58 protein-coding genes and 1 pseudogene (1 of these 59 cut by a window edge) are annotated in these 54751 nt (G+C 67.9%); 26 read left to right on the top strand and 33 right to left on the bottom strand.

What is annotated here, in order from left to right:
• From FPV16_RS10390 to FPV16_RS10410, 5 genes are all read right to left on the bottom strand, one after another.
• Nucleotides 1–402, bottom strand: a 402-nt coding sequence (locus FPV16_RS10390) for a DUF937 domain-containing protein (RefSeq protein WP_227438134.1), incomplete at its 3' end; no start/stop codon positions are given.
• Between the two features lie 114 nt (nucleotides 403–516).
• Nucleotides 517–1971, bottom strand: a complete 1455-nt coding sequence (locus tag FPV16_RS10395) for an MATE family efflux transporter (protein ID WP_227438135.1) — start codon at nucleotides 1969–1971, stop codon at nucleotides 517–519.
• Nucleotides 1964–3856: a monovalent cation:proton antiporter-2 (CPA2) family protein gene (locus tag FPV16_RS10400; protein WP_227438136.1), complete on the bottom strand. Its 1893-nt coding sequence runs from the start codon at nucleotides 3854–3856 to the stop codon at nucleotides 1964–1966. The genes FPV16_RS10395 and FPV16_RS10400 overlap by 8 nt, the downstream gene beginning before the upstream one ends.
• A 155-nt stretch (nucleotides 3857–4011) precedes the next feature.
• A complete protein-coding gene (locus tag FPV16_RS10405; RefSeq protein ID WP_227438137.1) occupies nucleotides 4012–4302 on the bottom strand; it encodes a DUF1127 domain-containing protein in 291 nt (96 codons plus the stop codon).
• Between the two features lie 255 nt (nucleotides 4303–4557).
• Entirely contained in the window at nucleotides 4558–4854 is a 297-nt protein-coding gene (locus tag FPV16_RS10410) for a DUF1127 domain-containing protein (RefSeq protein ID WP_227438138.1), read from the bottom strand.
• Nucleotides 4855–4973: 119 nt separating this feature from the next.
• Here FPV16_RS10410 and FPV16_RS10415 point away from each other — a divergent pair, with 119 nt between their 5' ends.
• From FPV16_RS10415 to thrB, 4 genes are all read left to right on the top strand, one after another.
• Complete coding sequence (locus FPV16_RS10415; RefSeq protein ID WP_227438139.1) at nucleotides 4974–6371, top strand: PLP-dependent aminotransferase family protein; 1398 nt, start codon at nucleotides 4974–4976, stop codon at nucleotides 6369–6371.
• Between the two features lie 92 nt (nucleotides 6372–6463).
• Nucleotides 6464–7690, top strand: a complete 1227-nt coding sequence (locus FPV16_RS10420; RefSeq protein WP_227438140.1) for an acyl-CoA dehydrogenase family protein — start codon at nucleotides 6464–6466, stop codon at nucleotides 7688–7690.
• A 124-nt stretch (nucleotides 7691–7814) separates the two neighbouring features.
• Nucleotides 7815–8810, top strand: a complete 996-nt coding sequence (ispH, locus tag FPV16_RS10425) for a 4-hydroxy-3-methylbut-2-enyl diphosphate reductase (protein ID WP_018045088.1) — start codon at nucleotides 7815–7817, stop codon at nucleotides 8808–8810.
• A gap of 79 nt (nucleotides 8811–8889) precedes the next feature.
• Nucleotides 8890–9855: a homoserine kinase gene (gene thrB / locus FPV16_RS10430; protein ID WP_227438141.1), complete on the top strand. Its 966-nt coding sequence runs from the start codon at nucleotides 8890–8892 to the stop codon at nucleotides 9853–9855.
• A gap of 76 nt (nucleotides 9856–9931) precedes the next feature.
• Here the strand turns inward: thrB and adh are convergent, their stop codons facing one another.
• Entirely contained in the window at nucleotides 9932–11452 is a 1521-nt protein-coding gene (gene adh / locus FPV16_RS10435) for an aldehyde dehydrogenase (RefSeq protein ID WP_227438142.1), read from the bottom strand.
• Between the two features lie 468 nt (nucleotides 11453–11920).
• On the bottom strand, nucleotides 11921–13393 hold the full coding sequence (locus FPV16_RS10440; protein ID WP_227438143.1) for a serine hydrolase: 1473 nt from the start codon (nucleotides 13391–13393) through the stop codon (nucleotides 11921–11923).
• Between the two features lie 274 nt (nucleotides 13394–13667).
• Here FPV16_RS10440 and FPV16_RS10445 point away from each other — a divergent pair, with 274 nt between their 5' ends.
• The 6 genes from FPV16_RS10445 to FPV16_RS10465 all read left to right on the top strand — a co-directional run bounded on the left by FPV16_RS10445 (nucleotide 13668) and on the right by FPV16_RS10465 (nucleotide 17274).
• Nucleotides 13668–14255: a hypothetical protein gene (locus FPV16_RS10445; RefSeq protein ID WP_227438144.1), complete on the top strand. Its 588-nt coding sequence runs from the start codon at nucleotides 13668–13670 to the stop codon at nucleotides 14253–14255.
• 261 nt (nucleotides 14256–14516) lie between these two features.
• Nucleotides 14517–15683, top strand: coding sequence for a multidrug effflux MFS transporter (locus tag FPV16_RS10450; protein WP_319802233.1), 1167 nt, complete (start codon nucleotides 14517–14519; stop codon nucleotides 15681–15683).
• 95 nt (nucleotides 15684–15778) lie between these two features.
• Nucleotides 15779–15904, top strand: a complete 126-nt coding sequence (locus FPV16_RS26075) for a hypothetical protein (RefSeq protein ID WP_264483789.1) — start codon at nucleotides 15779–15781, stop codon at nucleotides 15902–15904.
• A gap of 176 nt (nucleotides 15905–16080) precedes the next feature.
• Nucleotides 16081–16344, top strand: a complete 264-nt coding sequence (locus FPV16_RS10455) for a type II toxin-antitoxin system ParD family antitoxin (RefSeq protein ID WP_227438145.1) — start codon at nucleotides 16081–16083, stop codon at nucleotides 16342–16344.
• Nucleotides 16341–16640 (top strand): type II toxin-antitoxin system RelE/ParE family toxin, encoded by a 300-nt coding sequence (locus tag FPV16_RS10460; protein WP_227438146.1) that lies wholly within the window; start codon nucleotides 16341–16343, stop codon nucleotides 16638–16640. Before FPV16_RS10455 ends, FPV16_RS10460 begins: the two co-directional genes overlap by 4 nt.
• 118 nt (nucleotides 16641–16758) lie before the next feature.
• Complete coding sequence (locus FPV16_RS10465; protein ID WP_227438147.1) at nucleotides 16759–17274, top strand: DoxX family protein; 516 nt, start codon at nucleotides 16759–16761, stop codon at nucleotides 17272–17274.
• A gap of 10 nt (nucleotides 17275–17284) precedes the next feature.
• Here the strand turns inward: FPV16_RS10465 and FPV16_RS10470 are convergent, their stop codons facing one another.
• A complete protein-coding gene (locus FPV16_RS10470) occupies nucleotides 17285–18685 on the bottom strand; it encodes an MFS transporter (protein ID WP_227438148.1) in 1401 nt (466 codons plus the stop codon).
• A gap of 299 nt (nucleotides 18686–18984) precedes the next feature.
• Here FPV16_RS10470 and FPV16_RS10475 point away from each other — a divergent pair, with 299 nt between their 5' ends.
• The 5 genes from FPV16_RS10475 (at nucleotide 18985) to panE (ending at nucleotide 23403) form a co-directional block, all read left to right on the top strand.
• Nucleotides 18985–19869, top strand: coding sequence for a DUF3313 domain-containing protein (locus tag FPV16_RS10475; protein WP_227438149.1), 885 nt, complete (start codon nucleotides 18985–18987; stop codon nucleotides 19867–19869).
• Nucleotides 19870–19999: 130 nt separating this feature from the next.
• Nucleotides 20000–21493 carry an IMP dehydrogenase gene (gene guaB, locus FPV16_RS10480; protein WP_027172125.1) on the top strand — a complete coding sequence of 498 codons (1494 nt, stop codon included), beginning with the start codon at nucleotides 20000–20002 and terminating at the stop codon, nucleotides 21491–21493.
• A 10-nt stretch (nucleotides 21494–21503) separates the two neighbouring features.
• On the top strand, nucleotides 21504–21926 hold the full coding sequence (locus FPV16_RS10485) for an MAPEG family protein (protein ID WP_227438150.1): 423 nt from the start codon (nucleotides 21504–21506) through the stop codon (nucleotides 21924–21926).
• A 22-nt stretch (nucleotides 21927–21948) separates the two neighbouring features.
• Nucleotides 21949–22380 (top strand): MAPEG family protein, encoded by a 432-nt coding sequence (locus tag FPV16_RS10490; RefSeq protein ID WP_227438151.1) that lies wholly within the window; start codon nucleotides 21949–21951, stop codon nucleotides 22378–22380.
• 84 nt (nucleotides 22381–22464) lie between these two features.
• Nucleotides 22465–23403, top strand: a complete 939-nt coding sequence (gene panE, locus FPV16_RS10495; RefSeq protein ID WP_227438152.1) for a 2-dehydropantoate 2-reductase — start codon at nucleotides 22465–22467, stop codon at nucleotides 23401–23403.
• Between the two features lie 25 nt (nucleotides 23404–23428).
• Here panE and FPV16_RS10500 read toward each other — a convergent pair whose 3' ends face one another.
• Both FPV16_RS10500 and FPV16_RS26275 read right to left on the bottom strand, forming a co-directional pair.
• Complete coding sequence (locus FPV16_RS10500; RefSeq protein WP_227438153.1) at nucleotides 23429–23599, bottom strand: hypothetical protein; 171 nt, start codon at nucleotides 23597–23599, stop codon at nucleotides 23429–23431.
• 168 nt (nucleotides 23600–23767) lie between these two features.
• Nucleotides 23768–23902 carry a hypothetical protein gene (locus FPV16_RS26275; RefSeq protein ID WP_319802232.1) on the bottom strand — a complete coding sequence of 45 codons (135 nt, stop codon included), beginning with the start codon at nucleotides 23900–23902 and terminating at the stop codon, nucleotides 23768–23770.
• 84 nt (nucleotides 23903–23986) lie between these two features.
• On the opposite strand from FPV16_RS26275, the gene FPV16_RS10505 reads away from it, so the two are divergent.
• From FPV16_RS10505 to guaA, 3 genes are all read left to right on the top strand, one after another.
• Complete coding sequence (locus FPV16_RS10505; RefSeq protein ID WP_227438154.1) at nucleotides 23987–25099, top strand: RsmB/NOP family class I SAM-dependent RNA methyltransferase; 1113 nt, start codon at nucleotides 23987–23989, stop codon at nucleotides 25097–25099.
• Complete coding sequence (locus FPV16_RS10510; protein ID WP_227438155.1) at nucleotides 25099–26058, top strand: alpha/beta hydrolase; 960 nt, start codon at nucleotides 25099–25101, stop codon at nucleotides 26056–26058. The genes FPV16_RS10505 and FPV16_RS10510 overlap by 1 nt, the downstream gene beginning before the upstream one ends.
• A gap of 97 nt (nucleotides 26059–26155) precedes the next feature.
• Nucleotides 26156–27712, top strand: a complete 1557-nt coding sequence (gene guaA / locus FPV16_RS10515) for a glutamine-hydrolyzing GMP synthase (protein WP_056140468.1) — start codon at nucleotides 26156–26158, stop codon at nucleotides 27710–27712.
• A gap of 154 nt (nucleotides 27713–27866) precedes the next feature.
• Here the strand turns inward: guaA and FPV16_RS10520 are convergent.
• The 4 genes and pseudogenes from FPV16_RS10520 to FPV16_RS10535 form a co-directional block, all read right to left on the bottom strand.
• Nucleotides 27867–28193 (bottom strand): annotated as a pseudogene (locus tag FPV16_RS10520) (VapC toxin family PIN domain ribonuclease); the annotation flags it as partial.
• Between the two features lie 413 nt (nucleotides 28194–28606).
• Nucleotides 28607–29032, bottom strand: coding sequence for a type II toxin-antitoxin system VapC family toxin (locus tag FPV16_RS10525; RefSeq protein WP_227438156.1), 426 nt, complete (start codon nucleotides 29030–29032; stop codon nucleotides 28607–28609).
• Nucleotides 29032–29274 carry a type II toxin-antitoxin system Phd/YefM family antitoxin gene (locus FPV16_RS10530; protein ID WP_056253952.1) on the bottom strand — a complete coding sequence of 81 codons (243 nt, stop codon included), beginning with the start codon at nucleotides 29272–29274 and terminating at the stop codon, nucleotides 29032–29034. The genes FPV16_RS10525 and FPV16_RS10530 overlap by 1 nt, the downstream gene beginning before the upstream one ends.
• Before the next feature lie 122 nt (nucleotides 29275–29396).
• Complete coding sequence (locus tag FPV16_RS10535; protein ID WP_227438157.1) at nucleotides 29397–30380, bottom strand: aldo/keto reductase; 984 nt, start codon at nucleotides 30378–30380, stop codon at nucleotides 29397–29399.
• Between the two features lie 98 nt (nucleotides 30381–30478).
• Between FPV16_RS10535 and FPV16_RS10540 the strand changes: the two genes are divergently transcribed.
• The gene (locus FPV16_RS10540; RefSeq protein WP_227438158.1) at nucleotides 30479–31381 is read left to right on the top strand and encodes a LysR family transcriptional regulator; all 903 of its coding nucleotides are present in this window, start codon (nucleotides 30479–30481) and stop codon (nucleotides 31379–31381) included.
• Here the strand turns inward: FPV16_RS10540 and FPV16_RS10545 are convergent.
• Nucleotides 31367–31699 (bottom strand): cupin domain-containing protein, encoded by a 333-nt coding sequence (locus FPV16_RS10545; RefSeq protein ID WP_227438159.1) that lies wholly within the window; start codon nucleotides 31697–31699, stop codon nucleotides 31367–31369. The genes FPV16_RS10540 and FPV16_RS10545 overlap by 15 nt on opposite strands.
• Before the next feature lie 64 nt (nucleotides 31700–31763).
• The gene (locus tag FPV16_RS10550; RefSeq protein ID WP_227438160.1) at nucleotides 31764–32933 is read right to left on the bottom strand and encodes a hypothetical protein; all 1170 of its coding nucleotides are present in this window, start codon (nucleotides 32931–32933) and stop codon (nucleotides 31764–31766) included.
• Between the two features lie 108 nt (nucleotides 32934–33041).
• On the opposite strand from FPV16_RS10550, the gene FPV16_RS10555 reads away from it, so the two are divergent.
• The 3 genes from FPV16_RS10555 to der all read left to right on the top strand — a co-directional run bounded on the left by FPV16_RS10555 (nucleotide 33042) and on the right by der (nucleotide 35900).
• On the top strand, nucleotides 33042–33647 hold the full coding sequence (locus FPV16_RS10555) for an NnrU family protein (RefSeq protein WP_227438161.1): 606 nt from the start codon (nucleotides 33042–33044) through the stop codon (nucleotides 33645–33647).
• Between the two features lie 117 nt (nucleotides 33648–33764).
• On the top strand, nucleotides 33765–34478 hold the full coding sequence (locus FPV16_RS10560) for a tetratricopeptide repeat protein (protein ID WP_227438162.1): 714 nt from the start codon (nucleotides 33765–33767) through the stop codon (nucleotides 34476–34478).
• 63 nt (nucleotides 34479–34541) lie between these two features.
• The gene (gene der, locus FPV16_RS10565; RefSeq protein ID WP_027172138.1) at nucleotides 34542–35900 is read left to right on the top strand and encodes a ribosome biogenesis GTPase Der; all 1359 of its coding nucleotides are present in this window, start codon (nucleotides 34542–34544) and stop codon (nucleotides 35898–35900) included.
• Between the two features lie 3 nt (nucleotides 35901–35903).
• Here the strand turns inward: der and FPV16_RS10570 are convergent, their stop codons facing one another.
• The 14 genes from FPV16_RS10570 to rpsF all read right to left on the bottom strand — a co-directional run bounded on the left by FPV16_RS10570 (nucleotide 35904) and on the right by rpsF (nucleotide 48952).
• Entirely contained in the window at nucleotides 35904–37028 is a 1125-nt protein-coding gene (locus tag FPV16_RS10570; protein ID WP_227438163.1) for a carboxylate-amine ligase, read from the bottom strand.
• A 101-nt stretch (nucleotides 37029–37129) separates the two neighbouring features.
• Nucleotides 37130–37522: a type II toxin-antitoxin system VapC family toxin gene (locus tag FPV16_RS10575; protein ID WP_227438164.1), complete on the bottom strand. Its 393-nt coding sequence runs from the start codon at nucleotides 37520–37522 to the stop codon at nucleotides 37130–37132.
• Nucleotides 37515–37820, bottom strand: coding sequence for an AbrB/MazE/SpoVT family DNA-binding domain-containing protein (locus FPV16_RS10580; RefSeq protein ID WP_413629256.1), 306 nt, complete (start codon nucleotides 37818–37820; stop codon nucleotides 37515–37517). The genes FPV16_RS10575 and FPV16_RS10580 overlap by 8 nt, the downstream gene beginning before the upstream one ends.
• A gap of 27 nt (nucleotides 37821–37847) precedes the next feature.
• Nucleotides 37848–38258: a dihydrofolate reductase gene (locus FPV16_RS10585; protein WP_227438166.1), complete on the bottom strand. Its 411-nt coding sequence runs from the start codon at nucleotides 38256–38258 to the stop codon at nucleotides 37848–37850.
• A 180-nt stretch (nucleotides 38259–38438) separates the two neighbouring features.
• On the bottom strand, nucleotides 38439–39179 hold the full coding sequence (locus FPV16_RS10590) for an SDR family NAD(P)-dependent oxidoreductase (protein ID WP_227438167.1): 741 nt from the start codon (nucleotides 39177–39179) through the stop codon (nucleotides 38439–38441).
• 7 nt (nucleotides 39180–39186) lie between these two features.
• A complete protein-coding gene (gene purF / locus FPV16_RS10595; RefSeq protein ID WP_018045057.1) occupies nucleotides 39187–40677 on the bottom strand; it encodes an amidophosphoribosyltransferase in 1491 nt (496 codons plus the stop codon).
• 180 nt (nucleotides 40678–40857) lie between these two features.
• On the bottom strand, nucleotides 40858–41454 hold the full coding sequence (locus FPV16_RS10600) for a CvpA family protein (protein WP_227438168.1): 597 nt from the start codon (nucleotides 41452–41454) through the stop codon (nucleotides 40858–40860).
• 128 nt (nucleotides 41455–41582) lie between these two features.
• Complete coding sequence (gene radA / locus FPV16_RS10605) at nucleotides 41583–43019, bottom strand: DNA repair protein RadA (protein ID WP_026176151.1); 1437 nt, start codon at nucleotides 43017–43019, stop codon at nucleotides 41583–41585.
• Between the two features lie 189 nt (nucleotides 43020–43208).
• The gene (gene alr, locus FPV16_RS10610; protein WP_227438169.1) at nucleotides 43209–44318 is read right to left on the bottom strand and encodes an alanine racemase; all 1110 of its coding nucleotides are present in this window, start codon (nucleotides 44316–44318) and stop codon (nucleotides 43209–43211) included.
• A gap of 174 nt (nucleotides 44319–44492) precedes the next feature.
• Nucleotides 44493–45980, bottom strand: a complete 1488-nt coding sequence (locus FPV16_RS10615; RefSeq protein ID WP_227438170.1) for a replicative DNA helicase — start codon at nucleotides 45978–45980, stop codon at nucleotides 44493–44495.
• Nucleotides 45981–46285: 305 nt separating this feature from the next.
• Nucleotides 46286–46849: a 50S ribosomal protein L9 gene (gene rplI / locus FPV16_RS10620; protein ID WP_147829092.1), complete on the bottom strand. Its 564-nt coding sequence runs from the start codon at nucleotides 46847–46849 to the stop codon at nucleotides 46286–46288.
• Between the two features lie 70 nt (nucleotides 46850–46919).
• Entirely contained in the window at nucleotides 46920–47966 is a 1047-nt protein-coding gene (locus FPV16_RS10625) for a DUF2232 domain-containing protein (RefSeq protein ID WP_227438171.1), read from the bottom strand.
• 227 nt (nucleotides 47967–48193) lie between these two features.
• Nucleotides 48194–48481, bottom strand: coding sequence for a 30S ribosomal protein S18 (gene rpsR, locus FPV16_RS10630; protein WP_056432380.1), 288 nt, complete (start codon nucleotides 48479–48481; stop codon nucleotides 48194–48196).
• A 3-nt stretch (nucleotides 48482–48484) separates the two neighbouring features.
• On the bottom strand, nucleotides 48485–48952 hold the full coding sequence (rpsF, locus tag FPV16_RS10635; RefSeq protein WP_018045048.1) for a 30S ribosomal protein S6: 468 nt from the start codon (nucleotides 48950–48952) through the stop codon (nucleotides 48485–48487).
• A gap of 365 nt (nucleotides 48953–49317) precedes the next feature.
• Here rpsF and FPV16_RS10640 point away from each other — a divergent pair, with 365 nt between their 5' ends.
• Entirely contained in the window at nucleotides 49318–51096 is a 1779-nt protein-coding gene (locus FPV16_RS10640) for a methanol/ethanol family PQQ-dependent dehydrogenase (protein ID WP_227438172.1), read from the top strand.
• A 4-nt stretch (nucleotides 51097–51100) separates the two neighbouring features.
• Here the strand turns inward: FPV16_RS10640 and FPV16_RS10645 are convergent, their stop codons facing one another.
• The 3 genes from FPV16_RS10645 to FPV16_RS10655 all read right to left on the bottom strand — a co-directional run bounded on the left by FPV16_RS10645 (nucleotide 51101) and on the right by FPV16_RS10655 (nucleotide 52584).
• A complete protein-coding gene (locus FPV16_RS10645) occupies nucleotides 51101–51766 on the bottom strand; it encodes an MgtC/SapB family protein (RefSeq protein WP_227438173.1) in 666 nt (221 codons plus the stop codon).
• A gap of 96 nt (nucleotides 51767–51862) precedes the next feature.
• Complete coding sequence (locus FPV16_RS10650; RefSeq protein ID WP_227438174.1) at nucleotides 51863–52126, bottom strand: PepSY domain-containing protein; 264 nt, start codon at nucleotides 52124–52126, stop codon at nucleotides 51863–51865.
• Nucleotides 52127–52209: 83 nt separating this feature from the next.
• On the bottom strand, nucleotides 52210–52584 hold the full coding sequence (locus tag FPV16_RS10655; RefSeq protein ID WP_227438175.1) for a PH domain-containing protein: 375 nt from the start codon (nucleotides 52582–52584) through the stop codon (nucleotides 52210–52212).
• A 115-nt stretch (nucleotides 52585–52699) separates the two neighbouring features.
• On the opposite strand from FPV16_RS10655, the gene FPV16_RS10660 reads away from it, so the two are divergent.
• The 3 genes from FPV16_RS10660 to lepB form a co-directional block, all read left to right on the top strand.
• Complete coding sequence (locus tag FPV16_RS10660) at nucleotides 52700–53467, top strand: pyridoxine 5'-phosphate synthase (protein ID WP_227438222.1); 768 nt, start codon at nucleotides 52700–52702, stop codon at nucleotides 53465–53467.
• Nucleotides 53464–53931 (top strand): holo-ACP synthase, encoded by a 468-nt coding sequence (acpS, locus tag FPV16_RS10665; RefSeq protein ID WP_227438176.1) that lies wholly within the window; start codon nucleotides 53464–53466, stop codon nucleotides 53929–53931. Before FPV16_RS10660 ends, acpS begins: the two co-directional genes overlap by 4 nt.
• A 61-nt stretch (nucleotides 53932–53992) precedes the next feature.
• Nucleotides 53993–54751, top strand: the 5' portion of a protein-coding gene (lepB, locus tag FPV16_RS10670; RefSeq protein WP_027172155.1) for a signal peptidase I. It continues 42 nt past the right edge of the window; the window shows 759 of its 801 coding nt (coding positions 1–759); the start codon lies at nucleotides 53993–53995; the stop codon falls past the right edge of the window.

Below are 54751 nucleotides of genomic sequence, written 5' to 3' on the forward strand. Positions count from 1 at the left end.
CGCCGGGCTCGGGTTCATCATGACGTGGACGATCCCCGCCACCACCATCCCGGCCATGAGCGGCAGCATCTGCCGCAGGGCGGGCGTCGCGACGCCGCTCACCGCCGCGGCCTGTTGCAGCACGGCCTGCCCCAGATGCTGCGAGCCGAAGAGCTGGCGCATCATGGCGTCCATCTGCGGCTTGGCCTGCGCGGTGGTGGATGCGCTCGGATCCATGAAGCTGAACATCTGGGTGAAGCCGGTGGGATCGGCGGCGGCGTTGCGCTGAAGGCCGAGGGTCAGGGCCGGCATCAGGGCTTCCATGGCCCGGCGGGTCTGGTCCGGCGACAGGCCGAATTGCTGGCCGAAACCGTTGGCCCCCATGCCACCCTGCGCCTGCATGAGATCGAACAGGTTGAACATGGCGGCGGCCTCATGATCCCATCGCGGTCAGGCTTGCGTCCGCCTGCTGTCGAGAGCCGAACTCTGTCGCATCCCAGCCGTACTTACCAGCCCGGGATCATGCCCGTTCCGGCACTAAACCAGTGCGTTCGGCCTCTCCGGGGCCGGAATCTCGCCTCCGGAGGCATCCGCATCGGCCTCGGCGGGGAGTTTCGGCGCGAAACCGGACCGTTCCTCCAGCTGCGCCACCGTCCGGAAGGCGAGGGCGATCCCGATCGCCCCGAAGGCGACGGAGCCGAAGCCCACCCCGGCGATGATGCCCTTGGGGCCGTACAGATAGGCTCCGAGGAGGGCCGGGGGCACGGTTCCGATCGTCGCCCGGCCCCAGTTGAGGAAGGTCGAGAGGAAGGGAAAGCCAAGATTGTTGAACGAGGCGTTCGCCAGGAACAGCAGGCCAGTGAAGAACCACACGCCCCCGCTCACGAGGCAGAAGAAGACGAAGAGCTCGGCGGCGGTGCCGGTGAGTTCGAACAGGCTCGTCAGCGGTCCGCGAAAGACGATCAGGGCGGCCCAGATCACCAGGACATAGGCCGCCGTCACCAGCGCCCCGTCCCGCAGCACGCCGCGCATCCGGTCGAACCGCCCGGCCCCCCAGTTCTGGCCGAGGATGGGACCGATGGAGCCGGACATGGCAAAGAGCCCGCCGAAGGCCACCGGGGACAGCCGGTCGATCACCACGTTGCCGGCCACCGCCACGGCGCCGAATTTGGCGAGCGCATGGGCGATGAAGGCGCTCGCCACGGAGGGGGCGAGGTTAGTGAGCACGGCCGGCAGGGCGATCCTGAACACGATGGGCGCGTCCGCGATCACGTCCGCCCATGTGGGGACGGCCAGCATCCGGTGCTGACGCACGCCCCATAGGCCGACGAGGGCGAAGGTCGCCCGCGCCACGCAGGTGGTGATCGCCGCCCCGTCGATCCCCAAACCCGCCGTGAAGATGAGGAGGGGGTCGAGACCGGCGGTGACGATGGCGCCGCCGAGCGTCACGTACATGGCCTGACGCGCCGCTCCGATGGCGCGCAGCAGGCCGGAGAACATCATGCCCGGCCCCATCAGGAGGTTCGAGGGCAGGGCGATCCAGAGGAAGCGCTCGGCCACGGGAAGCGTCTCGGCGTCGGCGCCGATCCACGACAGGATGAACGGCAGGACCGGCAGCATCGCGAGGACGAGGATGCCCGAGACGACGATGCCGTGGATCGAGGCGGAGGTGGCGAGCCGCCGGGCGCCGGCCTCGTCGCCGGCGCCGATCGCCCGCGAGACCAGGGCGCCGGCGGCGATCATCAGGCCGATATTGATGGCGATGGCGAAGAACTGGACGATGGTGGCAAAGCCCACCGCCGCCGTAAGGGTCGGGTCACCGAGCTTGGAGACATAGATCAGCGAGAGCAGGTCGACCACGAAGATCGCCATCAGGCCGATGGAGCCCGTGCCGGTCATCACCACGACGTGGCGCAGGATCGATCCGGTCACGAACCGTCCGGCCTCCTGTCGGACGACGGGATTCCCCGACGTCTTGCGGGTGTCAGGCATCCGACGGGGTGTCCTGGGGTTGCAGCGTGCGGGTCGCCGCCTCGCGCCGCTCCATGCCGATGATGTCACGCGTTTCGGTGCTCAGCGCCCGCGAGGGGCGCTTGGGCACCGTGAGCGGCTCGGGCTTGATCTCAGGGCTACCGCCCATGTAGCGCGATTCCTCCGGCAGGGCGCCCGCCTGCTGAAGGACGAGGCGGGCGATGTCGCGTTTGCGCACGTCCTGGGCGGTGGCGGCGGCTGCGTCAGCCGGGATGCCGAGCCCTTCCAAAGTGGCGCGGCCGAAGGCGATGGCCGATTCCACCGTCTCGCGCAGCTGGTAATCCACGTCCCGGTTCATCAGTTCCACCGAGTGCATCCGGTCGTAGGCGCGGACATAGGTGCGCACTGCCGTGAACTCCTCATGGACGATGTCGACGATCTTCAGGGCGGCCTGCGGGTCGTCGACGCAGATGCAGAGGAGCTCCGCCCGGCCCACCCCGGCGGCGCGCAGCACGTCGAGGCGGGTGCCGTCGCCGTAATAGATGCGGAAGCCGAAGCGCGAGGCACTGCGGATCTGCTCCACGTCCTTGTCGATCACCGTGACGCTGATCCCCTCGGCGAGGAGCACCTGGGTCAGGATCTGCCCGAAGCGGCCGAAGCCGACGACGAGGACGCGGGCCTCGGTGCTCTCGATCTGGTCGGGGGCATGCTCGGCCGCCTCCGGCCGGTGACGGGACAGGTAGCCGTCGAGGGCCTTGGCGGCGACGGGGCCGACCAGCATCGTGAGGGCGGCGAGCGCCACCGCAAAGCGCGTGGAGGGCTGGTCGATCAGCCCGAGTTCGGCCCCCGCCGGCAGCAGCACGAAGGCGAACTCGCCGGCCGGCGCGAGGATCGCCGCCCCGCGCACCGCATCGAGCCAGGGCGAGCCGAACAGGCGGAACAGGCCGGCCACAAGAGCGACCTTGATGAGGATGGCCGCCGCCGTCGCCCCGAGCAGGGCGGGCCACGCGCTTCTGAGCAGGCCGCCGTCGATGGACATGCCCACGCTCATGAAGAACAGGCCGAGGAGCATGCCGCGGAACGGCTCGATGTCGGCTTCGAGCTGGTGCCGGAAGTTCGATTCGGCGAGCAGGACGCCGGCGAGGAAGGCGCCCATGGGCATCGACAGGCCGACATGCTCCATCAGCATCGCGGTGCCGAGCACCACGAGGAGGGCCGCCGCCGTCATCACCTCGCGCGCGCCGCTGGCCGCGAGCAGGCTGAAGAACGGGTTGAGGCCGTAGCGGCCCACCAGCACCACGGCGAGGAGGGCCGCACCCACGGTTCCGGTGGATGTCAGCGCCGGCCCGAGCCACGCATCGTTGCCGCTGCTGCCGGTGGAGGCGAGGAGCGGCATCAGGGCGAGGATCGCCACCACGGAGATGTCCTGGAACAGCAGCACCGCGAAGGCGCGGCCGCCATAGGGCGTGCCGAGGTCTCCGCGTTCCTCGAGGAGCTGCAGCGCCACCGCCGTGGCCGACAGGGCGAGGGCGACGCCGATGACGAGGCTCGCGGCCGGGGTGAGCCCGAACAGGGCACCGGCGCCGGCCAGCACAATCGTGCACAGGAGCAGCTGCGCCGCACCGAGCCCGAAAATGTCGCGCCGCATCGAGATCAGCCGGGAAATCTCGAGTTCGAGGCCGACGATGAAGAGAAGGAGGACGACGCCGAGCTCCGCGACGCTCGCGGCGGTCTCCGGCTCGGCGATGAGCGAGAAACCGAAGGGGCCGATGATGACCCCGGCGACGAGGTATCCCAGCACCGCGCTCTGCCCGATGAGGCGGAAGATCGGCACGCCGATCACCGCCGCCGACAGAAAGGTCAGCACCGGCGGCAGGAAGCTCACATGGGTGGAGGCGCTCGCCATGTCGATCCGGTCTGTGAGGAGTGGGGTCGCCCGCGGCCGATGCCACAGGCGCGTCGCCGTGCTCTTCTCTTAGACCAGGGGCACCGCCCCCGCCACGCCTGCATGGCGTGGACGGGCGGTGTCGGAACCATCACCGGTGCGGAGCGGCACGCGGTTCAGGCGAAGCGGCGCGTCACCTGACGGACGGCGCGATGGGCCAGGATGATCTTCGTGGCGTCCGACGGCGTATGCGCGTCGTAGGCGTCGAGGACGTCCCAGCGGGTTAGGCCGATATCGTTCAATTCCCGCTCGGAGAGAGAGCCGAGCTCCACGAGGCCGCGCTCGTCGGCATCGTTGCGCGAGAACACGGAGGCGGCCTTGGTGAGAAGGCTGCCGACGAAGCGGGTGGCCCGGCCGACCTGCTCGGCGGCTGCGTCGCCCGGGGTCCAGTTGAGAGTGCTGTTCATGATCCTAGTATCCAAGTTCTCGGCGCACGTTCACGATGAGGACGGTGATGCACGGCGAGGAAGGTGATGGGGGTGATGTGCGCCCCTTTCGCCGTGAATGACGTGCGATCGAACACTTAGCCTCAATAGACTTGCGGTGCCTGCAGGTCTGGTAGAACCAGACCACGGATAAACCTCAATCACCGACCGAATGACCAGTTTGGCGGCATGGCGAATTCGAAGTCATGCTCAATAATGCACGTTTCGCCATCTTGATCAGATCTTAACGATTCGGGGGCGGCGTGCCTCCCATCTCTCGTCCCGGCGGCCGATCAGGAACTGGGAGGCATCGGCCTCGCCGGTGCCTGCATCCGTCACGTCCTGCCGGATCAGGCCGATATCCTTCAACTCGCGGTCCGACATCACCGAGAGCTTGCGCAGGACGCGCCGGTTCATGGCCTGGCGCGACAGGCCGGCGGCGGCGTTCGCCAGGAGCTGGCGCGCGAGCTGCGCGAGCCGCCCGGGGAGAGCGCCGGCATAGGTGGTGGATTGCGGCTTCAGGAGCGTGGTCATCGGTCGTCCTCGTCTCGTCCGTCGTGAACTTTCGACGGTGATGCGCTCGAGGCCCCTGGCGGAGACAGGGACAGTCCAGTACGCTTTGCCAGAATTGTCCGGACGGTGGAGCAGTACAGATGGCGGGATCGGCGCGGACGACGCTCACCCTGGTGGACACGGTCTCGTCCGCGATCACGGAGCGGATCGCCGGGCGCCAGCTCATGCCCGGCGCGCGGCTGCCCTCGGTGCGGGCTTTTGCCGAATCCATGGGCGTGTCGAAATCCACCGTGGTGGAGGCTTATGAGCGCTTGGGCGCGGAAGGCGCCATCGTTGCGCGCCGGGGCTCTGGCTTCTACGTGGCGGGCAAGACCCGCCCGCTCTGCCTCAAGGAGATCGGGCCGCAGCTCGACCGGGCCGTGGACCCGCTCTGGATCACCCGGCAATCGATGCAATCCGGGCCGGACCTGCTGAAGCCGGGTTCCGGCTGGCTGCCGTCGTCATGGATGCCCGAGGAGGCGATCCGGCGCGCCCTGCGCCACATCGCCCGCGACCCCGATTCGAACCTGATCTGCTACGACAAGCCCCTCGGCTTTCCGCCGCTGCGCAGCCAGATCGCCCGGCGTCTCGCCGACAAGGGTGTCGAGGCGGAGGCCGACCAGATCGTCCTGACGGATTCGGCGACTCAGGCGGTCGACCTGCTGTGCCGGTTCCTCCTCGACCCCGGCGACGCCGTGCTGGTCGATGACCCCTGCTACTTCAATTACCATGCGCTGCTGCGGGCGAACCGGGCGAAGGTGGTGGGCGTGTCCTTCACACCCACCGGGCCGAACGTCGCTGAACTCGAACGGCTGATCGTCGAGCACCGGCCGCGATTCTACCTGACCAATTCCGCGCTCCATAACCCCACCGGCGCCACCCTGGCCCCGGCCGTGGCCCACCACGTCCTCAAGCTCGCCGAGGCGCACGACATGCTGATCGTCGAGGACGACATCTTCGGCGACCTCGAAGCCGACCCGGCCCCGCGTCTGGCGGGGTTCGACGGGCTCGACAGGGTGATCGCGGTGGGCAGCTTCTCCAAGACCCTCTCGGCCTCGATCCGCTGCGGCTACATCGCCCTGCGCCCCGACTGGGTGGAGGGGCTGATCGACCTGAAGCTCGCCCTGAGCCTCGGCAACGGACATCTCTCCGCGGCGCTGATGCATCGCCTCATCACCGACGGAGCCTATCGCCGCCACCTCGCCGAGATCCGCGAGAAGCTCGCCCGCGCCATGGGCGAGACGGCGCGGCGCCTCGAACGCTGCGGCCTCACGCTATGGACCGAGCCGCGCGGGGGCCTGTTCCTGTGGGCACGCCTGCCGGACGGGCTCGATTCCGCCGATGTCGCGCGCCGCGCCCTCGCCAGGGACGTGGTGCTGGCCCCCGGCGCCGCCTTCAGCGCCGGGACGGGCAGCCGCGAGTTCCTGCGTTTCAACGTGGCCCATTGCGCCGATCCGAGGACGTTTTCGGTGTTGGAGGACGCCATGGGGGCGGTTTGATCAGGGTCCGGCTGGCCCTGCCCGGAACCCACCGCCCGGGCCGAGGCTTTGAAGAGATACGGCAAAGCTCAAAAAACAGGTCGGGAGGACCCATGTCGAAGCCGGAGTTGAAGCAGCCGCGTCCGCCCGAACTGTTCTCGCCCTGGCGCAGCGAGGTGCGCGCCCGGCTTCAGCAGGAGGCCCGCGACTTCGCCCGTGACGTGGTGCTGCCGCTGGCCGACGAGCTCGACCGGCAGAAGGCCGAGATGCCGCGCTCGCTCATCGACGCCATGGCGAAGAAGGGCTGGTTCGGCATCACCATCCCGGCCGAGCATGGCGGTCTCGGCCTCGGCGTGTTCGAATATTGCCTGGTCTCGGAGGAATTGGCCCGCGCTTGGCTCTCCGTCGGCAGCATTCTGGCGCGGGGCCAGGGGCTCGGCACCCAGACCCTCGACGAGGAGCGCCGCCGCGCTCTCCTGCGCAAATCCGCCCGCGGCGAGTGGATCGGCGGCATCGCCTTGTCCGAGCCCACCGCCGGGTCCGACCTCGCCGGCGTCCAGACCCGCGCGGTGCGCGACGGGGACGATTGGGTGCTCACCGGCACCAAGCGCTGGGCCGGGTTCGCACTCGCCGCCGACTTCATCGAGGTCCTGGCCCGTACCCGCGAGCCGGAGCCGGGCGAGCCGCGCTCGGCCGGGCTGGAACCCTTCCTCGTGGTCAAGAAGCCCGGCACCTTCCCCGAGGGCATGACGGGCCATGTCATCGACAAGATCGGCTATCACGGCTTCCTCACCTTCGAGCTCGAACTCGACGGTGTGCGCGTGCCCGAGGGCGACCGCCTTACCGGCCTCTACGGCGACGGCGGCGCGGATGCGGATTCCGGTGGCTTCGCCTCGGTGCAGCGCGGTCTCAACATCGCCCGCGTCCACACCGCCGCCCGCGCCGTCGGCGTCGCCCGTGCGGCGGTGGAGGATTGCCAGCTCTACCTGCAGGAGCGCGAGCAGTTCGGCCACCCGATCGGCGAGTTCCAGGCCCTGCGCTTCGCGCTGGCCGACATGTCGGCGGAGGTCGATCAGGCCCGCGCCTACTGGCAACAGGTGGCCCACCTTCTCGACGAGGGCGAGGCGGCCGAGAGCGAATCGGCCAAGGTGAAACTGCTCGCCACCGAGATGGCGGTGCGCGTCACCAACCGGGCGATGCAGCTCCACGGCGGCAACGGCTACACCACCGAACGCCGGGTGGAACGGTATTGGCGCGACGCGCGGCTCACCACGATCTTCGAGGGAACGAGCGAGATCCAGCGGCGGATCATCAGCGACCGGATGCTGGGGCGCAGGTAAGTGACGCAAGGGAGGGACAGTCCCGATCCTTTGCCGGTGTGCTCCGTCCGCCCTGACACCATGGTGCATTTTGCGCTATAGGTGGTTGACAGGGGCGGCCTCGCCTCGCCACATCCCGGCTATCATGAGCGATCCTCTCTCGAAGACCTTTCCCGACGGTTCGGCCAAGCCGCCTCTGGAGATCCTGCTCTGCGCGCCACGCGGCTTCTGCGCCGGTGTGGTCCGTGCCATCGACGTGGTGGAGCGTGCGCTGGCGATCTACGGACCTCCGGTCTACGTGCGTCACGAGATCGTCCACAACAAATACGTGGTCGAGAGCCTGAAGCGTAAGGGCGCGGTGTTCGTGCGTGAGCTCGACGAGGTTCCGGACGGCAACGCCCCGGTGATCTTCTCGGCCCACGGCGTCGCCAAGACGGTGCCGGCCAATGCCGACAATCGCGGCCTCGTCACCATCGACGCCACCTGCCCGCTGGTGACCAAGGTCCATCGCGAGGCCGAGATCCACCACAAGCGCGGCCGCCACGTGCTGCTGGTCGGCCATTCCGGTCACCCGGAAGTGGTCGGCACCATGGGCCAGCTGCCCAAGGGCTCGATCACCCTGGTGGAGGATCTGGAGCAGATTGCCGCCCTGGAACCCGACAACCGCGACAACCTCGCCTGGGTGACGCAGACGACCCTGTCGGTGGACGACACCCGCCACATCGTCGCCGCCCTGAAGCAGAAGTTCCCGACCATCACCGGGCCGCACAAGGACGACATCTGCTACGCCACCACCAACCGCCAGGAAGCGGTGAAGCAGGTGGCCCCGCTGGTGGATGCCGTGATCGTCGTCGGCTCCTCGAACTCCTCGAACTCGCAGCGCCTGCGCGAGGTCGCCGAGCGCGTCGGCTGCCCGATCACCCGCCTCGTGCTCCGCGCCGAGGAGATCGACTGGCCGGCCTTCGAGGGCATCCGCAAGCTCGGCCTCACCGCCGGCGCCTCGGCCCCCGAGGTGCTGGTGGAGGAGATCATCGACGCCTTCGCCGCCCGCTACGACGTCACCGTCGACACGGTCTCCACGGTGGTGGAGGACATGTCCTTCCCGCTGCCGCGCGAACTGCGCAGCGAAGCCGCCGAGTAGGCCACGTCGCTCGTTTTTGTCGCTGGGGGCGCCGAAGGGCGCCCCTTCTCATGTCTGCCCTCCAACGTCAGCGAAGCCCGTGGCCGTCTATACCGAGGTCTCCGACGAGGCGCTGACCGCCTTCCTCGCCCAATACGAGATCGGCACGCTGCTCTCCTACAAGGGCATCGCCGAGGGCGTCGAGAACACCAACTTCTTCCTGCACACCACCGCCGGCTCCTACATCCTCACCCTCTACGAGAAGCGGGTGGATGCCGGCGATCTGCCGTTCTTCCTCAACCTGATGCAGCACCTCGCCGCCCGCGGCCTCGCCTGCCCGCAGCCCATCGCGAAGCGCGACGGCGTGGCGCTCGGCGAACTCTGCGGCCGGCCGGCGGTGATCGTGAGCTTCCTGGAGGGCGTCTCGGTCAAGCGCCCCACCGCCGACCATTGCCGGGCCCTGGGCGTCGCTCTCGCCGGGCTGCACCGGGCCGGCAGCGATTTCGGTATGACCCGCGCCAACAACCTCTCCGTCGACTCCTGGGAGCCGCTGTTCCTGGCGGCCGGCCCCGCCGCCGACACCGTCTCCGAGAGCCTGACGGAGCGCGTGCGTGCCGACCTCGCGGTGCTCCAGGCCGGCTGGCCGCGCGGCCTGCCCTCCGGCGTGATCCATGCCGACCTCTTCACCGACAACGTGTTCTTCATCGGCGACGACCTGTCGGGCCTGATCGACTTCTATTTCGCCTGCACCGACGCCTTCGCCTACGACCTCGCCATCTGCCTCAACGCCTGGTGTTTCGAGCCCGACGGCACGTTCTTCCCCGACAAGGGCGAGGCGATGATCGCCGGCTATCAATCCGTGCGGCGCCTGCAGGACGACGAGGTCGCGGCACTGCCGATCCTGTGCCGGGGCGCGGCCCTCCGCTTCATGCTGACCCGCCTCGTCGACTGGCTCAACGTGCCCGCCGGCGCCCTGGTCCAGCCGAAGGACCCGCTCGAATACGATCGTCGGCTGGTGTTCCACCGGGCGGCGACGCAGGCGCGCGATTACGGCTGGCGCGAATAGCGTCCGCGCAGAGACCGGGGCATGAAAAAGCCCCGGCCGTTTCCAGCCGGGGCAAGGTGGTCTCGTTCCGAAGGGCCTAGAAGAAGCCGAGCTTCTTGGCCGAGTAGCTGACCAGCATGTTCTTGGTCTGCTGGTAATGGTCGAGCATCATCTTGTGGTTCTCGCGGCCGATGCCGGACTGCTTGTAGCCGCCGAAGGCCGCGTGGGCCGGATAGGCGTGGTAGCAGTTGGTCCAGACGCGGCCGGCCTGGATCGCCCGGCCGAAGCGGTAGGCGCGTGTCCCGTCGCGGGTCCAGACGCCGGCGCCAAGGCCGTAGAGCGTGTCGTTGGCAATCGAGAGCGCGTCGGCATCGTCCTTGAAGGTCGTCACCGACAAGACGGGTCCGAAGATCTCCTCTTGGAAGATGCGCATCTTGTTGTGGCCCTTGAACACGGTGGGCTTCATGTAGAAGCCTTCCGCGAATTCGCCGTCCTTGACGTTGCGCTCACCGCCGGTGAGGCATTCGGCGCCTTCCTGGCGGCCGATATCGACGTAGGACAGGATCTTCTCCAATTGCTCGGAAGAGGCCTGCGCGCCGATCATCGTGGTCGGGTCGAGGGGCGAGCCCTGGGTGATCGCCTCGACGCGCTTGATCGCCCGCTCCATGAAGCGGTCGTAGATCGACTCGTGCACCAGCGCGCGGCTGGGGCAGGTGCAGACCTCGCCCTGGTTGAGGGCGAACATGGTGAAGCCTTCAAGGGCCTTGTCGAAGAAATCGTCATCCTCGTTGGCCACATCCGCGAAGAAGATGTTCGGCGACTTGCCGCCGAGCTCCAGCGTCACCGGGATGAGGTTCTGCGAGGCGTATTGCATGATCAGGCGACCCGTCGTCGTCTCGCCGGTGAAGGCGATCTTGGCGATGCGGGGCGAGGAGGCCAGCGGCTTGCCGCATTCCAGGCCGAAGCCGTTGACGATGTTGAGGGTGCCCGGCGGCAGCAGGTCGGCGATGAGTTCGGCGACGACGAGGATCGAGGCCGGGGTCTGTTCGGCGGGCTTGAGGACGACGCAATTGCCCGCCGCCAGAGCCGGGGCGAGCTTCCACACCGCCATCAGGATGGGAAAATTCCACGGGATGATCTGCCCGACGACGCCCAGGGGCTCGTGGAAATGGTAGGCCACCGTGTCGTGGTCGATCTCGGAGATCGAGCCTTCCTGCGCACGGACGCAGCCGGCGAAGTAGCGGAAATGGTCGATGGCGAGGGGGATGTCGGCGTTGGTCGTCTCCCGGATCGGCTTGCCGTTGTCCCAGGTCTCGGCGAGGGCGATCAGGTCGAGATTCTCCTCCATCCGGTCGGCGATGCGGTTGAGGATGAGGGCGCGCTCGCCCGGCGCGGTGCGGCCCCAGGCCTCCTTGGCGGCATGGGCCGCGTCGAGGGCCTTCTCCACGTCCTGCGCGTCCGAACGGGCGACCTCGCAGATGACGCGGCCGGTCACCGGCGAGGTATTCTCGAAGTAGCGGCCGTTGACGGGGGCGACCCACTGGCCGCCGATGAAGTTCTCGTAACGGGCCGAGAACGGCGCCTTGGTACCTGACGACAGGAATTCCGGCTTGTTCATGTGCGTATCCTCCATGTTGTTCTTGTAAGCGCCAGCAGAGGCCGGACGCGGTGCCAAATCAAGATAGACTTTTGGCCAAACCGGCTCGGATCGACGGCATCGAGCGGGACGGCATCGAGCGGGTCGGCGCGTGGTCCCGCTTCTGTGGCGGGGAGCCACGCGCCCGGGCAGTCTAGCGCCTCTGCGGCGGTCTGGCGATGCCGCGGGCCGGCGATTTGGAAGACCTCGCAAAACTCCCGATCACCGTCGGTTCTCCCTCGGAGTACGGTGCCGCGGCGAGAGTTTAGCCAAGATCGATCATCCTATTAGATCACCTCATTCTGAGGTGCCCTTTGCTTGAGCAAAGGGCCTCGAAGGAGCCATCCAGAAATCGCGCGTCGACTGGAGGCCTCCTTCGAGGCCGCTACGCGGCACCTCAGGATGAGGTTAACCTTTGGAAAAAACCCTCAAAATGGCTCGGCTGGACACTCACCGTCCCGGCGGCAGCCGGGTGAAGCGTCGGGCGGTGATCCGCCGGGCAACCGAGCGGTCGATCCTCGGGCCGGCCCGCTCGATGCCGTCGCGGTGAATCATGACGCCGGTCGGGCGCCCGTCCGGCTCGATGTCGAACGCCACGCGGATCGCCCCGTCCCGCGCTACGAAGTCCTGCCCTACGAAGTCCTGCCCCACGAAGGCCCTGTCGCTCTCGGGGGTGAGACTGATGCGGGGCTCGCCCGATCCCTGTCCGAGGCCCTGGGCGATCAGGCGGTCGCCGTCGCGGGTGATGCCGAGGACCGAGCGCGGGCCGGTCCGGTAGAAACCGACATAGCGGTCGAGGACCGCCCGGCCGACGCTGATCTCGGTCCGCGCCGGCTCGCCGAGATAGAGCGCCGCCAGTTGGCGCGAGAGGGCCTGGGCCGGCACGATCTCGGTATTGCCGAGCACCACGATGGTGAGCCCGAGATCGGGGTAGGAATCCTTGATCGCGCTGAAGCCGCTGATGAACCCGCCATGCGACCACAGCCGGCGTCCGTAGGCCGTGCCGATGTACCAGCCGAGGCCGTAACCGTGGCCGTAATCCGTCACCATCGCCCGGCGCGACTCGTCCGACAGGACGCGGCCGGAGAACAGCGCCCTGTCCCAGGCGACGAGGTCGTCGAGGGTGGAGGCGAGCATGCCGGCGCCCGACGGTGCGCTGGCGGCTAGCGGCAGGGCCTGGCGCCACTCGCCCGCTTCGCGGCGGTAGCCGGTGGCGCGCCGGGGGAGGATCGCGCCCGGATCGGCGTCACGGGTCGAGGACAACCCGGCCGGCGCCAGGACCGCGTCGGTGAGGTAGCGCGCGAAACTCTGGCCGGTGACCCGCTCGATCAGGCCCGCCAGGAGGATGTAGCCGGTATTGCTGTATTCGTGGCCGGTCCCGGGCGGGAACAGCAGATCCTCGCGGTAGAGCAGGGCCACCGTCTCCATCGGCGCGCGCTCGAGCCGGCCGAGTTGCGTCGCGTAGCCCGGCAGGGCGGTAACGTTGGGCAGGCCGGAACTGTGGTTGAGGAGCATCCGGATCGTCATCGCAGCCCAGGCCGGCGGCAGTTCGGGCAGGTAGCGGATGGCGGGATCGTCGAGGGAGAGGGAACCGGCCTCGGCCAGTTTCAGGATCGCCGCCGCGGTGAACTGCTTCGTGATCGAACCGATGCGAAACAGGGTGTCCGGCGTGTTGGGGACGGCCCATTCCCGGTTGGCCAGGCCATAGGCGCGGCGGAACACGGGGATGCCGTCCCGTGCCACGATCACCGCGCCGGAGAAGACGCCGCCTTCCGCGTGGGAATCCATCAAAGCGGCGGCCTTGCGCGCGAACGCCTCCGCCTCGCCGCCGATGGCTGCGCCGGGCGGCCCCTCCTGCGCGGCGGCGGGGGCGGCGAGCAGCAGCGACAGGGCGCAAGCGCAGGCGAGAACGCGGAGAAACATGAGACGCGATGATCCGTCGGCGACGATCCGGTCAAGGTCGCGGGGCCAAGGTCGCGAAGAAATGTGGCGTGGTTGCGCGGGCGGGCCATCCCCTGTCCGCATCAGCGGCCTACCCGCGAAACCGTGATCGGCATCGGCGCCGAGATCACCGTTTTGCCCCGAAGCTCCGCAACATGGCCCGTCTTCGTGCCCCGTACGACGCAAGCCGTCGGGGCCGGACCTGATCCGCCGATCGCGGTTCAACCGACACGATGCAACAGGAAGAGAGATATCCATGAGCCGCACCACTCGCGTCATGCTGGCCGCATCCCTCGGTCTCGGGGCCACCGCCCTGGTCCCGCAGGTCGGCTTTGCCCAGGCGCCGCAGAAGGCGCCGGCACCCGCCAAGGCCGCCCCCGCCGCTCCCGCTCCGGCTCCCGAGGCCGAGGAGCAGAAGGAGGTCGCCCTGACCCAGGCGCTGATCGACGGCCTCGTGGCCGCGCAGCCCGAACTGGCGAAGCTCCCCGGCGGGAACGCGGACAAGCCCGATCCGAAGGTCCAGGCCCAGGCCGTGGCGATCGCGAAGAAGAACGGTTTTGCCAGCGTCGATGACCTGCAGGACGCAGCCGACAGCGTCGAGGCAGTACTGGACGGCGTGGACCCTGAGACGAAGACCTATGTCGGCGTCGTGCCGCTGCTGAAGAAGCAGGCCGCCGCCATCGAGGCCGACACGAAGATGAAGCCCAAGGACAAGGCCGCCGCGCTGAAGGACATCAACGAGGCGATCGCCGCCGGCGAGCCGACCAAGCCGTCCGACGGCAACATCGCCCTCGTCACCAAGAACATCGACAAGCTCGGTCAGATGGCCGGCGGCGGGCAGTAGCTCCCCGCCGAGCCGAACCCGGTCTCCAGGAATGCCGGCTCGCGAGGGGCCGGCGCAACCGGAGGTCGGGCCGCTGACTTTCCATCACGACGTCGCCGGCGCAGGAGCCGGCGACCGCAGCGAGGCTCAGGACCAGTGACTGCACCTTTGAGGCCGGTTCCGCCGAGCGGCCGGCCGGTATCGGAACGGGCTCTTCCGGAGGGCGGTCCGACTTGGAGCGGCCCGGGCTTCGGCGAATTCGTCGGCATCGTCGCCCTGATGATGGCGGTGACCGCCATCTCCATCGACAATCTGCTGCCGGCCTTTCCCGCGATCCAGGCGCGGTTCTCCGTCGCCGATCCCAACGCGCTACAGCTTCTCGTCTACGTGTATATGATCGGCTTCGGTTTCGCCCAGATCGTCTACGGGCCGGTCTCGGACGCCCTCGGGCGCCGGCGGGTGCTGCTCGGGAGCCTCGCGGTCTACGGCGCAGGTACCGGACTCGCCATGGTCGCGCCGTCCTTCGAATGGCTGCTGGCCGCCCGCGTCATCCAGGGGATCGGGGCGGCGGGCGGGCGCGTGCTGTCTACCGCCATCGTCCGCGACCGCTATTCGGGGCGCGAGATGGCCAGCGTCATGTCGCTGATCATGATGGTGTTTCTCATCGTGCCGATGATCGCGCCCGCCATCGGCGGGGCGATGCTGCTGCTTGGCTCCTGGCACTACGTCTTCGTCTCGATGCTGGCCCTGGCCGGCATCCTCGCCCTCTGGTTCTCCTGGCGCATGCCGGAGACGCTGCACCCGGAATTCCGGCGTCCGCTCTCCCTGCGGTCGATCGGCCAGGCGGTCTCCCTGACCTTCCGCACCCGCGTGGCGGTCGGCTACGCCACTGCCCTCGGGCTGCTGACCGGCTGCATCATGGGCTATGTCGGCTCGGCGCAGCAGCTCTTCGATACCGGGCTCTACCGGCTCGGCGCCCTGTTTCCCCTCGCCTTCGCCCTGGTGGCCGGTGCCATGGGAGCCGCCACCCTCGTCAATGCCCGCCTGGTGCGGCGGCTGGGGATGCGGCCTCTCTCGCATGTGGGCCTCACCCTGTTCGTGGCGGTGGCGCTGGCCCAGGTCGGGATCGGCCTCGCCTATGCCGGGCATCCGCCCTTGTGGCTGTTCCTGACGGTGCTTGCCGGCAACCAGTTCATGATTAGCTTCGCCATGCCGAACTTCAACGCGCTGGCCCTGCAGCCCCTCGGCGAGATCGCCGGCACGGCCTCGTCCTTCATCGGATTCTACACCACCATCCTTGGCGCCTTCTGCGGCTTCGTCATCGGCCACGCCTTCGACGGCACGGTGCTGCCCCTCGGCCTCGGCTATGCGGGGCTCGGGGGATCGGCGCTTCTCGTGGTCGCCTGGACCGAGCGCGGGCGGTTGTTCCGGGGTGGGGTGTCGGGGTGAGGATCGATGGATGCGCCACGGACCAGAAGTTGAAATCCACGTACGCCCCGCCTATCCTCGCCTGAAAAGCAGGCGACTCCAAAAGAGCTCGATCGATGAGCGCCTCCTACGCGATCGCTTTCATCGTCACGCCGCTGCTCGCCGTCGGCCTCGGTTGGCTCGCCGTGCTGCTTCATGAACGCTCGCTGGCAAAGGCGGAGCATCGCTCCTTGGGCGAGTGAACTGGGTCTCCACCCTTTAACGCCGTCTTCAGCCCGTCTCGCGGGGTGTCGAGGTGAGCGGCATAACGGTGACCGGTGGGCAAAATGCCCTTCGCCGGACATTGGACAACTGGTATCGGTGATCGAGCGATGACCGGTGGTAGACCATGGCCTCTCGTAGACAGGGAGCGGCGGCGATGCCGATAAGTGCCGACCTTGGCCCCAAGATTGAGGGCTACGTTTCAACACTCGTGGAGAACGGGCGCTTCTCCTCCCGTAGCGACGTGTTGCGCGAGGGCGTACGCCTCCTGGAGGAGCGGGAGAATCAATTGTCGGCGCTCGATGCCGCCATCGACCGCGGGCTTGCCGATGTCGATGCAGGCCGACACAGCCCCGCTAACGAAGTCGCCACGCGTCTCGCGACACGGTACGGCAGCCGGTCGACCGTCACCAAGGCATGATCGTCGTCTTCGCGGACTCCGCCGAAGCGGATCTCGAACGGATCGGCGATTACATTTCCGGCGATAATCCGGCTCGCGCTGCCACATTCGTTCAGGACTTGATCGCCTGCTGCGAGCGTCTGGCCGATGCGCCTTTCGGGTTCCCCCTTGTCCGCCGATACGAGCGCATGGGGATCCGCGTCCGAACGCATGGAAACTATCTCATCTTCTATCGCGTCAGCGCTGCAACGATCGACATCGTCCACATCCTGCATGGTGCCCAAGATTACGGACCGATCGTGTTCTCCTCCCCATAGCCATGTCCGATTCACCCGTTTCCCCAGCCGAATGAGCCCGGTCCAAACCCCTTAACGCCGTCTTCAGCCGGTCTCGCGCAATGTCCCGATCTCGATGGGTCAGGGACGGAGTTCGCGCGTGTTCGGTCGGAGCCAGGACGGAATCCTCCTCGCGTCGCGCCTGTTGCTGGCGGCGGCGCTGCTGCCGACGGGCATCGCGCGTGCGCTCAACGTCTCGGGCTTCGCGCTGGCGCTGGCCGGGGCCGGAATGCCGTCTCCCAATGCCGTGGCCACCGCGGCCGTGGTGGTTCAGGTCTTCGGGCCGCTGGCGTTGATCCTCGGTGTCCTGCCCCGCATCACCGGCTTTGCTTTGGCGGGGTTCGCGGTGGCGATGGCGGTGCTGCTGCACGGGTTCTGGGCCTATTCCGGCGCGGCGGCCATGACCGAGCGGACCCTGTTCCTGGCCGATCTCGGCCTGGCCGGCGGTTTCCTCATCTATGCCCTCACCGGTCCGGGAGCCTGGAGCTGGCAGGGCTGGCGCCGCTCGTCCCGCGAGGCGTCTGCTCCCGCCCGGCCGCAATCCGCCAACGCCAATGCGAAATCAGCGAAGGGACCGAAGCGCAGTCCCGCCCGGCCGTCGAGCCGCGCGGCGTGAGCCCCGCGGCCTACGCGCCCTTCGACGCGAGGCGCTGACCCGAGACCTCCGCGCCCGCATCCGGCTTCAGCCGCAGGAAGGCGAAGAGCGAGGCGGACGAGATCAGCGCGACGGTGAGGAAGGCGGGCCAGAAATCGCCGGCCTCGATCGCCGTTCGGCCATGCTGCGCCGCGGCGGTCTCTAGGGCCAGGGCGCCGATGGAGACGCCGAGGCTCAGCGACAATTGTTGCGCGACGCTGGCGAGGCTGGTGGCCGAACTCATCTCCCGCGCGTCGAGATCGGCATAGGCGATGGCGTTGACGCAGGTGAATTGCAGCGAGCGGACGCAGCCGCCGACGAGCAGGATGCCGATGATGAGCCAATGCGGCGTCTGCGCCGTGAACAGGCCGTTCACCGCGAGGAAACCCGAGGCAACGACGGCGTTGAACAGCATCACCCGGCGGAACCCATAGGCGCGCAGGATGCGCGGGCCGATGATCTTGATGAGGAGTGCGCCCGCCGCCGCGGCGAAGGTGAGAAGTCCCGATTGCAGCGGATCGAGGCCGAAGCCGATCTGCAGCATCAGCGGCAGCAGGAACGGGATCGCCCCGGTGCCGATGCGGAACAGGCTGCCGCCGGTCACCGCCGCGCGGAAGGTCGGGTATCGCAGCAGGTCGAGCCGGATCACCGGATGCGGCACCCGGCGCGAATGCGCGAGGTAGAGCGCGAGCAGGACCGCGCCGCCGCCGAGGCAGCCCCAGGAGACGTAATCCGGTAGAAGATGACGTCCGAGAGAGGCGAGGCCGAGCATCAGCGTGGCGAGACCGGCCCCCGAGAGCACGAACCCGAGGATGTCGAGGGGCGGCCGGGACGGCTCGCGGACGTTCTCGAAATAGAGCGTCGAGAGCGCGATCCCGGCGAGGCCGATCGGGATGTTGATGAAGAAGATCCAGCGCCAGTCGAGATAGGTCGTGATCAACCCGCCCAGCGGCGGCCCCATGATCGGACCGATCAGGGCCGGGATCGTCAGGTAGGCAAGAGCGCTCACGAGTTCGCTCTTCGGCACCGCCCGCAGGATGACGAGGCGTCCCACCGGAACCATCATCGCCCCGCCCATGCCCTGGAACGCGCGTGCCGCGACGAAGGAGCCGAGCGAATCGGAGGCGGCGCAGGCCAGCGACCCCGCCATGAACACGACGAGGGCGGCGCGGAAGATCGTGCGCGCGCCGTAGCGATCCGCCATCCAGCCGCTGATCGGGATGAAGATCGCGAGACTGACCAGATACGAGGTCAGCGCCAGTTTCAGGGCGATCGGATCCTCGCCGAGGCTGCGGGCGATGGCCGGCAGCGCGGTGGCGATCACCGTGGAATCCGTGTTCTCCATGAACAGGGCGGTGGCGACGACGAGGGGGACGATCTGTGATGGGCGCATGGGGATCGTGTAGTAGCGCGGCCGAAGCCGCCCGGTTCCGTCACGCTCTCGAATGGGGTCTCGGCCCAATCCTGAAGCGAATGCGCACACAAATGATAGCCGCTGTGGATGACGCGTGCGGTGTCGCACGTGTTCGACAACCGTGACCCCTGAGCCACAGGTGCGGGCTTCAAGTCATCCGGTCGGCGGGGCCGGCTTTCGGGGGCGCCGATACCGCCTTAAGCTCAGCAACAATTCGGCTGTCTCGCATCGCTTCGGCTGAGCGAGCCACCGCCGCCATTCTGCGTGAAAGTTATTGAATGCCCTCGCGGTTCGAAACCTGTCGACGCTCGCCCCTCTTCGGTGGGGCTCTGGGCCTGCTCCTCATGGTCGCCGGTTGCGGCACCGTCATCCTCAATGAATCCGGCTCGCTCACCCGCTATGACCGCCTCAACGGGAGCACCGAAGTGGCGACCGGGGCGAAGCTCTACGCAGAGCCGCAGACCCTCGCGGCGACGCGGACGGTCCGCATCGTTCCGGCGACGTTTCCGGAATCGATTTCCGGCCCCGGTCTCAACAGCGTCGAGCGCCGGCTGATCGCCAACGCGGCCGACCGCGCGCTCTGCTACGAGTTGTCGCTGCGCTACGACGTGGTTTCCACCAAGAAAGCCGACCTCACAATCCGGTCTGCCGTCACCCGCGTCGAACTCACCAACGTCCCCGCGGCCGGCGCGACCATCGCCACCTCGGCGGGAATCACCATCGCGTCCCAGGTCGGCGTCGGTTTCGCCACGGCTGTCGGCCGCGTGCCGATCCCGCGCATCCCGATCGGCCTCGGCAGCATCACCATCGAGGCGGAAGCTCTCGATAGCCGCCATCAGCAGCGGGCGGCGATGATCTGGGGCGGCGGCGCCAACGCCTTCACCAACCAGGCCCGCTTCTCGGCGGCCGGAGACGCCTACGATCTCGCCGGCGAGTTCGGCCAGGATTTCGGCACGCTCCTCGTGACTGGGCGCGACCCGTTCAAGGAGCCGGTGGCGATCCCGAGCTGGAACCGCATTCGCATCACCACCCTGGGCGAGGCTCCCCTCGATCCGGATTGCGAGCAGTTCGGCCGGGCGCCGGGCATCGACGGAATGGTGGGCGATTACATCGGCCTGCCGCCGGAATGGACCGACAAGGGCCCCCGCGACCCGATCAATTGAGTTTTCCCGTTGCGATGCCGCGATCCTGCCTTTGCGCAGGGTCCGGCCCCATGATACTGCGCCGTGCCAACGCATTCGGCGTCGACGGCTGTTTCAGCCCGGCGCCTCTCACCGTTTCGGGAGTTGGCACATGGCTCGTATCACCGCGGATTCCATCATCGAGGGCCTGACCTTCGACGACGTGCTTCTCCGTCCCGCCGCATCCTCGGTGATGCCCACAGAGGTCAGCGTCGCGTCGCGGCTGACCCGCACGATCCACCTCAACATGCCGATCCTGGCCTCGGCCATGGACACCGTCACCGAGGCGCCGATGGCCATCGCCATGGCCCAGAACGGCGGTATGGGCGTCATCCATCGCAATCTCGAGCCGCACGAGCAGGCCGAGCAGGTCCGCCTCGTCAAGAAATACGAGTCGGGCATGGTGCTCAACCCGATCACCATCCATCCCGACGAGACCCTGGCCGACGCCTTCTCGCTAATGAAGCTGAACCGCATCTCGGGCATTCCCGTGGTGGAGCGCGGCCCCAACGGCTCGCGCGGCAAGCTCGTCGGCATCCTCACCAACCGCGACGTGCGCTTCGCCACGAACCCCTCCGAGACCGTCGCCGAGCTGATGACCCGCGACCGGCTCATCACCGTGCGCGAGGGCGTGAACCAGGAGGAGGCCAAGCGCCTGCTCCACCAGTTCCGCATCGAGAAGCTCCTCGTCGTCGACGACCATTACCGCTGCATCGGCCTGATCACGGTCAAGGACATCGAGAAGCAGGTGGCTTATCCCGGCGCGGTGAAGGACGAGCAGGGCCGCCTGCGGGTCGCCGCCGCCACCACCACGGGCGATAGCGGGTTCGAGCGGGCCGAGCGCCTCATCGATGCCGGCTGCGACGTGATCGTGGTCGACACCGCCCACGGCCATTCCATCAAGGTGCTCGATGCCGTGCGCCGGGTGAAGCAGCTCTCCAACGCTGTACAGGTGGTGGCCGGCAACGTCGCCACCCGCGACGGGGCGCAGGCGCTGATCGATGCCGGCGCGGACGCGATCAAGGTCGGCATCGGCCCGGGCTCGATCTGCACCACCCGTATCGTGGCCGGCGTCGGCGTGCCCCAGCTCACCGCCCTGATGGAGGCCGTCGAGGCCGCCGACCGGGCCGACGTGCCGGTGATCGCCGATGGCGGCATCAAGTTCTCCGGCGATCTCGCCAAGGCGATCGCGGCCGGCGCCTCCGTGGCGATGCTGGGCTCGCTGCTGGCCGGAACCGACGAGGCACCGGGCGAAGTGTTCCTGCACCAGGGCCGCTCCTACAAGAGCTATCGCGGCATGGGCTCGGTGGGCGCCATGGCCCGCGGCTCGGCCGACCGCTACTTCCAGGCCGAGGTCAGCGACACCCACAAGCTCGTTCCCGAGGGGATCGAGGGACAGGTGCCCTACAAGGGGCCGGTGGCGGCGGTGCTGCATCAGCTCGCCGGCGGCCTGCGGGCCGCCATGGGCTATGTCGGCGCCCCGACCATCCCCGAGTTCCAGGACAAGGCGCAGTTCGTCCGTATCACCAATGCCGGCCTGCGCGAGAGCCACGTCCACGACGTGACCATCACCCGCGAGAGCCCGAATTACCCCAGCCGCGCCTGAGCCCGGCCCGATGACCGATCTGCGCCACCTCGTGCTCTGGCCCGTCCTGGCGCAGATCGGGCTCACCTTCGGCCTCTATGTCTGGCTCTCCGCGGCGCGCCTTCTGGCGGTGCGTCGCGGCGAGGTGGAGTTCGGCTGTTTCGAGTTCGGCCGCGATGAGCCGGCACCGATCGCCCGCATCACCCGCAATCTCGCCAACCAGTTCGAACTGCCCGTCATCGTCTTCGCCTGCGTCGCCCTGCTCGCGGCCCTCGACCGGGTGACATGGGTCGATATCGGCGCCGCCTGGCTCTTCTTCGTTGGCCGGGTGATCCATACCGCCGTCCAGACGCTTACCGACGACGTGCCCCTCAGGGGCCGGGTCTTCGTCATCAATTTCCTCGGCTGCGCGATCCTCGTCGCGCATCTCGGCCTCGTCGCCCTCGGGCGCTGACGCCGCTGCATCAGGACTTGTCATGACCGTCCAGGCTATCCTCGCCCCCGTCTTCGCGCAGGTGCTGCTGACCTTCGTGCTGATGTTCTGGCTGGGGAGGGTGCGCTTTGCCGAGATCAAGGCGGGTTCGGTGACGGCCGGCGACGTCTCCATGGGCGAGCGCAGCTGGCCGCCCCGCGCGCAGCGATCGGCCAATGCGTTCTCGAACCAGTTCGAGTTGCCGATGCTGTTCTTCGCCCTGGTGCCGCTGGCGCTCTATACGAAGAAGGCCGATCTGCTCTTCGTCGTCCTCGCCTGGATCTTCGTGGCGTCGCGCGCCGTCCATGCGGGCGTCTACGTCACCTCGAACCACGTCCCCTCCCGCTTCCGCGCCTACGCGCTCGGGGCGCTGGTGCTCCTGGCGATGTGGATCGTCTTCGCGGTGCGCATCTTTCTCGCACCCATCGGGGTCTGAGGTTCGGGAAATTGAATACACGCCTGGAAAACCGCCTCCCTCGTCCGATAAGGAGGGAGGCTCAACGAGATTGAGGATCGTCCCATGCGCGTGCTCGTCGTCGGTGCCGGTGCCACCGGTGGATATTTCGGAGCGCGTCTCGTGGAGGCCGGGCGGGACGTCACCTTCCTCGTACGGCCGGCGCGGGCGGAGAAGCTCGCCGCCTCGGGTTTGCGCGTCAAGAGCCCGGCCGGCGACATCCATATCGCGGAGCCCGCGACGCTCACCGCCTCCGATCTCGCGGCAGGAAAGGGCGGCGGCTTCGATCTCGTTCTGCTCAGCTGCAAGGCCTACGACCTCGACGCCGCCATCGCCGATGTGGCCCCGGCCGTGGGTCCCGCGACGCTGGTGCTGCCCGTGCTCAACGGCCTGCGCCATCTCGATGTTCTCGACGCCGCTTTCGGGCCGGAGCGGGTTCTCGGCGGCTCCTGCGCCATCGCGGCGACGGTTACGTCCGGCGGCGAGATCCGCATGATGAGCCCCTTACATACCCTCACCTTCGGCGAGCGGGCAGGGGGGCGCTCGGAGCGGGTGGAGCGGATCGAGGCGTTGATGCAGGGCGTCACGTTCCAGGCGCGCCTCAGCGAGGCGATGGTGCTGGAAATGTGGGAGAAGTGGTCGTTCCTGGCCACGCTCGCCGGGGCGAGCTGCCTGATGCGCGCCACCATTGGCGATATCGTCGCCGCACCGGGCGGCCTCGGCTTCATCGAGGCGCTGATGGAGGAGTGCCGCCGGATCGCCGAGGATGCCGGCTACGCACCGCGGGAGAAGGTGATGCAGAACACGCGCGCGAGCCTCACGGCGGAAGGCTCGGGCTTCACCGCCTCGATGCTGCGCGACATCGAGAACAAGGCGCGGATCGAGGCCGATCATATCATCGGCGACCTCATCGCCCGTAGCCGCGACGGGGCGCACCCGATGCTCGACCGGGTCTACACCCATCTCAAGGCCTACGAGAACCGCCGGGCGCGCGAGGCCGCCTGAGCGGCGGCCCCGGACAGGCGGACGCTCAGTAGCGCGGAGCCGGGGGCGGAGGCGGCGGGTTGCCGTATTCGAGCTGGGTCTTGGCATCGTAGGGGCGCTGCGGCGGCGGCGTCAGGTCGACGGCAGGCGCGGTGGAGCAGGCGGCGACGCTGAGCAGGACGAGGCCCGCGAGAGTGAGATGAACGATGGGGGACATGACGATTGCGAGGCTCCGGACGTTGACGCAGCGGGCTCGGGCGCAGCAAGGGCACGAGACGGGTCTGGCACCCTGCCTGTCTGACGGCCGATCCCGCCGGAAGCTCGTCCTTAATGTGTCGGCCCCCCGCTCAAAGCGTGACCGTATCGCGGCGACGGCCGTGACCGGTCACGCTTCCCTAACCCTGAGGATTTCGTCCTGACCCCTCCCGCTCGCCTCTCTGCCGCCATCGAAGTACTCGCCGACATCGCCGGCCGACGCCGTCCGGCCGCGGACGCCCTCAAGGATTGGGGCCTCGCCCACCGCTTCGCCGGCTCCGGCGACCGCGCCGCCATCGCCAGCCTCGTCTACGACGCCCTGCGCCGCCGGGCGTCTTCCGCCTGGATCATGGGGGACGAGACCCCGCGTGCCACCCTCATCGGCATGCTGCGGCTGCAGCACGGACTCGCGGCGCCTACCATCGCCGAGCTGTTCTCCGGTGAGCGTTTCGCGCCCGATCCCCTCACCGATGCCGAGCGCACGGCCATCGCCGAGGGCTCGCTCGCGGACGCACCGCCCCACGTGGCCGGCGACGTGCCGGACTGGATCCTGCCTTCGCTCAGCCACCTGTTCGGCGAGACCCTTCTGGAGGAACTGCGCGCCTTGGCCCGCCGCGCGCCCCTCGACATCCGCATCAACACCCTCAAGCGCGACCGCGAGACCGCCCTGGCCGGGCTCGCGCATCTGGCGGCCCAGCCGACGCCGCATGCGCCGCACGGATTGCGCATTCCGCTCGGCGAGGATGGGCGCGGCCCCGCCTTGCATGTGGAACCGGAATTCCTCGACGGCTGGTACGAGATCCAGGACGAGGGCTCGCAGATCGCAGGCGCCCTGAGCGGCGCGCGTGCCGGCGAGACCGTGGTCGATCTCTGTGCCGGCGGCGGTGGCAAGACCCTCGCCCTCGCGGCGATGATGCAGAACAGCGGACGGCTCATCGCCACCGACGACGATCCGCGCCGGCTCGCGCCGATCCACGAGCGGCTGCGCCGCTCCGGTGCCGAGGCCGAGATCCGCACCCCGCGCGGCGGACGCGCGCGGGCCGATGTGCTCGGCGACCTCGACGGCACCGTGGACCGGGTGGTGGTCGACGCGCCCTGCACCGGCACCGGGACGTGGCGGCGCAATCCCGATGCCAAGTGGCGCTTGCGCCCCGGCTCCCTCAGCGCCCGCGTCACGGACCAGGCCGAGGTGCTCGACCGGGCCTCGCGCCTGGTGCGGCCGGGCGGGCGGATCACCTACATCACCTGCTCCCTGCTGCGGGAGGAGAACGACGCCGCCATCGACGGCATCCTCGCACGGGCGAATGGCGGGCTCACGGTCCTGCCGGCCGAGAGGATCGCCGCCGACCATGCGCCGGGCCTCGCGGAGGTGGTGCGGTTCACCGAGCACGGCCTGCAGATGAGCCCGGCCCTCACCGGAACGGACGGCTTCTACCTCGCCACCCTGGAACGGCGCGGCTGATGCGCCTCGACCGCCGGACATTGGTCGCCGCAGCCGCGGCGATGCTGTCCGGCGGTGCGCAGGCCCGCGCCGAGACGGTTCCGGCTCCGGGCACGAATCTCGACGTGATCGACCTGTGGCCCGGCCTGCCCCCCGGCGGTGGCGGTCCCATCGCGGCGGATGGGCGGTTCGACGAGAGCCGCGACGGGGTGATCAGCAACGTCGCCCGGCCCTGCCTCCTCGTCATGCGCGCCCCGAAGCCCAACGGGGCGGCCCTGGTGGTCGCGGCGGGCGGGGGCTATCGCCGCATCGATATCGGCAACGAGGGCATCCCGGTGGCGCGCTGGCTCGCCACCGTGGGCATCACCGCCTTCGTGCTGGTCTACCGCCTGCCCGGCGAGGGCTGGGCGGCCGGTGCCGACGCGCCGCTCCAGGACGTGCAGCGGGCGCTCCGCCTCGTGCGGGCGGGGGCGGTGACCTACGGCATCGACCCCGAGCGGGTCGGCGTGCTCGGTTTTTCCGCCGGCGGGCACCTGATGGGGGAGGCGGCCATGCGCGCCTCGGCGGAGACCTATGCCGGGCTCGATGCCAGCGACGCGTTCTCGGCGCGGCCCGAACTCGCGGGGCTGATCTATCCCGTCATCACCCTGCTTCCGCCCTTCGACCGGACCTCCACAAGGCGCATCCTCGCGGGCGACCCGCCCGACCCGGTGAAGGCCTCGGCCTATTCGGTGCAGACGCTTGTGCGCGAGAAGGCGCCACCGACCTTCCTCGCCCAGGCCGCCGACGACCCCATCGCCGTGGTGGACAACAGCCTGCTGATGTATTCCGCCCTGCGCGGCGCCCTGGTGCCCACCGAATTGCACCTGTTCGAGCGCGGCGGCCACGGTTTCGGCCTCGGCGTGCCCGGCTCTCCGGCGGCGGCCTGGTCGGGCCTGTTCCTGACCTGGATGCGGCGGCGCGGCTTCCTCCGCCCGTGAGCGAACGGGCGATGGGCGCGCCCGATGCATGTGGGCGGCGCGCGCCCTGCGGAACCTGCGCGTTGCACGGCGGCAGGGGCTCGTCTAACTCCGATCCATGAATACCGACCACGACAAGATCCTCATCGTCGATTTCGGCTCCCAGGTGACCCAGCTCATCGCGCGGCGGGTGCGCGAGGAGGGGGTCTATTGCGAGATCGTCCCCTTCACCAAGGCGGCGGAGGCCTTCGCCGAGTCGAAGCCCAAGGGCGTGATCCTGTCCGGCGGCCCAGAATCAGTGACGAGCGACGCCTCGCCCCGCACGCCCCAGGTGGTGTTCGATTCGGGCGTGCCGGTCTTTGGCATCTGCTACGGCCAGCAGACCATGGCGGCTCAGCTCGGCGGCGAGGTCGAGGGCGGGCACCATGCCGAATTCGGCCGCGCCGAGATCGAAATCATTTCGGATTGTCCCCTGTTCAAGGGCGTCTGGCATGTGGGCGAGCATTATCCGGTCTGGATGAGCCACGGCGACCGGGTGACCAAGCTCCCCGACGGGTTCACCACCGTCGCCCTGTCGAAGAACGCGCCCTTCGCGGCGGTGGCCGACGAGTCGCGCAATTACTACGCGGTCCAGTTCCACCCGGAGGTGGCGCACACCCCGCACGGCGCCCTGCTGATCCGCAACTTCGTGCGCGACATCGCCGGCTGCACCGGCGACTGGACCATGGGCGCCTATCGCGAGGAGGCCATCGCCAAGATCCGCGCCCAGGTCGGCAAGGAGCGGGTGATCTGCGGCCTGTCGGGCGGCGTCGATTCCTCGGTGGCGGCGGTGCTGATCCACGAGGCGATCGGCGACCAGCTGACCTGCGTCTTCGTCGATCACGGCCTGCTGCGCATGGGCGAGGCCGACGAGGTCGTGCGGCTGTTCCGCGACCATTACAACATCCCGCTCGTCCACGTTCAGGCGCAGGAGCTGTTCCTCGGCGAACTCGAAGGCGTCAGCGACCCGGAGATCAAGCGCAAGACCATCGGCCGCCTGTTCATCGACGTGTTCGACGAGGAGGCGAAGAAGATCGGCGGCGCGGCCTTCCTGGCCCAGGGCACGCTCTACCCGGACGTGATCGAGAGCGTCTCCTTCACCGGCGGCCCCTCGGTGACGATCAAAAGCCACCACAATGTCGGCGGCCTGCCCGAGCGCATGAACATGCAGCTCGTGGAGCCCCTGCGCGAATTGTTCAAGGACGAGGTCCGGGTACTCGGCAAGGAGCTCGGTCTGCCGGAAGCCTTCGTCGGCCGCCACCCGTTCCCCGGCCCAGGCCTCGCCATCCGCTGCCCGGGCACCATCACCGCCGAGAAGCTCGAAGCTTTGCGCAAGGCCGATGCGATCTATCTCGACGAGATCCGCAAGGCCGGGCTCTACGACACGATCTGGCAGGCCTTCGCGGTGATCTTGCCGGTGAAGACCGTGGGCGTGATGGGCGACGGCCGCACCTATGACCATGTCTGCGCGCTCCGCGCCGTGACCTCGGTCGACGGCATGACGGCGGATTTCTACCCCTTCGACATGGCCTTCCTCGGCCGCGTCGCCACCCGCATCATCAACGAGGTCAAGGGCATCAATCGGGTGACCTACGACATCACGTCGAAGCCGCCCGGGACGATCGAGTGGGAGTGAGTCACGCACGGCAGTGGCTTGAATTCTGGGCGCCATATCGGCGGGAACGCCAGACGTGGCGTGCGATGCAAGCCCGCTTTGCGCCTCAGGCCGGTTCATGAACGCGAGCAGCTGGCATGCGCGTTTTCAATCTGCTCAAGAGCCTGAATGTTGGTCATCTCGCTGTTCCGCGACGCGGATTGATGACTTCAATGTCGGGGAAATCCTTTTGATGATCGGTCACGACGGTGCAACCGTGAGCCTCGGCCACGGCGGCGATGATCGTGTCGAGCGCGGTGCGCGGTCGTCCCTGTTCTTTGCCGGACGCCATGAGCCGAGCCTAGATCAGACCGGCTTTCACGTCGGCGGGCAGCACGTGGCCAGTGAACAGTGCCTGAGGGCCCTCTGGACCGGCGAACCAAGCTTCAAGCCGATCGCGGCATTTGCTGGTCGGCGTCTCTAGAAGTCCTCGACGGGTTTCGGCGACGGTCAGCAAGGCGATATTCCATCCTCCTTCGGCGGCTCGCCGCCGATGGTTTGAGTGATTGCCGCACGGAGCCGCTGGCCTTTGGGCCGGCCTCCGCAAGGTGACGGGCTAAAGACCGTATAAGGTCGCGGTCCGCATCTCTGGCCGGCACTTCAAAGCGCGCCAGACCGCGCTCACTCGCACGCGACCGCTAGTTTTGAACGGCGCGTTTCTGTGAGCGGCCCATATCGGCCTCTCGGATATTTCCAGTGATACATCCGCTTTGGAAGGCCTGACCGGACTGCCCGGCACGTCCTTACGATGAAGGCATATCCAGCTCATCACCCGCCTCGTCTTGCAAGCGAACCGATGACAAATCCACGTCGAGTGGGAGTGAGGGGCAGGCGGCGGTGATATCGTGGGTAGCGTAGCGCGCGATGGAGCTTTTCTCACCCCATCAATTGCGTCGATACGCCGAGCGGCGGACCGGCTCCAGCAAGCTGCCAGTCGAGCGTGTGCACTGTGGCGCCATGCGCGAATGCGGTCGCCAGATGCAGCGCATCACCGGCGCGAAGCCCGAGTGCAGGCTGATCCACGAACGTCGCCGCCGTCCGGAAATGCCCGACCGACACCGGGAGTACGGCGAAGCTTTCGGCCACCAGCCTGTTAAAGAGGGCAAGTGCCGCAGCGCGCTGTTCGAGGCTGATCTGCCCGGTCCTCAACTTCATCGCCAGAGCAGAGGACGTCTCCGTGATGGTCCAGTCACTGATCACGAGCAGCGCCGGATTCTGCTTCGCCAACCAAGCCTGAACGTGCGGCGTCATCGCTTCGTTGGACAGCGCCGCGACGATCACGGACGTGTCGAGATACAGCATCAGTAACGATCGCCATCCCGCATGGACCGTACCAGAGCGGCGGCGGCCTCGAGCTGCGGCGGCATGGTCGCCGTCAGGGCCTGGAGCAGGGCGGCATCGACCCTTTTGCGCTGCCTGGCCACGGAGGTGAGCCTAGCTACGGACTTGCCGCGCCGGGTGATGTCGATGGACTCGCCCGCCTCCACCCGGTCGACGAGCGCGCTCAGATGTGCCTTGGCATTTGCCAGACTCACGGCATCCATATCACGCTCCTGACCATATAGATGGTCATATAGCCGATCGGGTTTGGGACTTCCAGCGAATGATCCTCCTGGTGTTTTGGTGAAGAGCGGTGCTCGACGGCCCAATCACCGATCACCGATCATCAGAGAGCTTCGATCCCCGCCGTCCCGCCGGCGGCATAGCGGGCGCCCGCCACCGCCGCCGGTGCAAAAAGGGTGTCGAGCTCCGCGATCTCCGCCGTCGATAAAGCCAGGTCCATGGCCGCCGCGTTCTCGGCGAGCCGTGTCGCTCGGCGTGCGCCGGGGATCGGCACCACGTTGGGCGCCTTGGTCACGAGCCAGGCGAGAGCGACCTGTGCCGCGGAGACGCCGCGCGCGGCGGCAAAGTGGCCGAGCGCTTCGGCAAGGCGCCGGTTCTGCGCCAGGGCTTCCCCCTGGAAACGCGGATTGCCCTTGCGGAAATCGCCCGCGCTGAGGGCGTTCGGATCGATGGCGCCGGTGAGGAAACCGCGCCCCAGGGGCGAATAGGCCACGAAGGTTACGCCGAGTTCGGCGCAGGTCTCCAGCATTCCCTCCTCCGGCGTGCGGCTCCACAGCGAGTACTCGCTCTGGACGGCGGCGATGGGATGGATGGCATGGGCGGCCCGCAACGTCGCCGGGGACACTTCCGAGAGGCCAAGGGCTCGGACCTTGCCTGTCTCGACGAGCTTCGCCATGGCGCCGATGGTCTCCTCCAGCGGCGTCTCCGGGTTGCGGCGGTGGCAATAGTAGAGATCGATTGTCTCGACGCGCAGGCGCTTCAGCGAAGCGTCGCAGGCCGTCGCGATGTAAGCGGGCGTGTTGTCGATCCGGCGCGACCCGGCCGCATCGCGCACGATGCCGAACTTGGTGGCGAGCGCCACCCGTTCGCGGCAATGTTCGAGGAAGCGGCCGAGCAGATTCTCGTTATGGCCGAGCCCGTAGGTGTCGGCGGTGTCGAGGAAGTCGTAGCTGAGATCAAGGGCAGCGTTCAGCGTCGCCAGGGACTCGGCCTCATCCGCCGGGCCGTAGAACTCGGACATGCCCATGCAGCCGAGACCCGGGGCGGAGAGGGTGAGGCCGGTGCTGCCGAGGGGACGCTTCTGCATGGGACATTTCCTGTTCGCGGTCGAAGCGAAGCCTGACAGGGCCGGGTTCATCCGATAAGCCGGACAATCCCGCATGAGCTGCTGAGCGAGTTTCACCAATGCAGCGCGCCGATCTGTCGGATCTCGCCGCCTTCGCGTCCGTGGCGAGCCATCGCAGCTTTCGCAAAGCTGCCACGGAGCTCGGCGTCTCGCCCTCGGCCTTGAGCCACGCCCTGCGCGGCCTCGAAGCGCGGATGGGCGTGCGGCTGCTCCATCGCACCACGCGCAGCGTCGCCGTGACGGAAGCGGGCGCGATTCTCCTGGCGCGGCTGGGTCCGGCTCTCGCCGAGATCGGCAACGCAGTGGATGCCGCGCGTCTGCTGAGCGCCGAGGTCACCGGCAGCCTCAGGATCAATGCCCCTCACGCGGCCTGCCGGCTCATTCTCATGCCGCTGGTGACGCGCCTCCTCGCGCGTCATCCGAATCTCGCCGTCGAGATCATCGGCGACAATGCGATGACCGACGTGGTGGCGGACGGGTTCGATGCGGGGATCCGCATGGGGGAGCGCGTGGCGAAGGACATGATCGCCCTGCCCATCGGCGGACCCCAGCGTTTCGCCGTCATCGGTTCGCCCGCCTATCTCGACCGGCGCGGAACACCGGGTCGACCGCAGGATCTCGCCGGCCATGCCTGCATTCGCCAGCGCTTCCCCGACGGCCGCCTGTTCAAATGGGAGTTCGAGCGGGACGGGGTGGCCTGCGATGTCGAGGTGGAGGGACCGCTGACCTTCGGCGACCAGGAACTCATGGTCGAGGCGGCGGTTCGGGGCATCGGCCTCGCCTTCGTCTTCGAGGGCTATGCGGCAGACGTCCTGGCGCAGGGCAGGGTGAAGCGGCTGATGGAAGAATGGTGCCCGGCCTTTCCGGGATTCCATCTCTATTATCCCGGGCGCCGTCACGTGCCCTCCACCCTGCGCGCCCTCATCGCGCTGATGCAGGAGAGGTCCTCAGGCGAAGCGTGAATGAGAGGGTGGGGCGAGGTTCACCTCCACCAGAACCGTCTCGCTGACGAACTCGGCCGCGTGCCAGACGTCCGGCGGGAAGTGGAACACGCTGCCCGGCCCGAAACCCTTCGTGCCCTGTTCCGTCTCCAGGGTGCCCGAGCCTTCAAGCACCTGGACGAACTGCTCGTGCGCATGGCTGTGGCGCGGAGCCTTGGTCCCGGCCGGGATGGTGATGCGCACGAGGCTCGCGCCTTCGCCGTCGAGATGGCGCTTGGCGACGCCGTTCGGCGCGGTGGTCTCGGCCTGATCCGCCCAGGCGACGCAATGCTCGGTCATGCGAGGGTCTTCCATGCCGGTGTGAAAGGTTGTCCGTTTCGCACGGAGGTAGGCGCGTCCCGTTTCACGGCCAGACCTTGATCGCCAAGGGCCTGCGGACGAGGTCGCGGTCCGAGGTCACGGTGCAGCCCTCCCGGCGGAGCGTCACGTAGGTGAGGAAGACGGTGTCGCCTGCATCGTCGAAATTGCGGCCGGTCGCCTGCGGGTCGAGGATCGACGGATAGGCGATGAGATCGCCCTTGGCCGTGCAGGGATCGTCGTAGAGCGTGGCGCCGGCGAGCAGCAGGCGCGGCTGGTCCCAGGTCAGGAGATCCCGCGACGTCGTCCAGTAGAAGCCCGATTCCGGGACGGTGCCGCCGGCCCCGGCCATGAACACGGCGATCCAGGCCCCCGTGCCGCGATGGCGTATGACGGCGCCGACGGGCAGGCCGAACGGCTCCAGCGGCTTGCACGGCTCGGAGAGCAACGTCGGCCTGATGTAGGGATCGGGGAAGGCGGCGGTGAAGCCGAGCCCGGTCCAGGCGCGCCAGCGTGCCGGATCGGACGGCGTGTCGGTGCGGAACAGGCAGGCCCCGGCGGATTGCTCGCTGCCCCCCGTGGACCATCCGGTGGTGGCGATGAACACGTAGCGCCAGCGCCCGTCGCCGACGATGTTCGACGGGTTGAAGAACCCCCGCTGCCGGCCCTGGCCGACTTCCTGTCGGAACGGCGCCCCGGCCACCACCACGGGGGGCTTGGCGCGGGAAAAGCTGCGCCCGCCATCGCCAGAGGAGGCGGCGACGATCGTGTTGTACCAGCACTCGATATAGACCTTCGAGCGGCAGCGACCCTCGTGCTCGTTGGCCTGGTACTCGTGGTGGAGGAGGGCCGAGATCGCCTTGCCGTCCTCGGTCCATGTGGCGGTGATCCAGGAGCGGTCGTCATAGGCCGCCGGATCGGCCTTCTCGCCGGATTCGAGTACAACGGCGCAGTCGAGCTTCAGCTGGTCGAGGCTCGGTCCGCGCAAGGCCCGGTTGCGATAGTGCATCCCGAACAGGGCGATGCTGCCCGATGCGTCGCGGAAGGCGCGCGCGGAAGCGTCCGGCACGTCCGCGCCATCGCAGGCATCGCGGCCGGCCTTGAAGATCGTCGTCGGTGCCCCGACGAGGATGAGTGCGGAAAACGGCGGTTCGGACCGCGCCGCGGCACCGCACGGGAGCAGGACGAGGAGGAGGAGGGCGAGGAGCCGCGTCATCGGGTGAGCCTGGACATCGGGCCGAGTTTGGGTTTTGAACCATTACAGTCTGCTTCACCCGGCCTAACGCGGATCGAACGATCCACAGGCGCGATTCGAAGGCGTCCCATGCTCATCCTCATCCTCGGCCTCGTGCTGTTCCTCGGCACGCATGCCTTCTCCATGTTGAGGGCCAAACGCGCGGGCGTCATCAACGAGGTGGGGGAGAGCCGGTTCAAGCTCGGCTATACCTTCCTGTCGGTCCTCGGCATCGTGCTCATCGCCTACGGGTTCGGCCAGTACCGTGCCGACGGCTACATCCAGGTGTGGAACCCGCCGGTCTTCATGCGCCATCTCGCGCTGCTGCTGACGCTGTTCGCCTTCATCGCCCTGGCCTCCGCCTACCTGCCCGGCCATATCCGGGCGCGGGCCAAGCACCCGATGCTGCTGGCGGTGAAGATCTGGGCGACGGCCCATCTCCTCGCCAATGGCGACCTCGGCTCGATCCTGCTGTTCGGCAGCTTCCTCGCCTGGGCCGTCATCGCCCGGATCAGCGCCAAGCGCCGCGCCCGCTCGGCCGGCGCGGTGGCCGCTCAGCACGGCGCCGTCGCGGCTCCGGCCGGCTGGCGCAACGACGCCATCGCGGTGGCGGTCGGCTTCGTGGTCTGGTTCGTCTTCGCCAAGTACCTGCATCAATGGGTGATCGGCGTCTCGGCCTGGCCGGGGCAGGCCTGAGACCGGCGACCGGCTGCTCTCCAAGCTATCCAGTCGCCAAGCCGGCCTGGCTGTGCTAGGCGCCGGGCTTGGTTTTCCTCAAGGCCGTCGATCGTATCGCGGTCGGCGTGAGACGACATGGCCGAGAACAACGAGTTTATCCGCGAGGTCAACGAAGACTATCGCCGCGATCAGGTCGCACAGATCTGGAAGCGCTACAGCGGTCTCATCGTCGCCGTGGCGATTCTCGTCGTGGCCGGCGTCGGCGGCTATCGCTATTGGCAGCACGACCAGCGGGTCCGCGCCGAAGCCGCGTCCGAGAAGTTCGAGGCCGCCAACCGCCTCGCCAAGGACGGCAAGGGCGCGGAGGCCGACAAGGCCTTCGAGGCGCTGGAAGCCGACGCTCCGGGCGGCTACCGGATGCTGGCCCGCTTCCGCTCCGCCACAGAGACCGCCAAGCGCGATGCGTCCGCCGGCGCGGCGGAGTACGATGCGCTCGCCGCCGACACCAAGCTCGGCGACGGCCTGCGCGACCTCGCCCGTCTGCGCGCGGCGCTGATCCGCCTCGATCAGCCGAACCCCGATCCGGCCCTCGCCAGCCTCCAGGGGCTCGCCGCGCCGGCCGGCGCGTTCCGCCACACCGCCCGCGAAATGCTCGGCCTCGTCGCGCTGAAGCGCGGCGAGTACGATGCCGCCGGGCGCTGGTTCGACCAGATCATTTCCGATCCTCAGACGCCGGCCAATCTCCGCCAGCGCATCGAGGTCTATGCCGCCCTCGTGGCCGGCGGCCCGGTCACCGTGACCGCGGCGCCTGCGCCCGAGCCGGCCGCACCCCCGCCCGTGACGCGCTGAGCCGGTTCCGGCACGCCGCCTGCACGACGAATTTTTCTGTACGACGACTGAATCGAGACCACCATGGACATGCCGACCGTCGCTATCGTCGGACGGCCGAATGTCGGCAAGTCGACCCTCTTCAACCGGCTGGTGGGCAAAAAGCTCGCCCTCGTGGACGATCGCCCCGGCGTGACCCGCGACCGGCGCGAGGGCGACTGCAACTTCGGCGGATTGGTGTTTCGCGTCATCGACACCGCGGGCCTCGAACAGGCCGACGCGGATTCGCTGCTCGGGCGCATGCGCGCGCAGACCGAGACCGCGATCCTCGAGGCCGACGTCGTGCTGTTCGTCATCGACGCCCGTGCCGGCATCCTCCCCGCCGACCAGCCCTTCGCCGAACTCGTGCGCCGCGCCGGCTGCCCGGTGGTGCTCATCGCCAACAAGGCCGAGGGCGGCACCGGCCTGTCCGGGGCCTACGAGGCATTTTCCCTCGGGCTCGGCGACCCGATCCCGTTCTCGGCCGAACACGGCGAGGGCATCGGCGAATTGCATGACGCCCTCATCGAGGCCCTGCCCAAGCTCGACGACGAGGACGAGGAATACGACGACGACCCCGCGAACCGCTCGCTTAAGGTCGCCATCGTCGGCCGCCCCAATGCCGGCAAGTCGACCCTGATCAACCGGATGCTCGGCGAGGAGCGCCTGCTCGTCGGCCCCGAGGCCGGCATCACCCGCGATTCGATCTCCCTCGACTGGGAGTGGCGCGGCCGCCGGATCAAGCTCCACGACACCGCCGGCATGCGCCGCAAGGCGCGCATCGACGACAAGCTCGAAAAGCTCGCCGTCTCGGACGGCCTGCGCGCCGTGCGCTTCGCCGAGGTGGTGGTGGTGCTCCTCGACGCCACGATCCCGTTCGAGAAGCAGGATCTGACCATCGTCGATCTCATCGAGAGCGAGGGCCGCGCCCTGGTCATCGGCCTCAACAAGTGGGACCTCGTGGCCGACCAGCCGGGCCTGCTGAAGAAGCTGCGCGAGGATTGCACCCGCCTGCTGCCGCAGGTGCGCGGCGTCTCCGTGGTGCCGCTCTCGGGCCTCGCCGGCGACGGCATCGACACGCTGATGAAGGCCGTCACCGAGACCTTCGAGGTCTGGAACAAGCGCATCTCCACCTCGAAGATCAACGACTGGCTCAACGAGGCGACCCAGCGCAACCCGCCGCCGGCGGTGGCGAGCCGCCGCATCAAGATCCGCTACGCCACCCAGGTGAAGAGCCGCCCGCCGCACTTCGCCCTGTTCGGCAACCAGCTCGACGGCCTGCCGAAATCCTACACCCGCTACCTCGTCAACAACCTGCGCGAAGCCTTCGACCTCCCCGGCGTGCCGATCCGGCTGTCCTTGCGGACCTCGAAGAACCCGTTCGACAAGGAGAACAAGGGCTGAGCCTCACGACCCGCAGGTCGTTTCACTTAGCCAATCGACTACGTCGTCCAGCCCCTGCCGGTTGGTACGGCCCGTCTCGCGGGCGGCTTCGAACACCGCGATCTGGCGGTCGGCGCTGGTGCCCTCGCGGACGATGGTCCGTGCGCGCTCGACCTCTTCGCCGCAGCCGAGCGCGTCGGCATCGGCGTCGATGAGGGCCAGCATCGCGTCGAGGGCGTCGGCGAAGGGGAAGGCGTCCTCGCTGGCTTCGTCGATGATCTCGGCCTCCGTGCCGCTGCGCTGGGTGCGCCAGAGGTTCTCCTCAGCCAGGGCCCGCGAGACGCCGTCGAGATCGGCATTGAGGTCGGACCGGCGCACGACGCAGCGCACGAGGCAGCGGAAGAGCGCCGCCACAGTGAGGGCATCCTCGAGCCGCGTGCAGGAATCCGCCACCCGCAATTCGAGGGTCGGGAACTTGATCGACGGGCGCAGGGACCACCACAGGAAGCTCGCATCCTGGATCGAGCCGGCCCTGGTCATGATGCGGACGTAGCGCTCATAGGCGCCGGGGTCGGAGAAGAGCTGCGGCAGGCCGGTGCGTGGCAACTCGCCGAAGGCGCTGAGGCGGTAGGCGGTGAGGCCCGTGGGCTTGCCCTGCCAGAAGGGGGACGAGGCCGAGAGCGCGAAGAGCAGGGGCTGGAACGGTAGCAGCCGGTTCATCAGGTCCACCCGCGCTTGCGGGTCGGGTACCTCCACATGCACATGCATGCCGCAGATTAGGCTGCGCCGTCCCGCCATTCCCACATCCCGCAGGATGCCGCGATAGCGCTCGCCCTTCGTCGGCAATTGCCGCGCCCAGTCGGCCACCGGATGAGTGCCCGCGGCAAAGAGCAGAAGCTCGTGGCCTTTCGCGAGACGGCCAAGGGCGTCGCGTTGACGTCCCAGGATCTCCCGCGCCTCGCTGAACTCCGTGGAGGGCGGGGTGCAGACCTCCACCTGGCATTGGAGCATCTCGCGCCCGATCTCAGGCAGGCGCTCGCTCGCTTCGGTATGGAACGGCTTTACCGATCGCCGCGGCGTCCCTCGCGTTTCGGCATCGGCCAGGAAGTATTCCTCCTCGATGCCGAAACGGTAGCTGTGCGCGGTCATTCGCGATCCGATGATCTGAGGGGCGGCTCTGGTCCTGCCAGTCTACAACGTCGTTCGATGCCGAGCGGCTGCATTCCGAGCGACGAACGGACGAGAGATGGTCAGCGAACGATCCTGACGGACAATCCAAGATGCGCCGGTAATCCAGCCCATGCCCTGTCCGTGGTGACGGCTGTCGCCGCGAGCCTCCGCGCCAAAGCGAGGCAGGCCCTGTCGCCGAGAGACAAACCAAGGGATCGGGTCTCCACGCGCAGTAGGCCCGCTATTTTCGCCTGTTCAACGTCGAAAGCCTCTACGGGCAGGCGAAGGAGTCGGATGGCCTCGCCGATTCGCTCTTCCGACCCACCGACCTCCGCCAGCTTGGCGACAACCTCGGAGAGATTGACGGCGCCGATGACGGCGAAGGGCAGCGTCTCCGCGACCGCCTCGCAGCCGGGTTCGGCATTGAGCAGGCAGAGAAGGGCTGAGGCATCGAAAACGATGCGCTCACTCACGCTCCGCAGCGCCCTTGCGATCGGCGATCAAGGCGTCCGAGAGAACGACATCCTTGGGCGCGAATGTGCGCACGATGTCCTGCGCTGCACGGATGGCCGCCGAAGCCGACCGGATGCGCAATCCGTCTTCGGCGAGTTCGACCATCACCGTGTCTCCCACTGCGATGCCGAGCTTCTCCCGGAACGATGCCGGAATGACGAGCTTCCCACCATCGACGATCTTGACCGCGCGGGATGCCATTCTTCCCTCCGTCTTCCGAGACGCCGATAGCATAGTGGCTTTCCACCCACGCGCCATCGGGCTTGGTCACCGAACGGTCAGCGATCAGGTGGTCCGCAACGCCCCGCCCACCAGCCAGGCCGGGTCGAACCAGCGGTCGGCGTCGCCGTCATAGGGCAGGCGGGTGATGTCCCAGTTCTGAATGTACTTGGCGTAGACGTTCCAGACCGTGATGCCGCCGCCGACGAAGATGCGCCGGCCGGGATAGCGCGCGAGCACCTCTTCCGGGTCCTCGTGGCTGCGGATCACGTCGATGGTGCGGTCCTTGAAGGCGAAGTCCGGTACCGAAGCCACGGTCTTCGGCCCTGCGATGAGCACGTGGCCCATGGTCAACGCGAAGAAGCGCGTCACGTCCTCGACGAAGAGCGGATCGGTATTGCCCTCCCATGGCAGGTGCCCGTTGAGGCCCAACTGGCCGCGCAGGCCGATGGCGCAGATGCAGCGAACGTCGATCATGATCGGGTGCTCTCAGAAACTCGACACGATTCCACCCCGCTACCTCATCCTGAGGTGCCGGAGCAAAGCGCAGGCCTCGAAGGAGGGCTCCAAAACTCACAGAGCGATCTGGAGCCCTCCTTCGAAGCCGCTTCGCGGCATCTCAGGATGAGGTGGCCGGGTGGGACTAAGTAAACCAGTCTATGCCGCCATCTGCGGCGTCAGCACACGGTCGCGGGGGAAATCGTAGATCTTGCCCGATTGATCCCAACCCGGGCTCGCGAGCCGCACGAAATGCGGGGCGAGGTCATCCGGGGTCTTCAACGTCGTCTCGTCCTCGCCCGGCATCGCCGCCTTGCGCATGGAGGTGCGCAGGGGGCCGGGGTTGAGGAGCATGGCGCGGATCGGCGTGGTCTCGGTCTCCGCCGCATAGGTGCGCACAAGGGCGTCGAGGGCTGCCTTCGAGACGGAGTACGGACCCCAATAGGCCTTGCATTTCTGCGAGGCGCCGGAGGTGACGAAGATGGCACGGCCCGCATCCGACATCCGCAGCAGCGGATCGACGGAGCGGAGCAGGCGCCAGTTGGCGGTGACGTTGATGTCCATCACCTGCGCCCAGGTCTTGGGCGTCACGTGCCCGAGGGGCGTGAGGTTGCCGAGGATGCCGGCATTGCCCACGACCACGTCGAGCTTCGCCCAGCGCTCGTGGATGCTCAGGCCCAGCCGGTCGATGGCGTCGAAATCGGTGAGGTCGAGGGGGACGAGGGTCGCGCTCGATCCGGCCTGCCGGATCGCGTCGTCCAGCTCTTCCAGGGCCCCCTGCGTCCTGGCGACGGCCACGATGTGCGCGCCGGCCTCCGCAAGGGCCAGGGCCGCCGCCCGGCCGATGCCGCGCGAACAGCCGGTGACGAGGGCGATGCGGCCGTCGAGAGGCTTCGTCATGGTCGCGTCAATCCGCTTCGGCGAGCATTGCGAGACGCTTCGGCCCGGCAATCGCAAGGTCAGTCAGGCCGGTGGGGTAGTCGCCGGTGAAGCAATGGTCGGTATATTGCGGGCAGGATTCGTTGCGGCTCTCCTCGCCCATGGCCTTGTACAGGCCCTCGATGGAGAGGAAGGCGAGGGAATCCGCGCCGATATAGCGGCGCATGCCCTCGAGATCGTGAGTGGCGGCCAGAAGTTTCTCGCGCTCGGGCGTGTCGATCCCGTAAAAATCCGGATAGGTGATCGGCGGCGAGGCGATGCGGAAATGCACCTCCTTGGCGCCGGCCTCGCGCATCATCCGCACGATCTTCACCGAGGTGGTGCCGCGCACGAGGCTGTCGTCCACGAGGACGATGCGCTTGCCTTCCACCACGGCGCGGTTGGCCGAATGCTTCATCCGCACACCGAGCTCGCGCACGGACTGCGTCGGCTGGATGAAGGTGCGCCCGACATAATGGTTGCGGATGATGCCCATCTCGAAGGGCAGGCCGGTCTCCTGGGCAAAGCCGAGGGCTGCCGGCACGCCGGAATCCGGCACGGGGATCACCACATCGGCGGCGGTGGCGGATTCGCGGGCGAGTTCGTGGCCGATATTCTTGCGGACGGAATAGACGCTTTTGCCGTTCACCACGGAATCCGGCCGGGCGAAGTAGATGTATTCGAAGATGCAGGGGCGCATGGGCTGCGCCGGTGCGAAGCGGATCGACTCGATGCCCTCCTCCGAGATGACGACAATCTCGCCATTCTCCACGTCGCGGATGAACTTCGCGCCGATGATGTCGAGGGCACAGGTCTCGGAGGCGAGGATGTAGCGGCCGTCGAGTTCGCCGATGACCAGGGGGCGGATGCCGAGGGGGTCGCGGGCACCGATGAGCTTCTTGTTGGTAAGCGCCACGATGGCATAGGCGCCCTGGACCTGCCGCAGGGCCTCGGTGAAGCGCTCGACGATGAGCGGCGCCCGGCTGCGGGCGGCGAGGTGCAGGATCACTTCTGTATCGGAGGTCGACTGGGTGATCGCGCCGTCGCGGACGAGGTCGCGGCGGATGGAAAGGGCGTTGGTGAGGTTGCCGTTATGGGCCACCGCGAGACCGCCGCTAGCGAGTTCTGCAAAGAGCGGCTGGACGTTGCGGAGGATCGTGCCGCCGGTCGTCGAGTAGCGCACGTGGCCGATGGCGGCCGAGCCTTCGAGATGCTCAATGGTGGAGCGATCGGAGAACGAATCGCCGACGAGGCCGGGCCGGCGCTCGGAATGGAAGATGTGCCCGTCGAAGGACACGATGCCCGCCGCTTCCTGGCCCCGGTGCTGGAGGGCGTGGAGCCCGAGGGCCACGATGGCCGAGGCGTCGGGATGGCCGAAGATGCCGAAGACGCCGCACTCTTCGCGCAGGGTGTCCCCGTCCCGGTCCAGCCCATCCACCACGTCGACCGAATGGCGGGCGCTCGCGCTGCGTGCTGACATCTGGTTCTGCGATCCTAAGGTGGCCCGCCGCTGCCGAGTTCGGCACCGTCCACGGACCGGCTTGCATCCTGCGACCGTTTTATGACGACGGCAGCTTCCTACAAGAAGCCGTCATTTAGTCGGCCTTGGTCCCGCAACCAAGCGGCATGCCACGCAGATCAGACGCGCTGCGTGAGAAGGTCAGCGCCGTGCCGGGGCCTCGGTCCGGCGCTGGGCGGGTGCCGCATCGCCGTCGGCCGCCGGCTCGGCGGGATCCGCCGCCTCGCCCTTGGACTTCTTGAACTGCTTGATGAACCCCTCCGGGTTCTCCGGGAGCTGCGCCACCAGCGCGTCCCCCGACTTCTCAAGCATCGGCCGGCTACGGGCCTGGGCCGCCCAATCGGGCATCTTGCCCTGGACCAGCCAAGCCAGGAACACCCAGCCGATCACGCAGATGAGAAAACCGCGTCCCGCGCCAAAGACGAAGCCGAGGGACCGGTCGATCGCGCCGATGCGCGAATCGAGGATCATGTCTGAAACCTTCACCGTGATGATCGAGACCACGATGAGCGTCGCGAGGAAGATCGTCGCGATGGAGGCGACGAGCGCCACGGTGGCGTTCGAGACGTGCTGGCTCACGGTGGGCAGCAACAGGGGATAGAGCTTCCAGGCGACCGCAGCGGCGGCGACCCAGGCGACGATGGCCAGCACCTCGCGTGTCGCCCCGCGGACGGCCGCCAACAGGGCCGAGATGACGACGATGCCAAGAACGGCCAGATCGAGAACGGAAAACGGCATTTAAGGCTATGATCGCACGGGGCAGAGGGGCTGACGATCGCCGGCTCGTGCGGCTCCCCCTCGCCGCCGCGCCTGTATATCGTGCGGAATCTCGGCCGTCACCCTCCGGTGCGGACAAGCGTCCGGCCTCACTCGTCGTCCTCGTATTCGTACCGCGCCGGGTTGCGCTCGGGCCGGCCGCGCTTGGGCGCGCCGCTGGCGATGCCGGCCACCAGATCGGCGATGTGGCGCAGGGCCTCCGTGGGCAGGGAGCTGTCACCGATCTCGTTGCGGCCTTGCGGCGTGACGGCCTTGGCGAAGCCGAGCTTCAACGCTTCCTTCAGCCGCGACGGCGCCTGCGCCACCGGGCGGATGGCGCCGGAGAGACCGATCTCGCCGAAATAGACGGTCTCGCCCGGCAGGGCCGCGCCCGACAGCGACGAGACCAGGGCGGCCGCCACCGCGAGGTCGGCTGCCGGTTCCGTGATGCGCAGGCCGCCGGCGACGTTGAGATAGACGTCGTGGGTGCCGAGCCGGATGCCGCCATGGGCCTCCAGCACCGCGAGCACCATGGACAGGCGGTTGGGGTCCCAGCCCACCACGGCCCGGCGCGGCGTGCCGAGGGAGGAGGGCGCCACCAGGGCCTGGATCTCCACCAGCAGAGGCCGCGTGCCCTCCATGCCGGCGAACACCGCCGTGCCCGGCGCCGCGTGGTCGCGCCCCGCGAGGAAGAGCGCCGACGGGTTCGGAACCTCCGCAAGGCCGCGATCGGTCATCTCGAACACGCCGATCTCGTCGGTGGGGCCGAAGCGGTTCTTGACCGCGCGCAGGATGCGGAAATGGTGGCCTTGGTCGCCCTCGAACGAGGCCACGGCATCGACCATGTGCTCCACCACGCGGGGGCCGGCGATCTGCCCGTCCTTGGTCACGTGGCCGACGAGGATCACCGCCGTGCCGGTGGTCTTGGCGAAGCGGATCAGCGACTGGGCCGAGGATCGGACCTGGGTCACCGTGCCGGGGGCCGATTCCACCGTCTCCGTCCACATGGTCTGGATCGAGTCGATGATGGCCAGCGCCGGCGGGCGGCCCTGGCTCAGGGTCTCGACGATGTCCTCGACATTGGTCTCGGCCGCGAGATCCACCGCCGCGCTCGACAGGCCGAGGCGCTCGGCCCGCAGGCGCACCTGCGCCACCGCCTCTTCGCCGGAAATGTAGACCACGCGCTCGCCGGTGCGCGCCATGGCGGCGGTGGCCTGCATCAGCAGGGTCGACTTGCCGATGCCGGGATCGCCGCCGAGCAGGATCACCGAACCGCGTACGAAGCCGCCGCCGGTCACCCGGTCGAGCTCGCCGATGCCGGAGGGAATGCGCGGCGCCTCGCGGGCCTCGCCGGTGAGCCCTTCGAGGGGAAAGATGCGCCCATGCGACCGGCTCGGACGGGTCTTGACCGGACCGGCCTGCGGGCCGCTCGCGCCCGTCTCCTCGACGATCGTGTTCCAGCCGTTGCAGGCCTCGCAGCGCCCGCGCCAGCGATTGTAGACGGCGCCGCAGGATTGGCAGACGAAGGTCTGGTGGATCTTGGCCATGATCGCCTTTTGAGGAAGCACGGACGGCAGTTTGCCGGAATCCACCCTCTCGCCCTCATCCTGAGGTGCCCGCGACAGCGGGCCTCGAAGGAGGCGTCCAGGGCCGGCGGCGCTATCTGGAGCCCTCCTTCGAGGCCTACGCTTCGCTTCGGCACCTCAGGATGAGGGGATGGATTTGGAATCGCCGGATCAATCTATCGATCTTACATAGCGGCGAACATAACGGGAACCAAGGCCGGTCAGGATTTCATAGCCGATGGTGCCGGCGGCGCGCCCCACACTGTCCACGTCGAGGGACTCGCCGATCAGGATCGCCGGTTCGCCGCGCCGGGCGGCGGGCGCGTCGGTGACGTCGAGGATGATGAGGTCCATGGAGATCAGGCCGACGATGGGGCAGGGCACCCCGCCGACGAGGGCATGGCCGCGCCCGCTCGCCGAGCGCGGGTAGCCGTCGGCATAACCAAGCGACAGGGTGGCGAGCCGTCGCGGGGCGGGGGCGGTCCAGCGGGCATTGTAGCCCGCGCCGTCGCCGGCCGCGACGTCGCGGACCTGTGCGATCGACGCTTCGAGGCGGATGACAGGCCGCATCGGATTCGGCCGCCACGGGGTCGGGTTGCCGCCGAAGATGGCGTAGCCCGGACGGAGCAGGTCGTTGGCGACGCCATCGCCGAGATAGCAGCCGGAGGAGTTGGCGAGCGAGCCCGGAATGCCGGGATAGGCCCGCCGGACGTCTGCGAACACGTCGCACTGGCGCCGGTTGATCGCCTCGTCCGGAAGTTCGGCGCTGACGAGATGGCTCATCAGCAGGTCGATCCCTGCGGCTGCGATGATCGGGTCGCCGGCGAGCGCCAGGGCTTCGGGGACGGTCAGGCCGAGGCGGTTCATGCCGGTATCGACGTGAAGGGCGGCCGGAAGCGAGCACCCCATCTCGGCTCCCAGAGCCGCCCATTCGCCCAATTCCTCGCGCGATCCGAGGACCGGGCGTAGGCCGTGCGCCACGAGAGCCGGACCGCTGCCGGGAGCGAGGCCGTTGAGGACGTAGATCACTGCCTCGGGCAGGACGGACCGCGCGGTCACGCCTTCGCTCGCATGGGCGACGAAGAACGTTCGGCAGCCGGCCCGCCACAGGACCGGCGCGACCTCGGTGAGGCCGCAGCCATAGGCATCGGCCTTGACCACGGCGGCGCAGGGGATGTGGGGCGCCTGCGCGCCCAGCCGTCGCCAGTTCTCGGCGATGGCCGAGAGATCGATGGTGAGACGTGCGCCGTGGATGGCGGCTTCCGGGTCGGCGATCGCCATTGCGGGATCTCGTTCGAGTGCGGTGATCGGGCACTCTCCGCTGCCTGCAAAACTCATGTGAGGACCACGAGTCTACCGCCTCCCACGGGGTGGACCAGAGAGACGGCGATCTTTGTAGCGCGCTTCCCCCACCCCTTCGGGGCTACCGGAGTCACATCTTCCCCTTCAAATCGTTCACATGCGCGCGGGCATGCGGTCCTCGCTCGCCAAATCCGAAAAGCGCGTGATGTTGGCGTCGAACTGCAGCTCAACGGTGCCGGTGGGGCCGTGGCGCTGCTTGCCGAGGATCACCTCGGCCTTGCCGTGAACGCGGTTCATCTCGGCTTCCCAGGCGAAGAACTCCTCGGTGCCTTCGCGCGGCTTCTTGTTGTTGACGTAGTATTCCTCGCGGAACACGAACATCACCACGTCGGCGTCCTGCTCGATGGAGCCCGATTCGCGTAGGTCCGAGAGCTGCGGGCGCTTGTCGTCGCGGTTCTCCACCTGACGCGAGAGCTGCGACAGGCCGATGATCGGCACCGCGAGTTCCTTGGCGAGCGCCTTCATGCCGGTGGTGATCTCGGTCATCTCCTGCACGCGGTTGTCGCTCTTCTTGCCGCTGCCCGAGAGGAGCTGCAGGTAGTCGATGATGAGGAGATCGAGGCCCTTCTGACGCTTGAGGCGGCGGGCGCGGGCGGCGAGCTGTGCGATGGAGATGCCGCCGGTCTGGTCGATGTAGAACGGGATCGTCTGCATGTCGCGGGCCGCGTCGGTGATCTTGTAGAAATCCTCCGGCCGGATGTCGCCACGGCGGATCTTGTAGGAGGGCACGCCCGATTGCTCGGCGATGATACGGGTAGCCAGCTGCTCGGCCGACATTTCGAGGGAGAAGAACCCGACGATGCCGCCGTTCTTGGTCTCGATCCGCCCGTCGGGCTGCTTCTCGCCCCGATAGGCCTTGGCGACGTTGAAGGCGATGTTGGTCACCAGCGAGGTCTTGCCCATGGCCGGGCGGCCGGCAAGAATGATCAAGTCGGAGGATTGGAGACCACCCATCTTGGCGTCGAGATCCGACAGGCCGGTGGCGATGCCGGACAGCTTGCCGTCGCGCTGATAGGCCTTGGCGGCCATATCCACGGCAGCGGTGAGGGCATCGGAGAATTTCTGGAAGCCGCCATCGTACTTGCCCGATTCGGCGAGCTCGTAGAGCCGGCGCTCGGTGCCCTCGATCTGGTCGCGGGGCGAGGATTCCACCGGCGCCTCGTAGGCGCCGTTGACGAGATCCTCGCCGATGGTGATCAGCCGGCGGCGGATGGCGAGGTCGTAGATGGTGCGGCCGTAATCGCCGGCGTTGATGACGGTGGTGGCCTCGGCCGCAAGGCGGGCGAGGTATTGCATCACCGTCTGGCCGCCGAGATCGGCGTCGCCGAGATAGGTCTTGAGCGTGATCGGGGTCGCGAGCTTGCCGACCTTGATCAGCGAGGCGGCGACCTCGAAGATCTTGCGGTGGACATCCTCCATGAAATGCTCGGGCAGGAGAAAGTCCGAGATCCGGTAATAGGCATCGTTGTTGACGAGGATCGCGCCGAGCAGCGCCTGCTCCGCATCGATGTTGTGGGGCGCGACGCGAAACTCCTGCGTGACGCTGTGGAGGTTCGCCGTCAGGGCGTTGGGCAGGGCCATGGGCTGACTCGAGGCTCCGACTTCTTCGACACCGGGCGGCGATTCCTTCGCCGCGCCATTCCACTACCGCACGACCATGGCCCAGGCATGGTTAGCCGAACCTTAGCCGATTCCCGCGACCTGCCTTCCGTGCCACCTTCTCACCTCATCCTGAGGTGCCCGAGTGGGATGGAGGGTGCGCTCACGGCGACACGAAAAACGCCTGCCACCCCTTTCGGGATGACAGGCGCCATGCTGGAACAAATCGGGAACCAGTCAACCCCTTCCGGCGATGATCCCCGTTCTCCACCGGTCGTGGATGCAGCTTACTCGCGGTCGTCGCCGGCCTCGGCGAGAGCGGCGCCGACTTCGAGGCCGAGGTCGTCGAGGTTGAAGGCCTCACGCTCGGTGGTCGATTCGCCGCGGGCCTGACGCTCGGCCTCTTCCGGCGAACGGGCGACGTTGACGGTGACGGTCACCTCGACCTCGGGGTGGAGCACCACCGGCACATTGTGCAGGCCCAGCGTCTTGATCGGCTGGTTGAGGGCGAACTGGTCGCGGCCGACGGTGAAGCCCTCGGCGGTGACGACCTCGGCGAGATCGCGGGTGGAGACCGAACCGTAGAGCACGCCGGTCTCGCCCGACTGGCGGATCAGCACGAAGCTCTTGCCCTCGAGGGTCTCGGCGACGGACTGCGCCTCGCTCTTCTTCTCGAGGTTGCGGGCCTCGAGCTGGGCGCGCTGGGTCTCGAAGTGCTTCTTGTTGCCGGCGGTGGCGCGCAGGGCCTTGCCGCGGGCGAGGAGGAAGTTGCGGGCGTAGCCCGGCTTCACGTTCACGGTCTCGCCCATCTGGCCGAGTTTGGCGACGCGCTCGAGGAGGATGACTTCCATAATCGTGGTCCTTGTCTGAATGGGGTTGGGTGGGGAGAGAGTCCCGGCCGCGCGATGCGGGAGACGGGGCTCAGGTTCGTCCGGCGTCCTCCTTGGGACGGCGCCGGTTGAAGGCGGTGTCGGCGAGGCCGAACAGGGTCAGGGCGAGCAGCGCGACGCCCTGGGTGAAGAACAGGATCAGGTAGAGCCCGAACAGGAGGGCCATGCGTCCGGGCCGGCCGCGGCTGCGGTCGTGGAAGGCGGCGAGACCCTGCATGGCGAAGGCGGCGGTGAGCGCACCGATGAGGGCGATGCCGAGGACGCCCGGATAGCCGGGCACCAGGGCCAGCACGAAGGCCGCTCCCAGGATGCCGAGGACGGAGCGCGGCATCGCGGTGGAGGGGATGTCGGGCCAGGGCCGGGGCAGGCGGCCGGAGATGCGCACGATCCGCGCCGCGGCCCAGAGATAGAAGGTGAGCAGCACGGCGAGGCCCTGCGTCGCCAGTCCGGGGGCGATTGTCGCCAGGGCATCCGCCACCGCGTTCTGCTGGTCGGTGCCGGATTCGGCAGGGGGCGCCGCGTTGGTCTCAGGCTCGGCCGGGGTCTTCTCAGCCGGGGTCTTCTCGGCCGGTGGCTTATCCGCCGGGCTCTCGGCCGGTGTCGTGGCGGGGGGCGTCGTGCGGGGCTTGCCCTGCATTGTCACCAGCGTGCGGGTCATGCCGCGCAGCTGGGTCTGGAAGGTGTCGAAGCTCGGCGAGGCGATGACCGCAATGGCGACGAAGGCGACCCCGGCCGTGCAGGCGGTCCAGGCGAGGAGCCGCCCGGTCGGATACCATTCCATGGTGCCGTCGGCGTTCGGACGTCCGAGGAGTGCGAGATAGGCGAGCCACCAGGCCGGCAGGGCGAGATAGGCGAGGTAGCCGAGGCCGAGGAAGGGCTGCAGGAAGGCAAGCGCAACGGCGCCCGTGATCGCGGCGACGAGGGCGGCCTTGTGGCTCCAGCCGAGGCCCACGATGAGGATCGGGAGCGGGGCGAGCAGGTAGAGCACGATGGACAGCAGCGTGCCCTTCAGCAGGACGCCGAAGAGGAGTGCGGAAACGAGGCCCGCCCCGATGCCGATACCAAGAAACTGTTTCATCGATCCCGCTGTCCCGCTGTCCCGGAAAGAGGGCAGGGTTAGAGGCGTTTCATCTCGCCCCAACGACGCCCGGCAGCGCCAATGCCGCCGGTGTGTAGACGTCCCTCCCTCGTGGGGAAGGATCGAAGGTGGGGGGGCGCCGCCAGCCTGCATAAGCCGAGGATCACCCCCCACCTCCAACTCCTCCCCACGAGGGGGAGGAGGGGACCTCGTGGAGAGGTCGAGGCTTACTTGATCACGTAGGGGAGGAAGCCGAGGAAGCGGGCGCGCTTGATCGCCTGGGCGAGTTCACGCTGCTTCTTAGCCGACACCGCCGTGATGCGCGACGGCACGATCTTGCCGCGCTCGGAGACGTAGCGCGACAGGAGCTTGACGTCCTTGTAGTCGATCTTGGGCGCGTTCGCGCCTGAGAACGGGCAGGTCTTGCGACGACGGAAGAAGGGGCGACGTCCGCCGCCCGCACCACCACCACCACCAGCGGCAGGAGCCGCACCAGGTCCAGCACCGAAACCCATGGCTTAGTTCTCCCCGCCGAAGCTGCGCTCGGGACGGTCGCCGCGATCACCGCGGTCGCCACGATCCCGGTCGCCACCGAATCCACCACCACCGAAGCCTTCGTCGTCACGACGACGGCCGCGCTCACGATCCTTGCGGTCGTCGCGGTCGCGCTTCTGCATCATCGCCGACGGCTCGGATTCGAGCTCTTCGACGCGGACGGTCATGAAGCGCAGGACGTCCTCGGAGATCTGCATCTGGCGCTCCATCTCGGCGAGAGCCGCCGGGGGGGCGTCGACGTTGAGGAGCGTGAAATGCGCCTTGCGGTTCTTCTTGATGCGGTAGGCGAGGGACTTCACGCCCCACATCTCGATCTTCTCGACCTTGCCGCCATTGGCTTCGATGACGCCCTTGTAGGTCTCGACCATGGTCTCGACCTGCTGGGCCGTCACGTCCTGGCGCGCCAGGAAGACGTGTTCATAAAGAGGCATAACGGGCCCTTCATAGCAAAAGGGGCCCGACGGCACGGATGTGCGGGTGTCGATCGTCGGGCCGGTTCAACGCGTTTCGCCCGGCGCCAAGCCCTTCGAGCCGTTTGAAGGCCCGAGCGGTTGATCGAAGGCGGAGACACGGGACGATGGAGCGAACTCCGCATGCCGGACATGCCGGCACCGTCCGTTCAGCCCCCAGCCGGAGCGAACACGAGGTGCGGCGCATAGACGAGTTCGGACGGGATGGCAAGGATGACGGCACGAATGATCGCCGCGATCCCGGCGACAAGGAAGCCCGCGAACCGATCCGCTTCCGATGCTAGAGGGGCCTCCAAACCCGCGCACGCCACGTTGGAGGATCGCCGATGCGAGGCAGGAACCGAGTCGCCGCCCTCCTGTTCTGTCTGTCCGCATTCGGCCCGGCCTCCGCCGACGAGCCGGTGCTCCAGACGGTGGATTACGCCAACACGCGCTATTCGAAGCTCGACCAGATCAACGCCGGCAACGTGAAGCAGCTGCAGGTGGCCTGGACGTTCTCGACGGGTATCCTGCGCGGCCACGAGGGCGCCCCCCTCGTCGTCGGCAGCATAATGTACGTCCACACTCCCTTCCCGAACATCGTCTACGCCCTCGACCTCGACAAGGACGGCGTGATCGTCTGGAAGTACGAGCCCAAGCAGGACCCGTCGGTCATCCCGGTGATGTGCTGCGACACGGTCAACCGTGGTCTGGCTTATGCCGACGGCGCCATCATCCTGCACCAGGCCGATACCACCCTGGTTTCCCTCGATGCTAAGTCCGGCCGGGTGAACTGGTCGGTCAAGAACGGCGATCCGGCGGTCGGCGAGACCAACACCGCCACCGTAATGCCGGTGAAGGACAAGATCATCGTCGGTATCTCGGGGGCCGAGTACGGAGCCCGCGGCCATATCACCGCCTACGATGCCCGGACCGGGACACGGCTCTGGCGCGGCTATTCGACGGGGCCGGACGCGGACATGATCGTCGATCCGCAGAAGACCACCTCGCTCGGCCGGCCCATCGGTGAGAATTCGTCCCTCGCGAGCTGGGAGGGCGACCAGTGGAAGACAGGCGGCGGGGCGACCTGGGGCTGGTACTCCTACGATCCCGAACTCGACCTCATCTATTACGGGACTGCCAACCCCTCGACCTGGAATCCGAAGCAACGCCCCGGCGACAACAAGTGGACGACGGCGATCGTTGCCCGCAACCCGGATACCGGCATGATGCGCTGGGTCTACCAGATGACCCCGCACGACGAATGGGACTACGACGGCGTCAACGAGATGATCCTCACGGATCAGACGGTTCAGGGGACGGTCCGTCCGCTTCTCACGCATTTCGACCGTAACGGTTTCGGTTACACCTTGGACCGGAGCACCGGCGAACTGTTGGTGGCGGAAAAATTCGATCCGGCGGTGAACTGGGCCACCGGGATCGACGTGGACAAAAGCTCGGGCCGTTACGGGCGACCCTTGGTCGATCCGCGCCGTTCGCCCGACAGGACGGGAGAGGACGAGACCACCACCGGCATCTGTCCCGGTGCCATCGGCGCCAAGAACGAGCAACCGGCGGCGTATTCGCCGATCACCCGGCTGTTCTACGTGCCGACCAACCATATCTGCATGAGCTACGAGCCGTTCCACGTCACCTACACGCCTGGCATCCCCTTCGTGGGCGCCACCGTGACCCTGCAACCGACCGAGGACGGTCCCGAGACGGGGCGGTTCATCGCCTGGGACGGTGTCGCCGGGAGGGTCGTCTGGTCGAACACCGAGCCGTTCTCGGTCTGGTCCGGCGCCCTCGCCACCGCCGGGGACGTGGTTTTCTACGGCACGCTCGAAGGTTACCTGAAGGCTGTCGATGCGCGGACGGGCCGCGAACTGTACCGGTTCAAGACCCCGTCGGGCATCATCGGCAACGTGACGACCTACCTCCATAGCGGCAGGCAATACGTAGCCGTGCTCTCGGGTGTCGGCGGCTGGGCGGGAATTGGCCTGGCCGCCGGCCTCACGGATCCGGCGGACGGGGCCGGCGCGGTGGGCGGCTATGCCGGCCTGTCGCGCTACACCGCGCTCGGAGGGCAACTCACGGTCTTTGCCCTTCCCGAATTGCGGCACTGAAGCCTTAGGAGACGCTCGTTACGCCGTCGCGGGCGCGGAGCGCGGCCACGATCTCGTCGAAGCTCTTCTCCGGGATGTGGACGTAGGACACGTCGATCGTATCGATCCCGTCCTCCGCCGTCGGCTGCGCGACGAACTGGAGGAGACGGGAGGCATACGAGCCGGACAGGCCGCGCAGGACTTCGATGGTGATCGTGCCGCGCCTGGCCGTGATGGTGAGGGTGCGGGTCTGCGCGCGCTCGCGATAGCGCGCCTCGAGCGGTTTCATCCCCGCCAGGATCAGCAGGACGATGGCGGTGGTCGCAATCGCCGCCACGTAGAGGCCCGTTCCCGCAGCCAGGCCGATGGCGGCCACGGCCCACAATCCCGCCGCCGTGGTGAGGCCCTTCACCATCTCCCCGCGCAGCATGATCGTACCGGCACCGAGAAAGCCGATGCCGGACACCACCTGCGCCGCCATGCGCGACGGGTCGAGCGAGACGTTGGGCGTACCGAGAATGTCCGAAAAGCCGAAGGCCGAGACGATAACGATCAGGCAGGAGCCGACGCAGACGAGCATGTGCGTCCGCATCCCCGCCGCCCAGGCGAGACGCTCCCGCTCGAAGCCCACGGCACTGCCAAGCAGCGCCGCGAGCAGGAGGCGGCCCAGGATATCGAGATTGCCGATCACTCGCCGCCCACCCGCTTCGACCTAAGTCGCTCGGTCCTAGGCAGAGATCACGACCGCGACAATCCTGTCGTCGGGTCTATTTGCCGGTCGTCGGGCCTACTTGTCGGGCTTCTCGGAAAGGATCGCGCCGGTCTTCGGATCGGCGTGGAATTCCATCTTCACGCCGTTTTTCATGCCTTCGCCCTCCCAATGGCCGTCATCCGCCTCGAACTCGGTGATGTCGGTATAGCCTGCCTCCATCAGCTTCTGCTTGACCTGCTCGGCCGGCATCCAGTCCGCGCCGGGCTTGTCGGCAAGCGCGATGCCGGAGGATCCTGCGGTGAGGAGCAGGGCGAGAAGCGCGGGTTTCAGGGTCTTCATGGGTTCCTCCGAGGTTTCTTGTGCTGGCTTTTTTGCCGTCTACGGGCAAACATCGCCTCGGGTTTTCCGGTTCCGGAGAAGACTCACCTCAGCGAGGCGGCGATCGCTTGCTGGATACCGAGGATGTCGGCGCCGCGCTTGAGCGTCTTCCTGATCGGCTCGGGCCGGCCTGAGACCCAGATCGCCAGTTCCGAATCGAAGTCGAAACTGCCCGCCGTCTCCACCGAGAAACAGGTGATCGCTCGGTAGGGCACAGTCATGTAGGCGACCTTGCGCCCGGTCATGCCCTGCTTGTCCACCAGGATCAGCCGCCGGTCGGTGAAGACGATGAGATCGCGGATCACCCGGAAGGCGACCTGCACCGCTTCGCCCTGGGTGAGAACACCGCCGAGCGCTTCATGCACCTCCTGCGGAGAAAGGTCGCTGCCATGGCCGAACAGGCCGTCGAGAATTCCCATTGCGCGGCCTATCCCGAAAATGTCGCCTTACCCCTATTTAGGGACGAGCCGGCCCGGCACATCCTCTGCCGGTCGTTCTTTTTCGTGGGACTCGCCTGCCGTCCGGAGCCGCATGATGTCCGCCACACCCCCCGTTCCCCTGCGCCTCGGGGTGAATATCGACCACGTCGCCACCGTGCGTAATGCCCGCGGCGGACTCCATCCCGATCCCGTCGCCGCCGCCCTGCTCGCCGTGGAGGCCGGGGCGGACGGCATCACGGCGCATCTGCGCGAGGACCGCCGGCACATCCGCGATGCCGATATCGAGGCGCTGATGGCGCGGCTCTCCGTGCCGCTCAATTTCGAGATGGCGGCCACCGACGAGATGGTGGGGATCGCCACCCGCCTGCGGCCGCACGCCTCCTGCCTCGTGCCGGAGAAGCGCGAGGAGCGCACCACCGAGGGTGGCCTCGACATCGTCGGGCAGGCGGCGCATCTCGCCCCCCGGATCGCGGCCTTGTCCGCCGCCGGTATTCGCGTTTCGCTCTTCGTCGAGCCCGACGAGGCGGTGATGGACGCGGCTCTCCGTCTCAAAGCACCCGTGGTCGAACTGCATACCGGGAGCTATTGCGAGGCCGTCGCGGAGGGCAATGGCGTGCGGGTGGCGCATGAACTCGCCCGCATCGCGCGGGCCGCCGATTACGGCTCGCGGATCGGCCTCGAAGTCCATGCCGGCCACGGTCTCGCCCTCGACAGCGTCGGGCCGGTGGCGGCCCTGCCGCAGCTCGCCGAGCTCAATATCGGCCATTCTCTCATTGGCGAGGCCATCTTCCACGGGCTCGGCCAGGCGATCCGCGACATGCGTGCCGCCATGGACCGGGCCCGGACGGGGATTGCGGTATGATCGTCGGCATCGGCTCCGATCTCTGCGACATCCGCCGGATCGAACGGTCCCTGGAGCGTTACGGCGAGCGCTTCACCCACCGGATCTATACCGATGGCGAGCGCGCGAAATCGGAGGGTCGCGCCGCCCGCGCGCCCTCCTATGCCAGGCGGTTCGCCGCCAAGGAGGCCTGCGCCAAGGCCCTTGGCACCGGTATGAGCCACGGCGTGTTCTGGCGCGACATGGAGGTGGTGAGTCTGCCGGGCGGGGCACCGACCCTGCGTCTCACCGGGGGCGCCGCGGAGCGCCTGCGGGCGATGATTCCCGCCGGGCATGCTGCGAAGATCCACGTGACGCTCACCGACGATCCGCCCATGGCGCAAGCATTCGTGATCATCGAAGCCGTGCCCTCCTCCTTGCCCCTCCCGACCGCGCATGCTGAGCCGGCGACCGCTCGCGTTGCGGCCCCCGACCGCATGGTCTAGACCGCCGGTCATCACCGACAGTCGATCGGGTTCGCGCGTCGAGCCGGAGATTGCAGACAGAATGGAACGAGCGCGCGTGGATCACCAGACGAAGCGAGACCTGAGGGCGGCCGATACTGGCGCCTGGGCGAGCATCAAGGAGACGGTCAAGGTCGGCGTCCAGGCGCTGCTGATCGCCCTCGTGGTGCGCACGCTGCTCTTCCAGCCCTTCAACATCCCGTCCGGATCGCTGGTGCCGACGCTGCTGGTGGGCGACTATCTGTTCGTGTCCAAGTATTCCTACGGATATTCGAAGTACTCTCTGCCCCTGAGCGAGTACCTGCCGTTCAAGGCCGATGGCCGGATCTGGGCGGCGGAGCCGAAGCGCGGCGACATCGCGGTGTTCAAGCTGCCGAAGGACAATGCCACCGACTACATCAAGCGCGTCATCGGCCTGCCCGGTGACAAGATCCAGATGAAGGCCGGCATCCTCTACATCAACGACGTGGCGGTGAAGCGCGAGCGCATCGCGCCTTACGAGACCACCGGTCCGTACGGCGAGGAGACGAAGGTCGAGCAATACACCGAGACCCTGCCCAACGGCGTGGTGCATCAGGTGATCGAGCGCGAGGGCGACAACGGCTACTGGGACAATACCGAACCCTATCTTGTGCCGCCCGGCCGTTACTTCATGATGGGCGACAACCGCGACAATTCCACGGATTCGCGCGATCTCGCCAATGTCGGCTTCGTCCCGTTCGAGAATTTCGTCGGCCGCGCCGAAATGATCTTCTTCTCCATCGACGAAGGCACGCCCGCCTGGCAGATTTGGCAATGGCCG

Source organism: Methylobacterium sp. W2, assembly GCF_020662345.1.
Lineage (GTDB): Bacteria > Pseudomonadota > Alphaproteobacteria > Rhizobiales > Beijerinckiaceae > Methylobacterium.

Bases quoted from the DNA above. Each gene is read 5' to 3' on its own strand.
- FPV16_RS10475 (WP_227438149.1), top strand. From the start codon at position 18,985: ATGCCCTCGCGGTTCGAAACCTGTCGACGCTCGCCCCTCTTCGGTGGG.
- panE (WP_227438152.1), top strand. From the start codon at position 22,465: ATGCGCGTGCTCGTCGTCGGTGCCGGTGCCACCGGTGGATATTTCGGA.
- guaB (WP_027172125.1), top strand. From the start codon at position 20,000: ATGGCTCGTATCACCGCGGATTCCATCATCGAGGGCCTGACCTTCGAC.
- FPV16_RS10440 (WP_227438143.1), bottom strand. From the start codon at position 13,393: ATGTTTCTCCGCGTTCTCGCCTGCGCTTGCGCCCTGTCGCTGCTGCTC.
- FPV16_RS10555 (WP_227438161.1), top strand. From the start codon at position 33,042: ATGCTCATCCTCATCCTCGGCCTCGTGCTGTTCCTCGGCACGCATGCC.
- FPV16_RS10405 (WP_227438137.1), bottom strand. From the start codon at position 4,302: ATGAACAGCACTCTCAACTGGACCCCGGGCGACGCAGCCGCCGAGCAG.
- FPV16_RS10525 (WP_227438156.1), bottom strand. From the start codon at position 29,032: ATGCTGTATCTCGACACGTCCGTGATCGTCGCGGCGCTGTCCAACGAA.
- FPV16_RS10640 (WP_227438172.1), top strand. From the start codon at position 49,318: ATGCGAGGCAGGAACCGAGTCGCCGCCCTCCTGTTCTGTCTGTCCGCA.
- FPV16_RS10400 (WP_227438136.1), bottom strand. From the start codon at position 3,856: ATGGCGAGCGCCTCCACCCATGTGAGCTTCCTGCCGCCGGTGCTGACC.
- FPV16_RS10535 (WP_227438157.1), bottom strand. From the start codon at position 30,380: ATGCAGAAGCGTCCCCTCGGCAGCACCGGCCTCACCCTCTCCGCCCCG.
- FPV16_RS10655 (WP_227438175.1), bottom strand. From the start codon at position 52,584: ATGGGAATTCTCGACGGCCTGTTCGGCCATGGCAGCGACCTTTCTCCG.
- FPV16_RS10460 (WP_227438146.1), top strand. From the start codon at position 16,341: ATGATCGTCGTCTTCGCGGACTCCGCCGAAGCGGATCTCGAACGGATC.
- FPV16_RS10420 (WP_227438140.1), top strand. From the start codon at position 6,464: ATGTCGAAGCCGGAGTTGAAGCAGCCGCGTCCGCCCGAACTGTTCTCG.
- FPV16_RS10530 (WP_056253952.1), bottom strand. From the start codon at position 29,274: ATGGATGCCGTGAGTCTGGCAAATGCCAAGGCACATCTGAGCGCGCTC.
- FPV16_RS10410 (WP_227438138.1), bottom strand. From the start codon at position 4,854: ATGACCACGCTCCTGAAGCCGCAATCCACCACCTATGCCGGCGCTCTC.
- guaA (WP_056140468.1), top strand. From the start codon at position 26,156: ATGAATACCGACCACGACAAGATCCTCATCGTCGATTTCGGCTCCCAG.
- FPV16_RS10490 (WP_227438151.1), top strand. From the start codon at position 21,949: ATGACCGTCCAGGCTATCCTCGCCCCCGTCTTCGCGCAGGTGCTGCTG.
- FPV16_RS10470 (WP_227438148.1), bottom strand. From the start codon at position 18,685: ATGCGCCCATCACAGATCGTCCCCCTCGTCGTCGCCACCGCCCTGTTC.
- FPV16_RS10500 (WP_227438153.1), bottom strand. From the start codon at position 23,599: ATGTCCCCCATCGTTCATCTCACTCTCGCGGGCCTCGTCCTGCTCAGC.
- FPV16_RS10570 (WP_227438163.1), bottom strand. From the start codon at position 37,028: ATGACCGCGCACAGCTACCGTTTCGGCATCGAGGAGGAATACTTCCTG.
- FPV16_RS10445 (WP_227438144.1), top strand. From the start codon at position 13,668: ATGAGCCGCACCACTCGCGTCATGCTGGCCGCATCCCTCGGTCTCGGG.
- FPV16_RS10415 (WP_227438139.1), top strand. From the start codon at position 4,974: ATGGCGGGATCGGCGCGGACGACGCTCACCCTGGTGGACACGGTCTCG.
- rpsR (WP_056432380.1), bottom strand. From the start codon at position 48,481: ATGGGTTTCGGTGCTGGACCTGGTGCGGCTCCTGCCGCTGGTGGTGGT.
- FPV16_RS10560 (WP_227438162.1), top strand. From the start codon at position 33,765: ATGGCCGAGAACAACGAGTTTATCCGCGAGGTCAACGAAGACTATCGC.
- FPV16_RS10600 (WP_227438168.1), bottom strand. From the start codon at position 41,454: ATGCCGTTTTCCGTTCTCGATCTGGCCGTTCTTGGCATCGTCGTCATC.
- alr (WP_227438169.1), bottom strand. From the start codon at position 44,318: ATGGCGATCGCCGACCCGGAAGCCGCCATCCACGGCGCACGTCTCACC.
- rpsF (WP_018045048.1), bottom strand. From the start codon at position 48,952: ATGCCTCTTTATGAACACGTCTTCCTGGCGCGCCAGGACGTGACGGCC.
- acpS (WP_227438176.1), top strand. From the start codon at position 53,464: ATGATCGTCGGCATCGGCTCCGATCTCTGCGACATCCGCCGGATCGAA.
- adh (WP_227438142.1), bottom strand. From the start codon at position 11,452: ATGAACAAGCCGGAATTCCTGTCGTCAGGTACCAAGGCGCCGTTCTCG.
- FPV16_RS10650 (WP_227438174.1), bottom strand. From the start codon at position 52,126: ATGAAGACCCTGAAACCCGCGCTTCTCGCCCTGCTCCTCACCGCAGGA.
- FPV16_RS10505 (WP_227438154.1), top strand. From the start codon at position 23,987: ATGGGGGACGAGACCCCGCGTGCCACCCTCATCGGCATGCTGCGGCTG.
- der (WP_027172138.1), top strand. From the start codon at position 34,542: ATGGACATGCCGACCGTCGCTATCGTCGGACGGCCGAATGTCGGCAAG.
- FPV16_RS10540 (WP_227438158.1), top strand. From the start codon at position 30,479: ATGCAGCGCGCCGATCTGTCGGATCTCGCCGCCTTCGCGTCCGTGGCG.
- FPV16_RS10550 (WP_227438160.1), bottom strand. From the start codon at position 32,933: ATGACGCGGCTCCTCGCCCTCCTCCTCCTCGTCCTGCTCCCGTGCGGT.
- FPV16_RS10580 (WP_413629256.1), bottom strand. From the start codon at position 37,820: ATGGCGCGTGGGTGGAAAGCCACTATGCTATCGGCGTCTCGGAAGACG.
- FPV16_RS10590 (WP_227438167.1), bottom strand. From the start codon at position 39,179: ATGACGAAGCCTCTCGACGGCCGCATCGCCCTCGTCACCGGCTGTTCG.
- FPV16_RS10485 (WP_227438150.1), top strand. From the start codon at position 21,504: ATGACCGATCTGCGCCACCTCGTGCTCTGGCCCGTCCTGGCGCAGATC.
- FPV16_RS10510 (WP_227438155.1), top strand. From the start codon at position 25,099: ATGCGCCTCGACCGCCGGACATTGGTCGCCGCAGCCGCGGCGATGCTG.
- purF (WP_018045057.1), bottom strand. From the start codon at position 40,677: ATGTCAGCACGCAGCGCGAGCGCCCGCCATTCGGTCGACGTGGTGGAT.
- FPV16_RS10585 (WP_227438166.1), bottom strand. From the start codon at position 38,258: ATGATCGACGTTCGCTGCATCTGCGCCATCGGCCTGCGCGGCCAGTTG.
- FPV16_RS10660 (WP_227438222.1), top strand. From the start codon at position 52,700: ATGTCCGCCACACCCCCCGTTCCCCTGCGCCTCGGGGTGAATATCGAC.
- FPV16_RS10625 (WP_227438171.1), bottom strand. From the start codon at position 47,966: ATGAAACAGTTTCTTGGTATCGGCATCGGGGCGGGCCTCGTTTCCGCA.
- FPV16_RS26075 (WP_264483789.1), top strand. From the start codon at position 15,779: ATGAGCGCCTCCTACGCGATCGCTTTCATCGTCACGCCGCTGCTCGCC.
- FPV16_RS10395 (WP_227438135.1), bottom strand. From the start codon at position 1,971: ATGCCTGACACCCGCAAGACGTCGGGGAATCCCGTCGTCCGACAGGAG.
- FPV16_RS10615 (WP_227438170.1), bottom strand. From the start codon at position 45,980: ATGGCCCTGCCCAACGCCCTGACGGCGAACCTCCACAGCGTCACGCAG.
- rplI (WP_147829092.1), bottom strand. From the start codon at position 46,849: ATGGAAGTCATCCTCCTCGAGCGCGTCGCCAAACTCGGCCAGATGGGC.
- ispH (WP_018045088.1), top strand. From the start codon at position 7,815: ATGAGCGATCCTCTCTCGAAGACCTTTCCCGACGGTTCGGCCAAGCCG.
- FPV16_RS10455 (WP_227438145.1), top strand. From the start codon at position 16,081: ATGCCGATAAGTGCCGACCTTGGCCCCAAGATTGAGGGCTACGTTTCA.
- radA (WP_026176151.1), bottom strand. From the start codon at position 43,019: ATGGCCAAGATCCACCAGACCTTCGTCTGCCAATCCTGCGGCGCCGTC.
- FPV16_RS10545 (WP_227438159.1), bottom strand. From the start codon at position 31,699: ATGACCGAGCATTGCGTCGCCTGGGCGGATCAGGCCGAGACCACCGCG.
- FPV16_RS10450 (WP_319802233.1), top strand. From the start codon at position 14,517: ATGGCGGTGACCGCCATCTCCATCGACAATCTGCTGCCGGCCTTTCCC.